Annotated in this window: 51 protein-coding genes and 2 pseudogenes (2 of these 53 only partly in view); 27 read left to right on the top strand and 26 right to left on the bottom strand. The window is 65.0% G+C overall.

The annotated features are described in order from the left end of the window. The 3 genes in view from mrdA to P8R42_20625 are tightly spaced (at most 51 nt apart) and all read left to right on the top strand, a layout consistent with a single transcriptional unit that may run on beyond the window. On the top strand, positions 1-910 hold the end of the coding sequence (gene mrdA, locus P8R42_20635; protein MDG2307006.1) for a penicillin-binding protein 2. The gene continues 1,058 nt to the left of window position 1, outside the view; the window shows 910 of its 1,968 coding nt (coding positions 1,059-1,968); its start codon lies beyond the left edge, outside the window; it ends in the stop codon at positions 908-910. 9 nt (positions 911-919) lie between these two features. Then, the gene (gene rodA, locus P8R42_20630) at positions 920-2,047 is read left to right on the top strand and encodes a rod shape-determining protein RodA (protein MDG2307005.1); all 1,128 of its coding nucleotides are present in this window, start codon (positions 920-922) and stop codon (positions 2,045-2,047) included. 51 nt (positions 2,048-2,098) lie between these two features. Continuing rightward, a complete protein-coding gene (locus tag P8R42_20625; GenBank protein MDG2307004.1) occupies positions 2,099-3,376 on the top strand; it encodes a carbohydrate porin in 1,278 nt (425 codons plus the stop codon). Positions 3,377-3,591: 215 nt separating this feature from the next. Here the strand turns inward: P8R42_20625 and trxA are convergent, their stop codons facing one another. From trxA to P8R42_20600, 5 genes are all read right to left on the bottom strand, one after another. Beyond that, complete coding sequence (trxA, locus tag P8R42_20620) at positions 3,592-3,918, bottom strand: thioredoxin (protein MDG2307003.1); 327 nt, start codon at positions 3,916-3,918, stop codon at positions 3,592-3,594. Positions 3,919-4,004: 86 nt separating this feature from the next. Continuing rightward, positions 4,005-4,418, bottom strand: a complete 414-nt coding sequence (locus P8R42_20615; GenBank protein MDG2307002.1) for a DUF6285 domain-containing protein — start codon at positions 4,416-4,418, stop codon at positions 4,005-4,007. A gap of 1 nt (position 4,419) precedes the next feature. Then, positions 4,420-5,448, bottom strand: coding sequence for a phosphotransferase family protein (locus P8R42_20610; GenBank protein ID MDG2307001.1), 1,029 nt, complete (start codon positions 5,446-5,448; stop codon positions 4,420-4,422). A 71-nt stretch (positions 5,449-5,519) separates the two neighbouring features. After that, complete coding sequence (locus tag P8R42_20605; GenBank protein MDG2307000.1) at positions 5,520-8,099, bottom strand: hypothetical protein; 2,580 nt, start codon at positions 8,097-8,099, stop codon at positions 5,520-5,522. Positions 8,100-8,314: 215 nt separating this feature from the next. After that, the gene (locus P8R42_20600) at positions 8,315-9,349 is read right to left on the bottom strand and encodes a hypothetical protein (protein ID MDG2306999.1); all 1,035 of its coding nucleotides are present in this window, start codon (positions 9,347-9,349) and stop codon (positions 8,315-8,317) included. A 289-nt stretch (positions 9,350-9,638) separates the two neighbouring features. On the opposite strand from P8R42_20600, the gene P8R42_20595 reads away from it, so the two are divergent. The 3 genes from P8R42_20595 (at position 9,639) to P8R42_20585 (ending at position 11,744) form a co-directional block, all read left to right on the top strand. Continuing rightward, entirely contained in the window at positions 9,639-10,433 is a 795-nt protein-coding gene (locus P8R42_20595; GenBank protein MDG2306998.1) for a thymidylate synthase, read from the top strand. After that, a complete protein-coding gene (locus tag P8R42_20590) occupies positions 10,430-10,924 on the top strand; it encodes a dihydrofolate reductase (GenBank protein ID MDG2306997.1) in 495 nt (164 codons plus the stop codon). The genes P8R42_20595 and P8R42_20590 overlap by 4 nt, the downstream gene beginning before the upstream one ends. A gap of 244 nt (positions 10,925-11,168) precedes the next feature. Continuing rightward, on the top strand, positions 11,169-11,744 hold the full coding sequence (locus tag P8R42_20585) for a TIGR04211 family SH3 domain-containing protein (GenBank protein ID MDG2306996.1): 576 nt from the start codon (positions 11,169-11,171) through the stop codon (positions 11,742-11,744). A gap of 58 nt (positions 11,745-11,802) precedes the next feature. On the opposite strand, the gene P8R42_20580 is transcribed toward P8R42_20585, so the two are convergent. Next, on the bottom strand, positions 11,803-12,114 hold the full coding sequence (locus tag P8R42_20580; GenBank protein ID MDG2306995.1) for a hypothetical protein: 312 nt from the start codon (positions 12,112-12,114) through the stop codon (positions 11,803-11,805). Positions 12,115-12,233: 119 nt separating this feature from the next. Between P8R42_20580 and P8R42_20575 the strand changes: the two genes are divergently transcribed. From P8R42_20575 to P8R42_20550, 6 genes and pseudogenes are all read left to right on the top strand, one after another. After that, on the top strand, positions 12,234-13,412 hold the full coding sequence (locus P8R42_20575; protein MDG2306994.1) for a cyclic nucleotide-binding domain-containing protein: 1,179 nt from the start codon (positions 12,234-12,236) through the stop codon (positions 13,410-13,412). Further along, on the top strand, positions 13,406-14,173 hold the full coding sequence (locus tag P8R42_20570; GenBank protein ID MDG2306993.1) for an outer membrane lipoprotein-sorting protein: 768 nt from the start codon (positions 13,406-13,408) through the stop codon (positions 14,171-14,173). The genes P8R42_20575 and P8R42_20570 overlap by 7 nt, the downstream gene beginning before the upstream one ends. A gap of 37 nt (positions 14,174-14,210) precedes the next feature. Next, positions 14,211-15,035: a hypothetical protein gene (locus P8R42_20565; GenBank protein ID MDG2306992.1), complete on the top strand. Its 825-nt coding sequence runs from the start codon at positions 14,211-14,213 to the stop codon at positions 15,033-15,035. Between the two features lie 5 nt (positions 15,036-15,040). Beyond that, positions 15,041-16,747, top strand: coding sequence for a cation:proton antiporter (locus tag P8R42_20560; GenBank protein ID MDG2306991.1), 1,707 nt, complete (start codon positions 15,041-15,043; stop codon positions 16,745-16,747). Between the two features lie 73 nt (positions 16,748-16,820). Then, positions 16,821-17,111 (top strand): annotated as a pseudogene (locus P8R42_20555) (hypothetical protein). Between the two features lie 50 nt (positions 17,112-17,161). Continuing rightward, a complete protein-coding gene (locus tag P8R42_20550) occupies positions 17,162-17,305 on the top strand; it encodes a hypothetical protein (protein ID MDG2306990.1) in 144 nt (47 codons plus the stop codon). 64 nt (positions 17,306-17,369) lie between these two features. Here the strand turns inward: P8R42_20550 and P8R42_20545 are convergent, their stop codons facing one another. The 4 genes from P8R42_20545 to P8R42_20530 are packed head-to-tail and all read right to left on the bottom strand — an operon-like array spanning position 17,370 to position 19,939. After that, positions 17,370-18,386 carry a BtrH N-terminal domain-containing protein gene (locus P8R42_20545; protein ID MDG2306989.1) on the bottom strand — a complete coding sequence of 339 codons (1,017 nt, stop codon included), beginning with the start codon at positions 18,384-18,386 and terminating at the stop codon, positions 17,370-17,372. Continuing rightward, positions 18,383-18,883, bottom strand: a complete 501-nt coding sequence (locus tag P8R42_20540) for a hypothetical protein (GenBank protein MDG2306988.1) — start codon at positions 18,881-18,883, stop codon at positions 18,383-18,385. The genes P8R42_20545 and P8R42_20540 overlap by 4 nt, the downstream gene beginning before the upstream one ends. A gap of 5 nt (positions 18,884-18,888) precedes the next feature. Continuing rightward, a complete protein-coding gene (locus P8R42_20535) occupies positions 18,889-19,764 on the bottom strand; it encodes a TIGR03620 family F420-dependent LLM class oxidoreductase (protein ID MDG2306987.1) in 876 nt (291 codons plus the stop codon). A 10-nt stretch (positions 19,765-19,774) separates the two neighbouring features. Further along, positions 19,775-19,939, bottom strand: coding sequence for a hypothetical protein (locus tag P8R42_20530; protein MDG2306986.1), 165 nt, complete (start codon positions 19,937-19,939; stop codon positions 19,775-19,777). Positions 19,940-20,060: 121 nt separating this feature from the next. On the opposite strand from P8R42_20530, the gene P8R42_20525 reads away from it, so the two are divergent. Next, positions 20,061-22,136, top strand: coding sequence for an ATP-dependent helicase (locus P8R42_20525; protein MDG2306985.1), 2,076 nt, complete (start codon positions 20,061-20,063; stop codon positions 22,134-22,136). A 17-nt stretch (positions 22,137-22,153) separates the two neighbouring features. Then, entirely contained in the window at positions 22,154-24,112 is a 1,959-nt protein-coding gene (locus tag P8R42_20520; protein MDG2306984.1) for a hypothetical protein, read from the top strand. A gap of 66 nt (positions 24,113-24,178) precedes the next feature. On the opposite strand, the gene P8R42_20515 is transcribed toward P8R42_20520, so the two are convergent. The 5 genes from P8R42_20515 to P8R42_20495 form a co-directional block, all read right to left on the bottom strand. Continuing rightward, a complete protein-coding gene (locus P8R42_20515; protein MDG2306983.1) occupies positions 24,179-25,414 on the bottom strand; it encodes a serine hydrolase in 1,236 nt (411 codons plus the stop codon). Positions 25,415-25,701: 287 nt separating this feature from the next. Then, the gene (locus P8R42_20510) at positions 25,702-26,145 is read right to left on the bottom strand and encodes a nuclear transport factor 2 family protein (protein MDG2306982.1); all 444 of its coding nucleotides are present in this window, start codon (positions 26,143-26,145) and stop codon (positions 25,702-25,704) included. A gap of 115 nt (positions 26,146-26,260) precedes the next feature. Continuing rightward, the gene (locus P8R42_20505) at positions 26,261-26,713 is read right to left on the bottom strand and encodes an ArsI/CadI family heavy metal resistance metalloenzyme (GenBank protein ID MDG2306981.1); all 453 of its coding nucleotides are present in this window, start codon (positions 26,711-26,713) and stop codon (positions 26,261-26,263) included. Positions 26,714-26,727: 14 nt separating this feature from the next. Further along, positions 26,728-27,057: a metalloregulator ArsR/SmtB family transcription factor gene (locus P8R42_20500; protein MDG2306980.1), complete on the bottom strand. Its 330-nt coding sequence runs from the start codon at positions 27,055-27,057 to the stop codon at positions 26,728-26,730. Between the two features lie 78 nt (positions 27,058-27,135). Then, entirely contained in the window at positions 27,136-28,533 is a 1,398-nt protein-coding gene (locus P8R42_20495; protein ID MDG2306979.1) for an amidohydrolase family protein, read from the bottom strand. Between the two features lie 88 nt (positions 28,534-28,621). Between P8R42_20495 and P8R42_20490 the strand changes: the two genes are divergently transcribed. Next, a complete protein-coding gene (locus tag P8R42_20490; protein ID MDG2306978.1) occupies positions 28,622-29,572 on the top strand; it encodes a serine/threonine-protein kinase in 951 nt (316 codons plus the stop codon). 78 nt (positions 29,573-29,650) lie between these two features. On the opposite strand, the gene P8R42_20485 is transcribed toward P8R42_20490, so the two are convergent. From P8R42_20485 to P8R42_20475, 3 genes are all read right to left on the bottom strand, one after another. Then, on the bottom strand, positions 29,651-30,667 hold the full coding sequence (locus P8R42_20485; protein ID MDG2306977.1) for a glutamine synthetase beta-grasp domain-containing protein: 1,017 nt from the start codon (positions 30,665-30,667) through the stop codon (positions 29,651-29,653). 360 nt (positions 30,668-31,027) lie between these two features. After that, a complete protein-coding gene (locus P8R42_20480; protein ID MDG2306976.1) occupies positions 31,028-32,041 on the bottom strand; it encodes a glutathione S-transferase family protein in 1,014 nt (337 codons plus the stop codon). Position 32,042: 1 nt separating this feature from the next. After that, positions 32,043-33,098, bottom strand: coding sequence for a CoA ester lyase (locus P8R42_20475; GenBank protein ID MDG2306975.1), 1,056 nt, complete (start codon positions 33,096-33,098; stop codon positions 32,043-32,045). A gap of 81 nt (positions 33,099-33,179) precedes the next feature. Here P8R42_20475 and P8R42_20470 point away from each other — a divergent pair, with 81 nt between their 5' ends. Further along, complete coding sequence (locus tag P8R42_20470; GenBank protein MDG2306974.1) at positions 33,180-34,034, top strand: CoA ester lyase; 855 nt, start codon at positions 33,180-33,182, stop codon at positions 34,032-34,034. A gap of 4 nt (positions 34,035-34,038) precedes the next feature. Here the strand turns inward: P8R42_20470 and P8R42_20465 are convergent. Continuing rightward, positions 34,039-34,452: pseudogene (locus P8R42_20465) on the bottom strand (ATP-binding cassette domain-containing protein). A gap of 403 nt (positions 34,453-34,855) precedes the next feature. On the opposite strand from P8R42_20465, the gene P8R42_20460 reads away from it, so the two are divergent. Then, positions 34,856-36,331, top strand: a complete 1,476-nt coding sequence (locus tag P8R42_20460) for a sulfatase (protein ID MDG2306973.1) — start codon at positions 34,856-34,858, stop codon at positions 36,329-36,331. A 25-nt stretch (positions 36,332-36,356) separates the two neighbouring features. Here P8R42_20460 and P8R42_20455 read toward each other — a convergent pair whose 3' ends face one another. Continuing rightward, positions 36,357-37,361: an amidohydrolase family protein gene (locus tag P8R42_20455; GenBank protein MDG2306972.1), complete on the bottom strand. Its 1,005-nt coding sequence runs from the start codon at positions 37,359-37,361 to the stop codon at positions 36,357-36,359. A gap of 164 nt (positions 37,362-37,525) precedes the next feature. On the opposite strand from P8R42_20455, the gene P8R42_20450 reads away from it, so the two are divergent. From P8R42_20450 to P8R42_20440, 3 genes are read left to right on the top strand one after another with little or no spacing between them, the layout of a single operon-like run. Continuing rightward, complete coding sequence (locus tag P8R42_20450) at positions 37,526-38,731, top strand: acetate--CoA ligase family protein (GenBank protein ID MDG2306971.1); 1,206 nt, start codon at positions 37,526-37,528, stop codon at positions 38,729-38,731. Beyond that, on the top strand, positions 38,731-39,642 hold the full coding sequence (locus P8R42_20445) for a succinate--CoA ligase subunit alpha (protein MDG2306970.1): 912 nt from the start codon (positions 38,731-38,733) through the stop codon (positions 39,640-39,642). Before P8R42_20450 ends, P8R42_20445 begins: the two co-directional genes overlap by 1 nt. A 1-nt stretch (position 39,643) precedes the next feature. Continuing rightward, positions 39,644-39,868, top strand: a complete 225-nt coding sequence (locus P8R42_20440) for a hypothetical protein (protein MDG2306969.1) — start codon at positions 39,644-39,646, stop codon at positions 39,866-39,868. Positions 39,869-40,439: 571 nt separating this feature from the next. Here P8R42_20440 and P8R42_20435 read toward each other — a convergent pair. Further along, on the bottom strand, positions 40,440-40,871 hold the full coding sequence (locus P8R42_20435; GenBank protein MDG2306968.1) for a nuclear transport factor 2 family protein: 432 nt from the start codon (positions 40,869-40,871) through the stop codon (positions 40,440-40,442). 81 nt (positions 40,872-40,952) lie between these two features. On the opposite strand from P8R42_20435, the gene scpA reads away from it, so the two are divergent. From scpA to P8R42_20420, 3 genes are read left to right on the top strand one after another with little or no spacing between them, the layout of a single operon-like run. Continuing rightward, positions 40,953-43,130 carry a methylmalonyl-CoA mutase gene (scpA, locus tag P8R42_20430; GenBank protein ID MDG2306967.1) on the top strand — a complete coding sequence of 726 codons (2,178 nt, stop codon included), beginning with the start codon at positions 40,953-40,955 and terminating at the stop codon, positions 43,128-43,130. Then, entirely contained in the window at positions 43,131-44,123 is a 993-nt protein-coding gene (gene meaB / locus P8R42_20425) for a methylmalonyl Co-A mutase-associated GTPase MeaB (GenBank protein MDG2306966.1), read from the top strand. Next, positions 44,120-44,968, top strand: a complete 849-nt coding sequence (locus P8R42_20420) for a fumarylacetoacetate hydrolase family protein (protein MDG2306965.1) — start codon at positions 44,120-44,122, stop codon at positions 44,966-44,968. The genes meaB and P8R42_20420 overlap by 4 nt, the downstream gene beginning before the upstream one ends. Before the next feature lie 48 nt (positions 44,969-45,016). Here P8R42_20420 and P8R42_20415 read toward each other — a convergent pair whose 3' ends face one another. Continuing rightward, positions 45,017-47,818, bottom strand: coding sequence for a hypothetical protein (locus tag P8R42_20415; GenBank protein ID MDG2306964.1), 2,802 nt, complete (start codon positions 47,816-47,818; stop codon positions 45,017-45,019). A 695-nt stretch (positions 47,819-48,513) separates the two neighbouring features. Here P8R42_20415 and P8R42_20410 point away from each other — a divergent pair. After that, positions 48,514-48,711: a hypothetical protein gene (locus tag P8R42_20410; protein ID MDG2306963.1), complete on the top strand. Its 198-nt coding sequence runs from the start codon at positions 48,514-48,516 to the stop codon at positions 48,709-48,711. Positions 48,712-48,824: 113 nt separating this feature from the next. Continuing rightward, positions 48,825-49,835 (top strand): TIGR03617 family F420-dependent LLM class oxidoreductase, encoded by a 1,011-nt coding sequence (locus P8R42_20405; GenBank protein ID MDG2306962.1) that lies wholly within the window; start codon positions 48,825-48,827, stop codon positions 49,833-49,835. Between the two features lie 4 nt (positions 49,836-49,839). Here P8R42_20405 and P8R42_20400 read toward each other — a convergent pair whose 3' ends face one another. The 4 genes from P8R42_20400 to P8R42_20385 all read right to left on the bottom strand — a co-directional run bounded on the left by P8R42_20400 (position 49,840) and on the right by P8R42_20385 (position 56,382). Next, on the bottom strand, positions 49,840-53,070 hold the full coding sequence (locus tag P8R42_20400) for a CusA/CzcA family heavy metal efflux RND transporter (protein MDG2306961.1): 3,231 nt from the start codon (positions 53,068-53,070) through the stop codon (positions 49,840-49,842). Beyond that, positions 53,064-54,488, bottom strand: coding sequence for an efflux RND transporter periplasmic adaptor subunit (locus tag P8R42_20395; protein ID MDG2306960.1), 1,425 nt, complete (start codon positions 54,486-54,488; stop codon positions 53,064-53,066). Before P8R42_20395 ends, P8R42_20400 begins: the two co-directional genes overlap by 7 nt. After that, complete coding sequence (locus tag P8R42_20390) at positions 54,485-55,864, bottom strand: TolC family protein (protein MDG2306959.1); 1,380 nt, start codon at positions 55,862-55,864, stop codon at positions 54,485-54,487. The genes P8R42_20395 and P8R42_20390 overlap by 4 nt, the downstream gene beginning before the upstream one ends. A gap of 119 nt (positions 55,865-55,983) precedes the next feature. After that, positions 55,984-56,382: a hypothetical protein gene (locus tag P8R42_20385; GenBank protein ID MDG2306958.1), complete on the bottom strand. Its 399-nt coding sequence runs from the start codon at positions 56,380-56,382 to the stop codon at positions 55,984-55,986. An 89-nt stretch (positions 56,383-56,471) separates the two neighbouring features. Here P8R42_20385 and P8R42_20380 point away from each other — a divergent pair, with 89 nt between their 5' ends. Together P8R42_20380 and P8R42_20375 are read left to right on the top strand one after the other, a co-directional pair. Then, positions 56,472-57,647 (top strand): cytochrome P450, encoded by a 1,176-nt coding sequence (locus P8R42_20380; protein ID MDG2306957.1) that lies wholly within the window; start codon positions 56,472-56,474, stop codon positions 57,645-57,647. An 8-nt stretch (positions 57,648-57,655) separates the two neighbouring features. Beyond that, positions 57,656-57,671, top strand: the beginning of a protein-coding gene (locus P8R42_20375) for a sulfatase (protein MDG2306956.1). The gene runs 1,691 nt beyond the window's last position; 16 of the gene's 1,707 nt are visible here — the first part of the coding sequence; the start codon lies at positions 57,656-57,658; the stop codon falls past the right edge of the window.

Genomic DNA, 57,671 nt, shown 5'->3' with positions numbered 1-57,671 from the left:
TTACCGCTGCTGGAAGCGCGGCGGGCACGGCTCGATGAACCTGCACGACGCCCTGATGCACTCGTGCGACGTCTACTTCTACCAAGTCGGGAAGCAGCTCGGCGTCGACACGATCGCCGAGTACTCGCGCCGCTTCGGCCTGGGCTCCTTGACGGGAATCGCCCTCACGAACGAGAAGCCGGGACTCATCCCGACCAGCGAATGGAAGAAGCGGCGGTTCAACGAGCCCTGGTACGGGGGCGAGACGCTTTCTGTCGCGATCGGCCAGGGATTCGTGCTCACGACGCCTCTTCAGATGGCGAACGTCATTGCCATGGTCGCCAACGGCGGACTCCTGATGCGGCCCCAGTACGTCAGCCGAGTCGAATCTCCGCACGGCGAGATCATCGAGCAACTCGAGCCCGATGTCATCGGCGACGCCGGCCTTCGCCGCTCCACGTTGCACCAGATCCGCGAGGCCCTTCGCGACGTCGTGAATCACAAGCGCGGCACCGGCAAAAGGTCGAAGCTTCCAACGATAGATGTCGGCGGGAAGACCGGTACGGCGCAGGTCTTCAAGATGGGCCGCAAGGCGGTGAAGACCGAACACATGGCGCGACATCTTCGCGATCACGCTTGGTTCGTCGCCTTCGCGCCCGTGGACGACCCAGAGATTGCGATCTCCATCGTCATCGAACATGCCGGCAGGGGCGGCGGCGCCGCCGCTGCGCCCCTCGCACGGGACCTTGCCGATTTCTACTTCGCTCTCACACGCGGGCGCGACTACCAGCTCACCGACGCCGACCCGTCGACCGGAGTTTCGCTCGCCGCGATGGCGGATCCCGCGATCGAATCCGAGCACGATCCGATGCCGGTCCTCGTGCCGGACGACATCCGTGCCCGAATGTTGAATCTCCGTGGACAAGGCTAAGGCAGTCGCATGCGGTTGATGGTCGACCGGCGCTTGATCGCGCACTTCGACGGGCTCACGCTCCTCACGATGCTCGCGATCCTCGGGCTCGGGGCCATGACGGTCTACAGCGCGACCTACGACGTCAGCACCGGCACACACACCTCGCACGCCTGGCGACAGGTAAGTTGGGGATCGATCGGGCTCGTCGGCCTGCTCGTCGCCGTCTTCTTCGACTACCGACAGATCGAGCGGTACGCATTCGTGTTCTACGCGATCGGCCTCTGCTTGCTCATCGCCGTACCGTTGTTCGGATCGATGGGCGGCGGCTCGAGGCGCTGGCTCGCGTTCGGCCCCGTCACGCTCCAGCCGTCGGAAACGATGAAGCTCGCCCTCATCATCGTGCTGGCGCGCCTCTTCCACCACAAGACGGATGCCCGCGGCCTGCGCCTTCGAGACCTCGCGGTCCCTACGGCCCTCACGATGGCCCCCGTGCTGCTGATCCTCGCACAGCCCGACCTGGGGACCGCCGGTGTGTTCCTCTTCGTGTTCGCGAGCATGCTGCTGCTCGCGGGTCCGACGCCCGGAACGCTCGGAATTCTCGTTCTCGCGTCGATCGGTGCCGTCCCCGTGCTGATGTCGCAGCTGAAGCCCTACCAGCTGAAGCGCATCACCACGTTCCTGAACCCGGAAAACGACCCGCTCGGCGCGGGCTACCACGTCATCCAGTCCAAAATCGCCATCGGGTCCGGCGGGCTCACCGGCCGCGGCTACCTGCACGGGACGCAAAATCAGCTCAACTTCCTTCCCGAACAGCACACCGACTTCATCTTCTCGGTCTTCTCCGAGGAATGGGGATTCTTCGGTGCCATCGGCCTAATCGGGCTGTACGTTCTGCTTCTGGTGCGCGGCCTCGTGGTCGTGAACCGTGCCAAGGAACGCTTCGGCGCTCTCCTCGCCTTCGGGGTTCTGGCAAACATCTTCTGGCAAGCGGCGATCAATCTCGGGATGACGACCGGACTCCTGCCCGTCGTGGGGATCACACTGCCGTTCTTCAGCTACGGCGGCTCCTCTCTAGTGACCCTCATGGTGGGACTCGGCCTGGTGATCAACGTGAACATGCGTCGCCATTCCCGAGACCGCGTCCCGCGGCTCTAATTCCGGAGGACCGCTGGCAAAGACTCTGCGGGTCTGAGATCTGTCGGGGGAATGGGACGGTCCACGATCGCGCTTCTCGTTTGCTGCGCGTTTGCCGCAGGCGCGGCCGGGTCCGCGGCCGCCGAGAGCACCGAGAGCACCGAGTCCGAGAGCACCGAGTCCGAGAGCACCAAGTCCGCACAGGCTGAGGGCGATCGGGCGGGCGTCGCTGCCTCGAAGCGGATGCATCCGCCGAAGAAGCGGGACCAATCACGAGCGGCCGAAGCGGTCGGCTCGACGACTCAAGTCCTCGACCGGTGGAAGAAGTGGCTGGGCGAGAAAGACTTCCTCATCGGATTCGACCTAGCCTTCTATGACCAGTACGCGAGCCGGGTCCGTAAGGGCCAGGCGAACGCCGCGACGTTCGCCTGGCAGCTGTTCGTCGACTACCAGATCTACGACTTCGAGAACGCCGGCGCCCTACACGTAGCCGGCACTTTCCTCGGTACGTTCGGCACCGACTACAACCCGGCCGAGGACCCGCTCTCCGACCGGGTCGGAGCGATCTCAACCGTGAACGGAAACGTCTACCCCAACGGCATCGCCGTTGACGAGTTCTACGCGCACTACCTCTCGGATGACACCGACTGGGTCTTCGCGCTCGGCAAGCTCGACATGTCGTACTTCTTCGACACCAACCGCGTCGCGAACGATGCCTACCGACAGTTCGTATCATTCGCGTTCGAGAACGATCTCTCGATCCCCTTTCCGATCTACGGTGGCGCCGGGGCCCTGGCTCGATGGAACGCGTCCGAGGACTTCTACGTCATGCTGGGAGCGGGCGACGCCTCGACGGACGAACGCATCCCGTGGGGCAACGTCGTGAACGGCTCTTGGTGGCAACTCCTCGAGGCGGGCCTCACAATCGAGCCCGAGGCGCTCGGTGTCGGCAATTACCGACTGACGGGTTGGCACAGCGATAGCGGGCCCGGGAACGGCTTCGGAATCGGCATCAACATCGCCCAGAATCTCGGGGTCAGTTGGTTGGTCGGTTTCTTCCGAGCGGGCACCGGCGACCCCTCGCAAACGAACGTGCGGACTGCGCTCTCCGGTGGGCTGTCCTTCCAGGGCCCCTTCGGTCGACCAAACGACGAGGCCGGGGTCGCCCTCTCCTGGGCCGACCCCGCAACCGGAGGCCGCGACGAGACGTTCGGCGAGACGTTCTACCGCATCGCCCTCACGCCCCGGCTCTCACTTTCCCCGGGCCTCCAGATCGTCATGAACCCGAGCGAGAACCTTCAGGACGACCTGAGCGTCGTCGGCGGTGTGCGCGTTCTTTGGATGCTCTGAGATCGGCTACTGCACGTAACCCAATGCGCGGAGCCGCTCGACCTGTTGTTCCCCGCCCTACTCCGCCTCCGCGGAAGCGCGCAACGGCTCTCCCTACGTGGGCAGGGTGCCGCCCTCGGGCTCGCCGCCACGTTCTAGAACTCCGCTTCGAAGACCCGAAACGAAAAACGGCGAGCCCTAGGGCTCGCCGTTTCTGCAACGTGCGTGTGTGCCTCTCAGGCGACGGCGCTATCGATCGCCGCTGCGAGCTTCGCCTTCGGAACGGCGCCCACGATCTGCTCGTGGACCGTGCCGCCCTTGAAGACGATCAAGTTCGGAATGCCGCGAACGCCATACTTGGCCGGCGTCTGCGGGTTGTCGTCGACGTTCATCTTCACGACCTTGAGCTTGCCGTCGTACTCACCGGCCAACTCTTCGACGATCGGAGAAATGGCGCGGCACGGGCCACACCACGGCGCCCAAAAGTCGATCAAAACCGGGGTCTGAGAAGACAAAACCTCGGAATCGAAGGTGGCATCACTGATCTCTGAAATTGCGGCCATTTACGCTCTCCTTGTCTGGTCGAGACGAGATAATCACGCTAGCAGCGCCCTGCAACCCATTCCACCGAGTTCCGGACGACGAACGTTCATTCGATTCCACGTTTGGCGTCGGTCGCGAGGAGTTTCGGGTTGCTCACCTCGAGCTTGTCGCGAACGCGATCCCGCACGAAGGCGAGCGTGCGGTCCCAGTGTTCCGAGTCCTCGTCGAGATCGCCGTCCTGAATGCGTTCGCAGAGCAGGTCCAAGCGTCCGGTCACCGCAAGGCTCCGCTCGACGCGGTCCGTCGGGGCGGACTCGACACCGAACAACTCGTTCAGTCCGCTCCATGCGCGCTCGAATTGCTTTCGTTCGACGCCGAGCTCGCGATCGACCATCCGCACGCAGTTCGCTGCGACGCGAGCGAGGAACTGCTTGCGACCCTTCGTCGCCGGGACGATCTCCTCGTCGAGAAACGTCTGCACGACGTCGAGAAGTTCGTGAACGTTGGGGCGATCGTGCATGTCAGTGCGCCTTTCCTTCGATCAGGTTCAGCAGCTCCCACTCGGTCTCCGCAGCGCGGCGACCGATGCCCGCCAGCTCGATGCTCGGATAGCTCTTGTCGAGGAACGGGCGCACCTGCATCAGCGTGATCACGCCCCAATTGAGATTGCCGAAGACTTCCCAGAAGCGAAGCGCCTCGGGGTCCACCGTACGGCCGCTCGCGCCCTCGTAGGCGGCCACCAGATCTTCGCGCCGACCGACACCTCCGCACGTGAGGTCGTCCTGACCGAATCGCCACGACCGTACGCACGCCCAACCGAGGTCCTGGATCGGGTCGCCGACGTGGGCGAGTTCCCAGTCGAGCACGGCGCGCAGGCCGACGGTCTCATCGACCATCAAGTTGCCGACGCGGAAATCACCGTGGACGAGCGCCGTGTCCGTCGTCTCGGGGACGCGACCGAGCAGCCACCGAAAGGCCAACTCGAACGCTGGGTGCGGATCCATCGAGACGCCGCGATAGATCGCCTCGAGGTTCCGGATCGCCGCCAAAGCCACCGGCTTGTCAGCCGGTGGACGGGGCAGGAAGCCGAGCGTGCCCCCTTCGACCGGAACCCGGTGGATGGCCGCGAGCGCTTCAGCCATCTGGGCAGGGAGACCGCCACGAACGGACGCAAAGCGATCGTCGCGGACGAGCCGACGGCCGATCGTCTCTCCCGCGACGTACTCCATGACGTAAAACGGCCGTCCCAGCTCCTCTTCACCGGCGCAGACGACGCGCGCCACCGGCACGCCTGCTGCCCCCGCGGCCTGGAGCAATACAGCCTCCTGCGCACCGGAGAATACACCCTGGCCGCCCGCGCGGAACAAGAGAGCCACGAAGGTGCGCTTCTCAGCCGCCGCCGAACCGCCGTCGAGGGACACGTCGAGGCGCCAGGCTTCGCGAGCCGCGCCGCCGGTCATCGTCCGGATGTCGTCGACGGTGACTTTGGAGACACCGCACGCGGTCGCGAGGAGTGGGGCCAGGCCGTCTGCGATTCGTTCGCCGGTCACGGTTCGGTCTCTAGCTCGTCGGCGGAGAGTCGCAAACGGTTGGGCTTACCGGGCGGCGAGAGGCCCGCGCTTCAGTCGCGCGCGGCCTGGGCGAAGCTCCGGGTCGGCTCGACGTCAGCGGGCACGCAGACCCACTCGCGGGTGCCGGCGGTGAGGGTCCACCGATAGCCACTGCTCGTCTCGACTTCGACGGGCGGGACGGGCTTCAGAGGCTCTTCCCCGCGCGAGCGCGTGGCTGCGTAACAGGCCACCGCGGTGCTAGCGACGGAGGGCTCCCCGTTGACGCTCACCGGCACGCAGATCTCCTTGAGACTCCGCAAATCAAAGAGCAGCGGTTCCTCGTCGAGCCAGACGGGCAACCGGCGGAACCCGACGGATCTCGTCGGAGCAACGACATAGCACTTCCGACGGTCGGGAGAGAGGGCCTGAGCCGCGACGCGATCGCCCGTCGTTACCGGGATCGAGAGCTTCCTCTTCTCGGAGACAGATACCGGCCGACGACCGAACCTATCGCGCAAGATCAATCGTTTCAGAGCCGGGGGGCCCGTGGGGGCCACGCGGAACGACATGCGGTACTTCGCCGGCGCGAGCAGGCCCGAAGGGTCCGGCGAGGATCCGACGTAATCTGGTTCTTCGTTCCACGCCTCTCCGGTGAGACTCGCGCGCGCGCAGAAATAGGTCTTCGGCGTCTTCCTGAGCTTCAGAACAAAGTGCCCGTCCTCGAGGCCATCTTCGAGGTATCGCTGCCTATCCTCGTTCGCCCCATTCGACTCGATTTTTTCCACGGTCCGGCTGCCGCACAACATCGCACCGCAGAGAAACGGCTCGAAGGTACCACTCCCGCACGCGCCCTCGAGACAGACTTCATCAACGGTGCACGGATTGCGGTCGTAGCAAGAGTTGCCGTTCGCCTCGAGAACGTCGACCGGACAATGATCGCTCGTCCCGCTGCAAGTCTCCGCGAGATCGCAGTCGCCCTTCGCCGGCCGACAAATGCCCGTGCTCTTCTGATCGGTCGGACACTGCCGCGTCTCACCGTCACAGCTCTCGGCGGCGTCGCACGGGCCGATGGCAGAGCGACAGACCGCGTCGCGATCGCGAACCCCGTCGTCCGGGCATTGCTTCGACGTCCCCGAGCACTCCTCGGCCAGGTCACACCAGCCCGCCGCCTCCCGGCATTCGCGCTCGGCCGGCGCGATCTCGTCCACGGGGCAGACCGCGGACGAACCGCTGCACGTCTCCGCGGGGTCGCAGAGGCCCTCCGAACTGCGGCAGATCTCCTCGGCGGCGCGATACCGACATTGTCCCGTGCAACACGAGCTCGGGGCGCCATTGTCGTCGCCCGCATCACACGTCTCCGCCCCTTCGACGAAGCCGTCACCGCATTCCGGATCGCCGTCGCGGTAACGAACGAGCGCCATCTCCATCGTCGCGCCTTCTCCGCGAATGCCGGCGGCGAGGAGTCGGCCATCGCTCTGCAACGCCAGCGCCAATGCCCCATCACCTCGGCTTTGCAGGTCCGTGCGAACCCGGCCGCCGTCGCCGAAGCTGCGATCGAGGGTGCCGTCGGCAAGATGCGCAGCCAGCGCGAGGTCAGAGCCTTCGTCGGTGAGGACATGCCCTGCCACGATGATCCGGCCATCCACGAGCAGCGCAACGGCGTGCCCCGATTCGATGCCGCCAAGGTCCGTTCGCCGCACCCCGGTTTGGGCAAACGTACGGTCTAGATTTCCTTCGGCGTCGAGCCTAGCAAGAACAAAGTCCGCTCCCGCCAGTCGCGCAGAGGTTCCCGCGAGTAGGATTCGGCCGTCGGGCTGGAGGGCAATCGCGCGCGCAATGTCGTGGCCCGACTCGACGTCGACCCTCACGACCCCACCGTCACCAAAATCGTCATCGAGCGTTCCGTCGGGGCCGAATCGCAGGGCGCCGAGATCCTTGCCCAACCGACCCGCTACGACGATTGCCCCACCATCCTGCACTGCGATTGCGAAGGCCCCGCCGGACTCTCCATCGAGGTCCGGTCGCACGACACCGCCATCGCCAAAGCTCGAGTCGAGCCGACCGGTCGGACTGAAGCGTGCGAGTAGGAACCGCTCGCGGGCGCCCCTTCCCGCGGAACCCGCGACGAGCACCGACGAATCGGGCAGAACCACCAGGCCCCGCGCCCGCGCGCCCGCGTCGTCCCCCGACAGGACGACCAGGCCGCGGTTTCCGAAGGCCACATCGAGAGCCCCGTCGCCCCCGAAGCGAGCCAAGAGGAGCCGGCGGCGGCCCGCGGGCCCGACCGTCGAACCCGCGACCACCAGAGTGCCGGCCGGCCCGTAGCCGAGGGCCGAAGCCTCATCGTGCCCCGAAAAGTCCGCCAGGACCTTGCCCCCGGCGCCAAAGGACGGATCGAGTCCGCCGGTCGGGAGGTGGCGAACGAGGGCGACATCCACCCCCGCCGGACCTGCAGCGTGGCCGGCGACGACAATCCGTCCATCGGGCTGGACCACGACCGCAGCCGCTGCATCCGGGCCCCCGCCCAGGTCAGTGCGAACGAGGCCTTGGCGGCCGAACTCCCGGTCCAGAAGGCCCGTCCGGGCGTTCGCCGGCGCCACTGCGAGAACCGCAGCCACCAGCGCCACGATCACCCCCCGCAGTCTCACCATCACCTACGGTTCCTACGACGAACGTTCGAGTGGACTCAAGAACTTTTCGTACCGTCAGAAAGGTTCCCGGAACCTTCTACGGAGAATCTTCGGCGGGATGGGCGGGGGCTCAAAAAAAAACGGCCGGGTAGGAGCTTCAAATATGCTCCTACCCGGCCGCCGATGCTGCGCGTTCGACGCCAAACACGGTGGCGAACGAAGTACTTCCTAGGAGATCAGTACTCCCAGTTCACGCTGGCTACGCCGATCCACTCGCCGAAGCGACCCTCTTCGGGGTTCGTCTTCGTGCCAACGTTGCCATTGGAAGGACCGTTGTTGAATCGCTGCAGGTTGCTCCCGAGCGCGAGCCACTGACCCGAGACGCCGGCGCTGAAAGAGCCGAAACGGGCCGGCACGAAGGCCAGCGGCACGCCGACGCCGACGCCGGCCGACGCGTAGCCGAACCAGTCGTCGCCCGGGTTGCTGCCGTTCAAGTTGTTGGTGGGCAGGTAGTAGTTGTCCACCGACATACCCATCGTGAGAGGAACACCGATCGTCACGGGGTAATCCGTGTCACCCATGACCGAAACGCTCGGCTCGATGCCGACCTCGGCATAGATGCCCTCTTCGGTGCCGAACCTGGTCTTGTCGAGCTCGAACGAGATCAGGCCGTACGGGTTCAAACCGAAGCCCAGGTTCTGCATCTCGCCGCTGTAGAGACCGGAGTCGTCGTACGAGAGGTCGAGATCGATCTCCTGAACGGTCCCGAACGCGTTGTTCGGGCTCATGTAAGCGATGTAAGACACGCCCACTCCGACGCCGTTGTTCATCCCCATGCCAATGGCGGCGTAGAGGTCGGACTCGTACCAGTTGCCCGGGCCGGTTCCGCCCGGACGTCTGGCAGAGGTCTGGCTGGTTTGCACGCTGTTCCAGGTGCCCAACGTCAGCGAAACATCCGAAATGAGCTCAGAGTCATCGGCCGCCTCGTAGAGACCGAAACTGACCTCGCCCCAGGGCTGCCAGATGACGCCGGTCTTCTCCTGCAGAATGCCGCGGAAGAAGTAGGCATTTGTGACGTCGTTTCCGACGGCGATGGTGACCGCACCGTTGTTCACGGCACACTCCGGGCACGGCTCCGCGGGCGGAGCAACGATCTCTTCGCCGACGATTATTTCTACGGCTTCGATCTCATCTGCGAAGGCCGGCGCCGACGCCAGGCCGAGAGCCACGAGCGCAGCGACGCTGCTACGGGCAAGCTTCTTACGATTCATCATTCTAATTCCTCCTCTTGACTCCACGCGATAAAACACGGAATGACTCACCGGACCCACCGGCTCGCCTCCGCATCCCCTCATCCTAAACCAACCCCTGTGCCTCCTCGGCCGGGGTGTCCACACCACAGTCTTCGCGTCTCGCGGGCTCTTGGCCTCGCGCAGGGTGTGCCACTACTGTGCGCACCTGCCTACAGTTCGGCCACAGGCCGAACAAGACCCCTTCCCCCCCGACCATCGAGCTGATGTTCGGTGGAAGGACGCCCTCTTTGGTGTGTATCTTACGCCCATGCGACAGTACCACAAGCTTCTAGACCGAATTCTGGCCGACGGCACGGTGAAAGAAGACCGCACAGGTACTGGAACTTTAAGCGTTTTTGGCCATCAGATGCGATTTGATCTAGCGGCGGGATTTCCATGCGTGACGACCAAGAAGCTGCACCTCAAATCGATCATCCACGAGCTCCTCTGGTTTCTTTCGGGCACCACTAACGTTTCCTATTTGCAGAGAAATGGCGTCCGGATCTGGGATGAATGGGCCGACGAGAGCGGGGATCTGGGTCCGGTCTACGGGCACCAGTGGCGCTCCTGGCCCGCACGCGGCGGCGGTGCCATCGATCAAATCCAGTGGCTGGTCGATGAGTTGCAGCGGAATCCGGACTCACGACGACTCATCGTGAGCGCGTGGAACGTGGCCGACGTCGAGCACATGGCACTGCCGCCTTGCCACTGCCTGTTCCAGTTCTACGTGGCCAACGGCCGGCTCTCTTGCCAGTTGTACCAGCGTAGCGCTGACGTGTTCCTCGGCGTCCCGTTCAACATCGCGTCCTACGCGCTGCTGACGCAGATGATCGCGACCGTGACGAACCTTCAGCCGGGAGACTTCGTTCACACACTGGGCGATGCACACCTCTACTCGAATCACCTCGATCAGGCGCGCTTGCAGCTGCAACGCGAGGTGCGCCCACTACCGACGATGCGCATCGTCAAGCGACGCGAATCCATCTTCGATTTCGAATACGAAGACTTCGCGCTCGAAGGCTACGAGCCGCATCCGCACATCGCCGCTGCGGTGGCCGTATGACCGTGTCGCTCATCGCAGCCGTCGCGCGCAACGGCGTGATCGGGCGCGACGGCGCGCTTCCCTGGAAGCTCTCGGCAGACCTGAAGCGCTTCCGTGAGCTCACCACGGGCCACCATGTCATCATGGGTCGCAAGACCCATGAGTCGATCGGAAAGCCACTCCCCAAGCGCACGAACGTCGTCCTCTCGCGCTCGAGCGAATACACCTCACCAGGCTGCACGGTTTCGAGCAGGCTCGACGAGGCGCTCTCCGAAGCCGAACGTGCGGGAGACGACGAGGCGTTCGTGATCGGCGGAGCGGGTGTTTACGAGCTCGCCCTGCCCACGGCGAATCGCCTATATCTCACGCGCGTCGGAGCCGACGTCCAAGGCGACGTGCACTTCCCGGACCTCGCGGAGACAGCGTGGCGGGAGGTTTCACGTGAGGAGCACGGAGCGGACGAGCGCAACGAGCACCCGTTCGCATTCCTCGTGCTCGAACGGCGAAGCTAGTCTTCGGTGTGCATGCGGCCCATGATCGCCATCACGCCGGCCAGAGCGACCCCGAAAACCACCATGCCGGTAATGAAGAGAATGTAGTCGTCGATTGGTCCTTGCATCAGAGCCGTCCTCCGTTGGTGGTCCCGGCCCTGACCGGGCCCAGACACAGTTCTGGCAGCTGGCACCGGTGGAATCCAGCCCCCTTGTCCTATCGGGAATTACCGCGATACTGACCCAGCGTGGCGGAGGAATGGAAATGAAGGTGCGGTTCGGACGAAGCTCGGCGGCGGCGCTCGCGGCGACGATGCTCGTTTTGGCGGCAGGAGGTCCGGCCCGCGCGGCGGAGGCCTCTTGGGTCAGCGGTGAAGTCAAGCTAAACTTGCGACGGGGCGCGAGCACCGAGTACAGAATCATCGGAACCGTCTCGAGCCATCAACCCGTCACCGTTCTCGGCAGCGAAAACGGGTGGACCCACGTCCGCCTCGAAGACGAACGCGAAGGCTGGATCCCCGGCGGATACCTCTCCGGCGATCCGCCCCCGGCGATCCGGCTCTCCCAACTCGAAACCGAGACCCGCACGCTCCGCACCCGACTCGAGAAGACCGAAGACGAAGCCGAGAGGCTCCTCTCGGAAAACCGCTCGTTCGAAACCTCCGACACCGAGCAACGTGAGCGGATCGCACAGCTCACCACCGAGAACCACGAACTCCGAGCGCTGGTCCGGTGGCGCGAGTGGGTGACCGGCGCGTCGATCCTGGTCTTCGGGATGATCGTCGGTGCGATCTTGAGTCGCAGCTCGCGCAACAAGCGCAGCAACCGACTTCGCGTCTGATCCCGAGCCTAGTGCACCGTAAGCGACATCACATCAATATCATGTCGCCTGCGATGCACTAGCGAGTCGAACGCATTCCACTCGCCGCGCGCGGTCGACGCTCGCTCGCGTGCGGCTCGCGCTCTGCCCGTGCATTCGCCCGCGTCGCCGCTGGCACGTCGGCCCCCTCGAGCCCATCGAGATAGAAGATCCGATTGACCTCCATCCCGAGCGCGCTGCCGATCTTCAGCGCTGTGACGAGACTCGGCTTCACGCGGCCGTTCTTGATTCGATTCAAGTGCCCCTGATCGAGACGACAGACCGAGGCGAGTTCGCCCTCGGCCAGCCCGCGCTCGAACAAGATCCGGTTTATATGATTTCGAAGCTCCATTCCGTTCCCCCCTGTTGTCTGGGAGTCGTTGGAGCACGATGCCCGCCCCCGGATAAGCCCGCGCGTGAATACTCTGGGCTATCGGTTCGCACGCTACGTCACAGACTGCATTGTTCCACTTGAACCCGAGCCTGCCGCCGTGGTTTGTCTTCCGACAGTTGGTCCGGCCCCTGCGGTTCCCAATCCGCCACCCTCACATCACCGTCGGCTCGATCGTTCTCCTGAACGCTCTTCCTCGGAGTGTTCGCCTTACAGATACGGGTCGACTCCGCGATCGCCTGTCGCAGACGCTCGCCGAGAGCGCAGCCGCGTTCCGCAAGCGCGTCTACGACGACCCGCTTGCGGTGGGCAACGTCGTCTCACCGAACGGCAAGAAGACCAGCGCCCTCGTGCTCTTCGACCCGCTCTCGGACGAGGAGTTCATACGGCTCGGAATCGAGGATCAGATCCGCGACGCCGCCGAGCAGATCTTCGCTCCGGAAGAACTCGCCATTACCGGCCTGCAGACGCTGCTCGTTCTTCTCGTGCTGCGGTCACTCCTGTTCCTCTCGATCCCGACGGGCGTCCTCGCGCTCGTTCCCAACGTGATCGCGATCGGCATCGCCGTCGACGACACGATCCACTACTTGAGTGCGCTCAACGACGAGCTGCGCCGAACCGGCAGTCAGGAGGAAGCCCTCCTGCGCGTCGGCCGAAGCGTAGGCCAGCCCATCGTGTACACGACGCTCGCGCTGGCGCTCGTGACCGACCTCCTCCTCGTACCGACGCTGGTCATGTCGACGCGCATCATCACCCTGTGGGACCTGCTGTTCGTGAAACTCGGCCCGGAGCCCCACAAGGAGATCCGGCTCTTCGCGAACCTGCGGCCCCTACATGCGCGTATCGTGGTCCTCATGGCCCGCCTCGAACAGGCCGAGCCGGGCACCTACATCACCCGGAAGGGCGATCTCGAAGAAGAACTGTACGTGCTTCTTTCCGGCCAGGCCGGCGTGTTCGTCGACGCCACGAAGACCTCGATCCGAGATATGGGTCGGGGGGACGTCATCGGGGAGATGGGATTGGTCCGGCACATGCCGCGGTCCGCCGACGTGGGCCCCTCGGAGCCGTCCGAGTATCTGATCCTCGACGGGGACTTTCTCGGTCGCATCCAAAGGCGCTATCCAAGGATTACAGCCAAAGTCTTCCTCAACCTCACCCGGATCCTCTCGGACCGTCTCGAAACTTCGACCGAAAAGAAGTCGTCATTTCCCAAGAATTCCGCTAGGTCGCAGCCACCCTCGGAACGAATGCCATGCTGAAGAACATGAAGCTCACGGCGGCGCTGTCCGTCCTTCCCGCGTTTCTCGCCGTCGCCACCCCCGCCCTGAGCGAGGACGACGCCGGCACCCTGGTCCAAAAGGCGGTCGACAACCTGCCGAAAGTCCCGGTCCAAGCCAAGCTCAAGCTGACGCCACCGCACGGAGACCCCCGAACCGTCGGTCTCAGCTCGAAGATGATCAAGGGCCAACGGGCCTCGTACCTCGAGGTCTCCGAGCCGGTGGCACTCAAGGGCATCCGCTTCTTGTTCCTCGAGAAACCCGGCGCGCAGTCTGAGCAGTACATGAAGATCGCGATGGCCCCGAACCCGATGAAGGTGAGCGGTCAAATCCGCAAGAACCCGTTCCTCGAGTCGACGTTCTTCGTTTCGGACATGGTCGAGCCGGTAGTCAGCGACTATACGTACGAGTACGTCGGCGACGGCGGCATAGGCGGGCGGGCGGTGAAGCAGGTCAAAGCCACGCCGAAGGACAAGGAGAAAGCGATCTACGGCTCGATGGTGATCTCGATCGATCCGAAGGATCTCATTGTCCTCAAGCGCGAGTTCTCCGACAAGGACGGCAAGCCGTACAAGGAGTGGACTGTCGACGTCGTGGAGGAAGTGGACGGTATTCTCACCATCCGCGACCAGCACATGAAGAACCTGCAGAACGACACCCAGTCCCGACTCGAGACCGTCGAGATCGAGTACAACGGTGACGTCCCCGACAACACGTTCTCTCCCGCCCACCTCAAGCGGTGAGCCCCACCGTCACACCCAGGCTCGAAGCGAGGCACATGTGGCGACAATTCTGACGTTCGGGCGCATTCTCCTCGGCCTTTGCTTCGCGCTCAACGGCGGCTGGTGGCTCTATACTTGGGATCTGCGCGCCGCGTACCTCGACCAGATCGGCGCACCCTCCTTGGTGATCGTACCGGTCGCGGCCGTCTATCTGGTTTGCGGGCTTGTGGTTGCGGCCGGACGGGCGGTTCGTCCGGCGACCTTGCCGCTGATGGCGGTAGCCGGCCTGATCGCGACACTACTGCACACGGATCTCGGCCCCGGCGGGATCGGTGAGTACCCGATCGACGCGCACACCCAGGTCAACGCAAAGGCGCTCCTGGTTCAGCTCGCCCTGGTCGGTTCGTTGATGCTCGCGTTCGCAGCGCCGCGGCGAGGCGCGCCCATCGACCTGCGAGCCGTCGTCCTAGGACGCGTCCTCATCGGCGGCTATTTCGTCGCGAACGCGCTGTGGCAGGCGCTGTTCTATGAAACACGCTTCGAGCACGTGCAGGCGTCCGGTGGGAACACGAATGCGATTCCGGTCGCGATCGCAGTTCAGATCATCTTCGGCATGCTGATCGTCGCCGGCCGCGCCGTTCGGGGCTCGACCATCCCGCTGGCGGTCGTGACGATTGCATCGACGATCCTGGTGCACGGGGATCTCTCCCCGGGTGCCGCCTACCCGCCGAATCTGCAGATTCATCAGTGGTTTGTGAAGGCAGCGATCGTTGCCGGCCTGATCCTGCTCTTCGCGCTTGGACCGGTCGCCGCTCCGGCCCCGACTCGCAGAGACCTCCCGGCGGGCGACCAAAACTCTAAGCCTCCAACTCCTGTAGACTGACACCCATGCATGAGGGTCAGCTCCTCCTGTTCCTCGTCCAGCTCCTCGTGGTGCTCGGACTGGCGCGACTACTGGGGGAGATCTCTCGGCGCTTCGGCCAGCCTCCCCTCGTTGGGGAAATCCTCGCCGGACTGCTTCTCGGCGCCTCCGTCCTCGGGAACCTCGCGCCGGGATGGTTCTCGATGCTGTTCCCGGACGACCCCGTGCAACTCGCCCTGTTCGATGCGACCGCACAGCTCGGCATCCTGTTCCTGCTTCTCGTGATCGGGCTAGAGGTCGACGTGGCGTCGGCCTGGAAGCTCCGCCGCCAGTCCCTGTCGATCGCGATTACCGGCGTCCTCGTGCCTCTTGCGCTCGGCACGACCGCCGCGTGGTTCATGTACGAGACCTGGGCGGAGGTACCGGCGACCCGCCCCGCATTTTCGCTGCTGGTAGGCGCTGCTGTGTCGATAACGGCGATCACGGTCGTGGCGCGCCTGCTCCTCGATCTCCGCATTGCCAAATCCGATCTCGGCCTGCTGCTGCTCTCCGCCATGGCGATCAACGACCTGCTCGGCTGGGCGGTCCTCGCAATGGTGCTGAGTCTGGCCGGAACCGGACCGGGCACCGGCTCCGCCATAGTCAGCATCGCAGCCGTAGTCGTCTTCACCGGGGTCGCGGCGACGTTCGGACGCTCTGTCGTGACACGCTGGCTCCAGGCACTCGACGCTCGCGGCTACCCGAGCCCCGCCGCCCCACTCTCCACGGTGGTCTGCCTCGGACTCGCCTGCGGTGTTTTGACCGCCTCGCTGGGCATCCATCCGGTCTTCGGGTTCCTCGTCGCAGGTCTCATGGCGGGCGATCACCATGCACTCTCCGAACACACGCGTTCGGTCATCACGCAGATGGTCGAGAGCGTCTTCGTGCCGCTGTACTTTGCGGGCATCTGCCTCCACGTGGATTTCGTCGAGGAATTCTCCCCGGGCCTCGTCCTCGCCATCACCCTGCTCTCCGTCTTCGGCAAATATGGCGGCGCCTGGCTCGGGACTCTCGCCAGTCGGATCCCCGCCGCCGACCGGGTGCCCATCGCGATTGCGCACATCCCCGGCGGATCGATGGGCGTCCTGCTGGCCGCCGTCGCGCGAGATCAGGCAGTGATCGGACCGCAGATGTTCGTCGCGATTGTCTTCGCGTCGATTGCCTCCTCGGTCGTCGTCGGCCCGGCGCTCGCCTGGGCACTTCATCGGCGCGAAACCGGCACCGTCGCCGACTTCCTCAGTGCGGATGGGATCGTGTCGACGCTCGAGGTAACGGACCGGTTCGAGGCGATCGATCAGTTGTCCGTTCGAGCGGCGCGCCTCGCCGGGCTCCGCGAGGACATGGTGCGCAACGCGGTCCGCGCCCGAGAAGACACGATGGATACGGGCGTCGGCGGCGAGATCGCCGTGCCGCATGCACGATTCGAAGGACTCTCCCGACCGGTCCTGGTGTTCGCGCGACACAACGAGGGCCTCGACTGGAACGCGATCGACGATAAGCCCGTCCACTTCGTGTTCCTCATCCTCACGCCCGCCGCCGACACCGGCGTCCAACTCGAGATCCTCTCCGCGATCTCCCGAGGTCTCGACCCCGAAGAAAACCGCGCTGCGATCTTGCGTGCATCCAACGAACAAGAGATTTTCCCGCGAGTTCGGGAAGCGCTCACGAAAGGAGCCACCACAGACGCCCGTTGAACGATTCAGACGTCGGAGGACTGGAGCAATGCACGGAAAGAAGACCGCTTCGATTCTCTGCTGCGTGTTACTCATGGCATGCTCGGCTCGCGAGACCGATGTAGGCAGTGAGCCACGTCGGATCGTACCCGAGGGCGCGACCGCACCTCTCTTCAACGACCTGAGCGATCACTCCTACCCCGTCTCGACCTCCTCCCCCCTCGCCCAGAAATATTTCGGCCAGGGATTGATGCTGACCTACGGCTTCAACCACGCCGACGCCGCACGCTCCTTTCGCGAAGCGCAGCGCCTCGATCCGAGTAGCGCGATTTGCTTTTGGGGCGAGGCCTACGTCCTGGGCGCCAACATCAACAAGCCGATGGAAGCGAGCGACGCGCCACGGCGGAACGAACCTACCGGACGCAGCTCAAGCACATGCCTCGCAGCGGGTGGACGCTCTACGGCCTCACGGAGAGCCTTCGCGCTCAGGACCAGAGCACCGGGGCCGAAGTCGTGCAGGAGCAGCAGGAGGAGTCGTGGTCACGCGCCGACGTGCCCCTCTCCAGCTCGGTGTTCTGAGTAGGCGTCTGACCCAAGCTTGGCTCACGACGACCTCACTCCGATCCATCTTGAGTGGGGCCCCCTAAAGCAGCGAACGGAACACGCGCTCTTCGAGGTCCGCCACCTCGGAAGCCTGGACGCCCGCGCGGGGCCAAAGATCGGGTGTTGCGCCTTCCTTCGACGCCGCGCCGAGCGTCTCCGAAAGAGCCGTCCAGCCATCCGCCGCCCGCAGCATCTGCGCCGGCGCGGCGGCCGGGACCAGGCTCGCATCGAGAGCGTGCGCCCAGGTGAGAAAGCCCGCGTACAAGCGGCGGAAGTTTCCGCCTCCGTTCCCGAACTTCTCGATGCAGCGCGCATTATACGATGCGATCCAGGCGGCGTCGGCGCGGCCGCCCCACTCGGGGATCGCGGCGGCGAGCTGACGGATCGCGGCGACACCGGTCTTCATCGAGAACTCCCCGGAGAGTGCCGCGCCCTGCTCGGTCGTCGTCTCGAGCATGCTCTTCGCGCACCGGTCGATCGCCACGCGCGACGCGTCGACGAGGCTGCGACCGACCTCAGTTCCGTGGAACTTCCCCCAGAGGTTGTTGGTCGACATCGCATCTTTCGGGTTGCGACTCTTCCGAAGCGCGCCGTACGAACACAGTTCCGGCGCGACGTTGATCCGGTCTGCGATCTGCGCCTTCTCGGTCGCGTCGTCGAAGCCGAGCAGAACGAAACGATGCCCCGGGAAGTGCACCTTGTACTCGCGGTAGTCGAGATAGAGGATATCGCCCGACAACATCGTCGGCCGTCCGGCAACCACCTCGGCGCGCGCCTTCTCCCAGGCCACGTCGTCGTCGGCTTCCGTCTCTTCGCGATAGTCGACCTGCAGGTTCTCTGCGAGATCGGCCTCCATCGAGATCGTCCGACCGAAGACCAGGTGTGCGGGGTCCAGGTCGGGCCCGGTCAGGTAGACGCAGGCTAGGCCGGAGCCCAGGCCGAATACGGCCGGCTCGGGGAGGTCCAGATCGCAGTAGTGCTGCAGAAGACCCCGCATGGCGACACTGCCGCAGTGCTCTCCCGGGCGGTTTTGATAGTCGCCGATCGAGACGTTCACCGTGTGTCGATCGCGATCGCCCGCACCAACTCGAGAAGACGTCCATCCGCGGCCATCGCGTGCAGGGAGTGATCGTCGTCGACTTCGATCATCCGTACCAGGTGAGGAGATCCCGTCTTCGCGAGGCGCCGGCTGTCCTCGACGTTCACTACTTCATCATTGGTGCCGTGCACGATCCACACGACGACCCCATCGGGCACCGTCGTCTGCTGGCCGATGCGAAGCGCCGCCTGTGCCAACAACAGAGTCGGCCCGTCCCAGGCACCCCGGTGGAGGAGCTCGAGCGCGACCGCGCCGCCGAACGAGGAGCCGATCAGCACGTTCGGCTGGAAGTTTTGGATCTCGGCTACGTGCACGTCGACGCAGGACGGAAAGTCCTTCGTGTTGATCACCGGCGTCGACGTCACGAACTCGTCGGCGAACAGACGCGCCTTGGCACCGTTAGGGCTGCCCTCCAATCCGTGAATGAACTGCACGCGAAGTGGATTGTTCGGCATGGGACTCAGGCTCCACCGGGCGCGAAAACCCGGAGCGCGTTCTCATCGATCGCAGCGATTCCGGCCTCGGGATGCAGCGGCTGCAGGCAAACATGATCGGCGCCGGCCGCGACGTGTGCGTCGATCGTCGCCTGAATCTTCTCCTCCGTACCCCACGCGACGATCGCGTCCAGGTAGCGAGGCGACGGCTCATCGATCTCGGAGTCGGTGAAGCCGAGCGCGTTCCACGCACGCCGGTAGCCCGGCGCCTTTTGATAGAAGCGCATCACTCCGGCCGCCGTCTCGCGGCACTTGCCTGCGTCGGTGCTCAGGATGATCTTCTGCTCGACCGCGAGAATGCGGTCGGGCCCGAGCGCCTCACGTGCGACCGCGGTGTGCTCCGGCGTCACGTTGTACGTGAGCGCGCCGGCGGAGCGCTCCTTCGCGATCTTGAGCATCTTCGGGCTGAGGGCCGCGAGGACGATGGGGACCTCGGCCGGCGGCGGAATCGAGAAGTATCGAGACGCCGCGTAGTCCTCGAGATACTGCTTCAGGTAGGTCACCGGCTTGGAGTAGTCGAGCTTCCGAATCTTCTGGACGATCGCCGGACTGGAGATCCCCAGGCCGAGGATGAAGCGGCCCCCGGTCTGCTCGGCGACCGTGTTCGCCGCCTGCTTCATCGCACCGGGGTGCCGGTGGAAGACGTTCGCGATGCCGGTGGCGACCTTAATCCGGCTGGTGTGCGCGCCGAGGGAGGCCGCCAGCGCGAACGGATCCCTTCCGAACGTCTCCGCGAGCCAGAAGGTCTCGTAGCCGAGCTCCTCCATCAGCTGAGTGGTCTTCACGAGATCCGGAGTAGCGATCGCCTCCGGGGCAAACCATACGCCGCGCGTTGCCGTCATGTACGGATCTCTACCAGAGCCAGGTCGTCGCGTCCGGCATCGGCTCCTGGCGGGCAGCGAACTGCATCCCGCGAACGCAGCGCACGATGTACCAGACGACGACGAAGGCGAGGAGGAAGAAGCCGATGGCCACCATGGCGAGAAGACTGCCGAGTACGATCCCGAGCGTTCGCATCAATAGTCCTACTATAAAATCTATATAATCCGATTAATGATGCGCCTTCCGGCACTTCTCGGGATCCTGTCTTGCGCTTCGCCTTTTTTTCGCCCAGGGTCAACGGTCCCAGGACGGCGAAATGATGGCGAAGACAGAGCAGGAAACCGAGGATAGAGACGGCCTGAACGCCGCGCAGAGATCCGCCGTCGAGCACGGGATCGGCACGGACGGCGCCTCGGCCCCCGCCCTTCTCGTCATCGCGGGCGCCGGGTCGGGGAAGACGAATACCCTCGCCCACCGTGTCGCTCGCCTGATCGAGAGCGGTGCGGACCCCCGTCGGATCCTCCTCCTGACCTTCACGAGGCGGGCCGCGCAGGAGATGGGCCGCCGGGTCGAACGCATCGTGGCGAGCCGAAAACTGGCCGCCACCGCCCCCGGGCGCGTTGGATGGGCGGGAACGTTTCACGGCATCGCAAACCGACTGCTGCGACTCCACGCGAAATCGATCGGCCTCGACCCCTCGTTCACCGTTCTCGACTCTTCAGACGCAGCCGACGTGATCGATCTCGAACGCGACCACCTTGGCCTCTCCGAGCGAAAGCGCCGGTTCCCGAGGAAGTCGACGTGCCTCGCGATCTACTCGCACACGGTGAACTCCCAGAAGCCGCTCGCCGAGACTCTGAAGAACTCATTCCCCTGGTGCGATCGCTGGGAGAAGGAACTGCGGGCCCTGTTCGGCGCCTACGTCGAAGCCAAGCAACGCACGAACGTTCTCGACTACGACGACCTGCTGCTCTACTGGGCGCACCTCATGGGCGAGCCCGCGATCGCCCCACGGGTCGCAAAGCGGTTCGATCACGTTCTGGTCGACGAGTACCAGGACACCAACGCATTGCAGGCATCGATTCTCCTCGGCATGCGCCCTTCGGGGAAAGGGCTCACGGTCGTCGGCGATGAAGCCCAGTCGATCTATGCGTTTCGCGCCGCCACGGTGCGCAACATCCTCGACTTCCCCGCGCAGTTCGAAACGCGGGCGCGGGTCGTCACCCTCGAACAGAATTATCGGTCGACACAGCCCATCCTCGATGCGAGCAATGCGGTCATCGGGCTGTCTGCGGAACGCTTCGAGAAGAACCTTTTCTCCCGGCGCCCGTCGGAGGAAAAACCGCACCTCGTCCTCGTCGAAGACGAGTCCGCCCAGGCCGACTACGTCGTCGAGCAGGTCCTCGCGAGCCGCGAGGCCGGCCTCGGACTGAAACAGCAAGCCGTCCTCTTCCGAACCTCGCACCACAGCGCTCAACTCGAGTTGGAACTCTCTCGACGAGAGATCCCGTTTGTGAAGTTCGGCGGACTCCGCTTCCTCGAAGCGGCGCATGTGAAGGATCTGGTCTGCGTTCTCCGCTGGGCCGAGAATCCGCGCGATGCGGTCGCAGGGTTCCGCACCCTCCAGCTTTTACCCGGCGTCGGCCCAACGAGCGCCCGTCGCGCCCTGGCACAACTCGAGCGCAACCGCTTCGACACGAGCGCGCTCCGTGAACTTCCCATCCCGGCGGCGGCGCGCGAGCACTGGCCGAAGGTGTGCGAGCTCTACGAGCGACTGCGAAACAGCGAGACTCCGTGGCAGGGGCAGGTCGAAATGGCGCGCCGCTGGTACGAACCCCACCTCGGCCGTCTCCACGACGACGCCCACATCCGAATGGGCGATCTCATTCACCTCGAAGAGATCGCGGCAACGCAGCCGAGCCGCGAGCGATTCTTGAGCGAGCTGACCCTCGACCCACCGGCAGCGACCGGCGCCGAAGCGGGACCACCCCACCTCGACGAGGACTACCTCGTCCTGTCGACGATCCACTCGGCCAAAGGACAGGAGTGGGACACCGTGCACGTCCTGAACGTGGTCGACGGCTGCATCCCGTCCGACATGGCGTGCAGCCGCCCCGAGGAGATCGAGGAAGAACGTCGCCTCCTCTACGTCGCCATGACCCGCGCGCGCGACCATCTCCACCTCGTCCATCCCATGCGCTTTTACGTGCACAATCAGCCGCGGGACGGAGACCGGCACCTATACGCGCCACGATCGCGCTTCCTGCCCGACGGTATCCTCAATCGCTTCGAACGCCGTGTCGCAGGAGCCGCGACCGACGAAGACTCCGTCGTGCAGGACGGGCCGACGCGCGTCGACGTCGGCGCCCGGTTGCGCGGCATGTGGGATTGACGTTCCCTCGTCTCTGAGTGGGACGAACACCTCGAACGAGGCAACGAGAGACCATCCTCGTCGCCGCAACGTGCGCGCTCCTGTTCAGCGGGGCGCTCACAGCCTCCGCTGGGCCCGAGCCCACGGAACTCGTGGCTTTCGAAGAGTCGGTTCGCGCACGCACCGACTGGAAGGATCGGTCCCGTGAAGACCTGGGGCCCGATCCCTACCGGCTGATCGCAGCACCGACTCCCGGTCGCTGGATCGGCCTGCTCCGAGGCGCGAACGCCGTGGTGGTCGTTGACGAGACAGGTCGAGAGCTCGCGCGCGCCGAGACACCGGCGTCTCCAACTGGGCTCACCTTCGCACCCGACGGCAACCTGCTCGTAGTGAGCGACCAATCCGCCCGTGTGGCGCAATTCCGGGTCGCGGACGACGAGCTCACGTCCCTCGGCTCCGTTCCGGTCCCCGGGGCCTACGGGATCCGCGACGTCGCGATTCTCGGTGACCAGATCGTGGCGGTGGACGCCTACCTGCATCAGGTCGTCGCAATCCGCCTGCACGGCGAGACCGCGGATCTCCGGGAGCTCGCTGCGTGCGAGGGGCCTGTCGAGTTGGCCGCCTTCGACCATCTCGCGGTGGTGAACTGCCTCCTCGAAGGAGCCCTTCTCGTTCTCGACGACACCGGCCGCGAAATCACGCGAGTCGTTCACGACGGTCCGTTCTGGTCGTTCGCGGGGCACACGACGGAAGACGGTCTCCTCATCGCGGCTGGAGGCGTGGAAGACAGGCCTCTCGACCGGAGCGACGGCGCGTTCGGCTACATCGATTCATTCCTCTTCCTGCACCGGGTCGACCCGACGTCGGGAGAGACCGCGCGGCTCGCCACCGTGAATCTCTCCTCGCACGGGATCGTGACGCCGAAGGCGATCGATCTCACTCGCGACGCCAACTTGGCCGTTCGCGTAGCCGGCTTCGCGACGGCCGACCTGCTGACGCTCACCTGGCCCGATCGGAACCTCACGGACCCACCGACGGTGACGCGAGAACCACTTCCCCCGGGAACGACCGACCTCCAAGGCCCACTCGCCGCGAACCCCCTGCTCGACGCCTGGGTCGTTACCACGCGACCGCAGACGCCGGTCGCCGTGCGACCCGCGGCGGCGCGCACTCCCGAATCCCGAATCGGCGAGGCGCTCTTCTTCACGACGCTCATGGCCCCGTGGAACGAGAATGAGGGGCCGCGAAGCCGGTTCACTTGCGAGACCTGCCACCACGAAGGCTACGTCGACGGGCGCACGCACTCGACCGGTCGCGGAGACGTCCGCGCCACGACGAAGCCACTCGTCGGCCTGCACGGCAACCGCCCGTACTTCTCGCGCGCTCTCGATCCGACAATGGCCCGGATGGTCCACAACGAGTTCCGGGTCGCCAACAAGAAGAACCGGAGAGACCCCTGGTTCTCGCTGGACCGTGCCGACTTCCCGTGGCTCGACACGACGGGTGTACCGGAAACGATGTCTCCCCTCTTCCTCCGTAGGGCGCTCCTGACGTTCCTGATGGGCTTCGAGCACACGCCGAATCCCGCCGCCGCCGGCCGCAACGCATTCACTCCGTCCGAACGACGCGGCGCCGAAGTCTTCGCCGAGCGGTGCCAGAGCTGCCACGCCGCCCGACTCGTCTCCGACGATCCAACTTCCGCTGTGCCGCAGGCCGAATGGGAAGCGAACCTGTTCTCGACCGGGACGATCGTCTGGGGACGCAATGGCTACGAGAAGACGGGCATCACGCCGTACGTGCATCCCGAAGGGGCTCGCCCCCCCTCGCTCCGCCGGCTCTACAAGAAACGTCCCTACTTCACGAACGGCTCCGCAGCGGATCTCGAGGCGGTCCTCGCCGCAATCACGTCGACCGGCCTGCCGCACTCAGGAGAGCCCGCGGGCAGCCTCTCCTCGAAAGAGCGCGCCGACCTCCGTGCCTTCCTCGGCCTCCTCTAGCGACGCCGTCCTTCTCGAGACGATCCCAGATGCGCTTGCGAATACGCGCCTTGCCCGCCTTCGTACTCACGACACGCAAGCTTCGAAAGCCATCGACTGCAGCCGGTATCGCCAGTCGATGAAATCGTCGGAGATCTCACCGTTCGTGAGGAAGGTCCATGCGAGTCGCCGATCGGGATCCGCGAACGTCTCCTGGCCCCCCGCACCTCCGTGCCCGAACGTCCGCAGCGTGCTGCCCGCGCCGTGGAAGCCCAGCGAGAACCCGGTGCTCCAGCGCAGAGGCCACCCGACCGTGCCGTCGAGGTCGCTGGAGCGATTCGTCGGTGCGGTCACGGCCGCCAGCCCCTCCCGGCTGACGAGCTCGACGTTGCCCCTCTTCCCTCCCAGGGCCAGCACCGACAACACCTCGGTCAGATCGCGCGCGGTCGCGATGCCGCCCGCCGCCGGCAACACGGCCTGATGCGTGGCCGGCCGATTGAAGGGATGGGAAAGCTCCGGAACCTCGCGCGGTTCGCCCTCTGGCTCGGCTCGAGCCACTCTCGCCAGTGCGCTCGCCTCCTCACCCTCGCTCGATTCCTGCCCGGGGGCGACGACGCCGGTCGCGCGCGCGGCGGAGAGGTTCATCTCGTTGTAGCACCAGGCCACGCGGCCCTCGAGCCGCGAGTCGTCCGGCAGACCGACGTGGATGTCGTTCAACCCGAGAGGCTCGAAGACCTCTTCGCGCAAGAACACGCCGCAGTCACGGCCATCGATCCGCTCAATCAGCTCGTTCACCATGTGCCCGAAATTGATCGCGTGGTACGCGTTCTTCTGGCCGGCGGGGAACGAGAGTTCCACCTCCTCCATCGCGCGCCGGATCGCGGCGCGATCGCCCCAGTGCCGCGCCGTGAGCCACTCCGGGCCTCCCGGGAAACCGGCTCGATGACTCAGGACGTGCCGAATCGTGATGCCGGCCTTCTCGGGCATCACCCGGGCAAACTCGGGCCAATACGCGACGACGTGCTCATCGTAGTGGAACTTGCCGCGCTCATAGAGCATCAGCATCGCGAGAGAGGCCAACGCCTTGGTGCAGCTGAACATCACAAAGAGCGTATCCTCGGCGACCGGCACCTCGGTACGAATGCGCGCCGCCCCGCCGCCCACATCGAGCACGCGGCGCCCGTCACGGTAGAGCGCCATCTGAGCGCCGTGAAACCGCTCGCCGGTCTCGCAGGTGCCGGCGAACTCCTCGACCATCCTGTCCAGGATTTCACCGTTCATCCCGACGTCGCCGGGCTCGACTTCAGGGTCGCGTCGCCACACCCCGCACTGACACCACGCACCGCCCCACCGCGCAATAGGACCGGCGACCGCGAAAGATGGCTAGTACGTCACGCTCGGGAAGGAGGCTGCGCCCAGCTCGGTCAGGCTGTCGTCTCCCTGGTGCAACTCGGCCGCCCGGAGGAGTGTCTTGGTCGAGGCGCGGAGATTGACCGTGGTCCAAGCCTTCCGCTTCGACCCTCGGACGAACTACCCGGTTGCGCCGTCCCGAGGCAGAACGACGACCTCCACCCCGGCCGAGTCGACCGGTGCCGCCTCGGCGCTAGACGCTAGGCCTCGGCGAGCTTGCCGCCGGCGGCGAGCCAACGCTTCATCATATCGGTGGCTTCGGTCGGGTTGTACACGTCTTCCTGAAACGACCAGAGCCCCTCGCCGGCGTACTCCAAGACGGTGATGTTCCCGAAGCGGTAGATCTCATCGCCTCCCTTCGGGTCCGGCATCTGCTGCCAGATGTAGGAAGCGACCCGGTTCCCCTCGATCATGAACCACTCCACCGGGAAGAACATCATGGGGACCGGCTTCATGACCTCGACAATCACGCTGCGGATCGCTTCGCGCCCCCGCTGGGTCCCGAAGTGGTGCTCGAACCACACACCATCTTCGCTGTGAATGTCAGCCCACGGATTCCAATCTCGCGATTCCGCGCACCGGTCACCCATCGCAACGAACTCGTGGAACGCGGCTTCGACCTCGGACCTCTCGAACTCTGCCATGGCCGAGCCCTTATCACGATCCGAGCCCGGTTCCCCCAACGCTTTCTCGACGCGGCGCCCGGGTTCGGGAACCGGAGAGCCGCGCGAGAGCCGCGCGAGCATGGCGTGGGGGCCGTCACGAGCAGCAGGGCCCGCCCTTCTCGGCGTCAGCCACCTGCGGGACGCCCGCGGCATCCGTATCGAGCTTCGGCGTCTCACCGAAGCTCTCGGAGTCCTCGAGAACTTTGTACCATTCCCACTGCAACCCGTCAGGCTCCTTGGCCCATACCTTGGTCGACTTCGCGAAGCAGCAGTTCGTCTCTTCCTCGATCAGGTGCTCGAGTTCCGCCGCCTGGATCCGCTCGGTGGCGGCGGGGACGGCTTCGTCGTCGAACACTTCGACGCCGAGGTGATTCAGGCGCTCAGGCTCATCGGGCAGTTCGAACAACACGAGCTTCAGGGGCGGATTCTCCACCGCAAAGTTCGCGTAACCTGGCTTGCGCTTGTTCACCTCGACACCGAACATCTTCGAGTAGAATTCCACGGCCTTGTCGAGATCCTTCACATTCAAAGCAAGCTGTACACGCATGACTCTCTCCTTCTTCAGGCGCTGCGCCGTGCGCGGCGCGCCTTGGGCTCGCAAACTGCAACTCCCTCGCAGCAATTCACTGTGAGAAACTGGAGAAGGTCGTTCATCACACCGAAGCTCGGGCTGTAGATCAAAGATCGCCCTTCCCGACGGCACTGAATCACGCGCGCCATCTTGAGCTCCTTCAGATGAAACGAGAGCGTCGCCGAGGCCACACCCAGCTCATCGCCGATGGCGCCCGCCGGCAGACCGTCGTTTCCGGCCCGCACGAGCAGACGGAAAATGTCCAGACGGGTCTCCTGAGCCAGTGCGGCGAGGGCGGCCAGTACGTCGTTCTTCTCCATAGTTCGATTATTATAGAATTATCGAATCCTGTCAAGATCGTTCTGCAGAGGAACCGCGGCGCCCCCTGAGATCCGGCGTCAGCCTCGTGTACGGGGGATCCGCTCCAAGGGAATGCCGCCCTTCAAGACGGCCCGGATGCGGGAGAGATTTCGGATGTCCGCCGTCGGATCCCCCTCGACGAGCAGAAGGTCGGCGACCCGCCCCTCCTTCACGACACCGAACGGCGGCCCCTTCGAGCGCGAGAGGAAGCGCGCCGGATCGAGCGTCGCCGCACGGATCGCCTCGCTGGGTGTCAAACCGGATTCGACGAGAAGACCGATCTCGCGGTGGAGGCTCGCTCCCGCGAAAAGACCGGACTGCATGTCGCTGCCGGCGAGGATCATCACCCCCGCGTCATGGAGACGACGCACATTCTCACGCGACGAAGCCAGCGTGCCGGCGAGCCCATTCATAACACTGAGGTCGAAATCCTCGGGGACGTCGTTCATCGCAGCGAGCCCGTCCGGGTCCGCGCTCTCCCGCTCGAGGTCCGTTGCCTCGTACGGCTTCCCGAACCCGGCAAAGCTCTCGAACACGACGAGCGTCGGGGCCATCGGAATTCCGTACCCGGCGAGCTTCGCAACCTGCTCGTCGGACAACGACTCCTTGTAGACCCCGTGCACCCACGCCGCGACACCGGCGTCGGCCGCATCCATCGCATCCTGAGCGTCCCCGATGTGCGCCACTGAACGCAGGTCATGCCGGCGCGCCTCTCCCACTGCCGCGGCCAACGCCTCGTTCGTGATCCGCGGTACGCCGCTCGGAATCCGGTCGACGACCACCTTCATCACGTCGGCTCCCATGCCGGCAACGTCGGCAGCAGCCATCTTCCCCTCCTGCGGCGTGTCGACCTCTCTGGTCATGCGCGGCAGGACGTACCAGCTGAGCAGCGATGGGAGGTTCTTCGAGAAGATCGCGACCGGATGTCCGCCCCGCGCGGTCACGATCGGCCCCGCCTCATACGTCGTAGGTCCGAGTTGCTCCCCGCGCGCGATGCGGTCGCGGCGCTCGTAGGCGTCGGGGGCCATCGAGCCCGTATCGAGAACCGTCGTCACGCCCGCGTACAGAAAACCCTGCAAGTTCGCGTCTTCGTTCGGAAGACCCGCGACCCAGGGCGGGCCGGTCGGCGAGGAAACGTGGGCGTGCATGTCGATCAGACCGGGCAGAAGAGTGGCCCCGCGGCCATCAACTCGCTCCCCGCCTTCCGGGAGGGTGATCTGGCCCGTGGGTACGATCCGGGCGATGCGGCCCTGCTCGACGAGAACGTCCTGATGGGGTGCCTTCGACCCATCCTCGACGTCCAGAACCGTCACGTCCTCGATCAAGACCGCGACCGGCGGGTCGGCGGGCATCCGGACGATGTCGGGAGCCCGCGTACATGCCGACACGGCGAGGAGTCCGAGGACGATCGAGGTCACGGCGCGGAGATGTCTCATGAAGACCCTCTCTCTGGTTGCCGGTTGCCCGTCAAGCTCGTGCATGAACCCGGGAGTTGTGGGAAAATGCCGACCGGAGCGACCATCCATGCAATTTCCGCAGAGCACCAAAGACGAAGCTTCGGTATTCCTCGAGGACACCGACCGAGAGTTGCCGAGCAAGATCGACGTCCGAACCCGCTACGCCCTCTTCAAGACGATCGCGCGGGGCGGGAAGTCGCTCATCCAGGCGTGCAAGGACCTGCACCTGTCGCGCACGATTTGCTACAAGTCGCTTCGCCCCGAGCTCGCCAACAATCCGGTCGAACAAAAGCGCTTCCTCCGCGAGGCTCGCGTCACCGCGATGCTCCAGCACCCGAGCACCGTTCCCATCTACGAGCTCGGCCGAAACAACAAGGGGCATCTCTACTTCACGATGAAACTCGTGCACGGCTACACCCTGCGTGAGGTCATCGACCCAAAATATCGCGATCGGTACGATCTGATGCAGCTAATTGAGGTGGTCGTCGGCATTGGCCACGCCCTCGACTACGCGCACACCGCGGGCGTCGTCCACCGCGACATCAAACCGGAGAACATCTTGGTCGGGCCGTTCGGCGAGGTTCTCATCCTCGACTGGGGACTCGCCAAGGTTTGGGACCGAGAAGGAGTCTCCGAAGAACCGCCGCCCTCCGAGGACCCGATCAAGAGCGACGACCCCACGATCACCCACCAGGGGAAGCTGGAAGGCACTCCGGCCTACATGTCGCCTGAGCAGATCGAACGCGACCCGAAGATCGACGGCCGGACCGACATCTTCAGCCTCGGCACCATCCTCTACGAGATCTTGGCAGGCGACCGACCCACGAAAGGCGACACCGTCCATGAGGTGATCAACTCCGCGCTGAACGACACACCCGTGAAGCCCTCCGAGATCGCCAAGTACAAAGTGCCTCCGCGCCTGGAACAGATCTGCATGCAATGCATCGAGAAGGATCCCGCGAAACGCATCCAGACAGCGAGCCAGCTCGTCCGAGAGCTGCAGGAGAAGTGGATCTAGGCCTCCGCGGCACGGCGCCAGAACGAAAAACGGGGCCGCAATGCGGCCCCGTTTTCGTCAAGCTATGGCAGCGCGGGCTCAGCCCACGGCTTCCTTCGTCGTCTTCACAATCGCAGCCGCAACCTTGTACGGATCTGCGTTCGACGCCGGGCGGCGATCCTCGAGGCGACCCTTCCAGCCGTCCTCGAGCGTGCCGATCGGAATGCGGATCGAAGCACCGCGATCCGAGACGCCGAAGCTGAACTGATCGATCGCCTGCGTCTCGTGCGCACCGGTCAGGCGCTGGCGGTTATCGGCGCCGTAGACCGAGATGTGACGCTCGATGTTCTTGGCGAACTCTTCGCAGACCCGCGTGAACGTGTCTTCCTTACCGGAAGTACGCATCAGGCCGTTCGAGAAGTTGGCATGCATGCCCGAGCCGTTCCAGTCGGTGTCGCCGAGCGGCTTCGGGTGCCAGTTGATCGAGTAGCCATACTTCTCGGCGATGCGCTCGAGAAGGTAGCGGGCAACCCAGGTCTCGTCGCCGGCGCGCGCAGCGCCCTTCGCGAACACCTGGAACTCCCACTGGCCCGCGGCAACTTCGCCGTTGATGCCTTCGACGTTGATGCCAGCAGCGAGGCAGTCGTCGAGATGCTCTTCGATGACTTCACGACCGTAGGCGTTCGAGCCGCCGACCGAGCAGTAGTACGGACCCTGCGGACGGGGGTAGCCCTGCGCCGGGAAGCCCGGAGGACGATCGGTTTCGGTGTCCCACAGGAAGTACTCCTGCTCGAACCCGAACCAGAAATCTTCGTCGTCACCGTCGAGGATCGTCGCACGGCCATTCGACTCGTGCGGCGTACGGTCGGCGTTGAGAACCTCTGTCATGACGAGAAAGGAATTCCTACGGCCGGGATCCGGGAAGACGGCAACGGGCTTCAGCAGGCAGTCTGAAGCACTGCCGTCGGCCTGCTCGGTCGAGCTTCCGTCGAAGGACCACATCGGGCAGTCCTCGAGCTTGCCCCCGAAATCCGACTCGACGCGAGTCTTGCTGCGAAGGCTCTGGGTCGGCTTGTATCCATCCAACCAGATGTATTCCAACTTCGTTTTGTTCATCTCGCGATTCGCTCCTCAATAGACTGCAAAGCTCTCTCGACAGGAGAGTTCAGGTTGAAAAAGCCGCGTTCGTGCAGCCCTCACCAAGCCCCCAGCACGTCGCGCGCAGAAAGCCCCCACTAATTGTCTGGAATCGCCCTCAGATCCGCAACATCCGGGCCAGGGAGGGCGCCCGGAATCATAGGTGTTTGGGGAGAGAATTCAATTCCCATGCTCACAGATTGGTCACACTCCCGACGGAAATTTGGGCACCTGCCCGCCCAGCGGGCCACCCGCGTGATGACTTCGCCCGGTTTTCGCCGTTGATCGGGCGCTCGAGAGGCCGCAGGTCCGGGGAAAAGGCAGCGACAACCGGGCGGATCAGAACTCTTCGAGTGCCGCGCGCAGAGCAGGATCCGCGGCCTTGGCCGCAATGAGCCGCTCGGTACCGGACACCACACGGGGCTCCCCGTGCGCCTTGATCGCATCGTGATAGCTCGGCCTCGCCCGGATCCGCTCCCACCAGGCAGTGACCGCGGGACGACGCCCCTCTCCGAGGAAAACGTGCAGACTGTCCGCCTCTCGGAGGCGCTCCACGACGACGACCCAACTCACGTCGGCCAACGTGAATGCCTCTCCCAAGATCCACGGCCCGCCGGACTTCTCGAGATGCGCTTCCAGATCGTCGAGATGCGTGTTCATCGCGCGCCCACAGGCCTGGATGGCCTTCACGGCCGGAGGCAACTTCGGTAGCCCCCGAAGGCCACGCGACTTGAGCGCGAGAAACAGCACCGGGCGTATCTTCAACCGATGAAAGAGGAGTCCCTCGAAAATCCAGTGCACCGGAATCTCTTCCATCATCGATGAGAAAAGCGGCACCGTGAGGCCCGGCACGGCGTTGCCCGCGCTCCGCTTCGCGCCCGCGATCGGATCGTCCCCGACGAGCGAGGAACGGTCGACCCATTCCTGCATCTCGTCTTCGGCCGCCGGATCGGACGGCACCAGTGAGGGCGCGCCTTCCGGGGCATGGTCGGCCGCGTACCGGATCTGCTCGTGGGACTCGTAGATCGGGTGGCCGTCATGCACGAGCACGGGCACGACACCCGCCGGATTCACCGCGAGGAACGCACGGCCGATGTTCTCATAGCCCCCCGTCTCGATCAGGTGGACATGGTGCCCGACGTAGTCGATGCCGAGTTCGGCAAGACAGAAGCGCGTCTTCTTCGAACAGAGCGACAGAGCGTTGTGGTACAGCTCGAACTCCGCCGCGTGGGGCAGATTGATGTCGACCTGCAGCCCCGGCGAAACGGCGTGTGTCTTCCGGTGACTGCGCTCCCAGAGCCACCACACGACGAACGCCGCGAGCGGAACGAGGAAAACCAGCGCTAAGCCCACGTCAGTCGACCGGCGTGTAGGCCTTCGCCAACTCCGGGTCGTTCGCGGAGAGACGATCCGCCAGGTCGACCATGACGCGACACTGCTTGAACGTCGCGTCGTCCTGCATCTTACCGTCGATCATAACGGCGCCGCTTCCATCACCCATCTCCTTGATGACGCGCTTCGCCCAGAGCACTTCGTCGGCGGGCGGGCTGAAGACGTTGCGCGCGATGCCGATCTGGACCGGGTGCAGCGACCAGGCGCCGACGCAGCCCATCAGGAAGGCATTCCGGAACTGATCCTCACACGCGACGGTGTCTTTGATGTCACCGAAGGGCCCGTAGTACGGCAGGATTCCGTGGGCAGCACAGGCGTCGACCATACGGGCGAGGGTGTAGTGCCAGAGGTCCTGCTGGGTCGACGGACGGGGCGCGTTCTCGTCGTTCGGATCGGGGTCGGCGCGGACGACGTAGCCGGGATGTCCACCGCCGACGCGCGTGGTCTTCATGCGACGCGACGCGGCGAGGTCCGCAGGGCCAAGCGACAAGCCCTGCATGCGCGGGCTCGCACCACAAATCTCCTCGACGTTCGCGACGCCCGTCGCGGTCTCCAAGATCGCGTGGATCAGAAGCGGCTTCTTCAGGCCAGCGCGCGCTTCGAGCTGAGCAAGTAAGCGGTCCATGTAATGGATGTCCCAGGCGCCCTCGACCTTCGGAACCATGATGACGTCGAGTTTGTCGCCGATCTCGGTGACGAGTTCGGTGACGTCGTCGAGCATCCAGGGCGAATCGAGGCTGTTGATTCGCGTCCAGAGCTGGCAATCGCCGAAGTCGGTTTCCTTCGCGATGTTCACTAGCCCCCGGCGAGCGGCGAGCTTGTTGTCGACCTGAATCGCGTCCTCGAGGTTACCGAGCAGTACGTCGCACTTCTTCGCGATGTCCCCGACCTTGGACGCCATCTTCGGATTGCTCGGATCGAAGAAATGGATCATCCGTGACGGGGTGAAAGGAATCTCGCGCACCGGCTCCGGAGCACCGATGGCCATGGGCTGGAAGAATTCTTTCGCGCTACGCATGACTCGGAACCATAGCAAAACCCGGGTCCCAGGCGAGCCTCGCGTTGGGGTTCCCGCCGACCCGAGATAAAAGGAAGGGTTATGGAAAGCGTAAGCGATGCGACGCGTCTGAGACGCTCGGTGTTGTTCGTCCCGGGTATCGACCCTCGCAAGATCGATAGAGCCCGCGAATCCGAGGCCGACACGGTCGTTCTCGATCTCGAGGATGCCGTTGCCCCAGAGAAAAAAAGCGACGCGAGAGAGTGCACCGCCCAGGCGTTCCGCGCCGGATCCTTCGGCGGCTCCGAAGCCGCCGTCCGGATCAACCCACCGGGCACACCCTTCTTCGAAGACGACCTCGCCGCGGTCGTCGCTGCCGGGGTGTCGACGATCATGCTCCCCAAAGCCGAGCAACCCGACGACCTCGCGGCCGTTGCCGCGAGGCTCGCCAAGGACACCGCGCTCCTCCTCCTGATCGAGAGCCCACTCGGCGTCGCCAACGTCCTATCGCTAGCGAACGCGGCCCCCCGCACCGAGGCCCTCTGCTTCGGCCATGCGGACTTCTCGCTTCAAATGGGCCTCGCGGACACCGACTCAGCGAACCCTGTCGTTCACCACGCCCGATGCAGCGTAGCGATCGCGGCGAAAGCCCACGGACTCACGCCGATCGACTGTGTCCACGTCGCCGTGAAAGACGACGAAGCGTTCACCGCCGACACCGCCTTCGGGTTGTCACTCGGTTACGAGGGGAAGCTCTGCATCCACCCACGTCAGGCCGAACGGGTGAACGAGATCTACACGCCATCGGCTGCGCAAGTCGCGTACGCCGAACGCGTCGTCGCCGGCTGGGAGGAGGCGCTACACGAGGGACACGGCGTGCTGACAATCGACGGCAAGATGGTCGACGCTCCGCTGGTCGCGCAACAAGAACGCGTTCTCGCCCGGGCGCGCCGCTGAGCTCTCAGCGGTACGAGGCGGCCTGAATCCCGTACAACTCGGCGTAGCGGCCACCAGGTGCCATCAACTCTTCGTGGCTGCCCTGCTCGGCGACCTGGCCGCCGTCCATCACGAGGATCAGGTCCGCCATCCGAACGGTGGAGAAGCGGTGCGACACGAGAATCGTGATGCGGCCACCGTGAGCACCACCGCGGGCCGCCTCGACGTAGCGTTCGAAGAGTGCGTGCTCGGTCTCCGCGGCGAGTGCTGCCGTCGGCTCGTCCAGGGCGAGCATCAGGGGTGCGTCCCGCATGAACCCGCGGGCGAGAGCGAGCCTCTGCCATTGGCCGAAAGACAGCTCGACGCCGTCGCGCCACGTCGGACCGAGCTGGGTTTCGAGACCCGCGACCAACGCACCGACCACGTCCCCCGCGGCGGCGGGATCCGCGACTTGCACGATCAAACAAGCGTAGTGCTCGTCGTGCAGATCGATGACGATGACCTTGGACCGATCGTGGAAGTCCCAGAACACTGTCTTGCCATCCTGCCGGAAGCTGCCGGCAATCATGCGCCCCCCGAGGCGAGCGCCGGTGAGCTTCAATCCCGTGTGCCCCTTCTCCCGAGTGATCCCGGGATCGGCCCGAATGCCGGACATGTTCTCGAGCGGCACCTCCAGCGCCAGTACCAACTTCCCGTTCTCCACTGCGAGATCCTCCATTTGCACGCCTCCTTTCGTCAGCCCCTGCAGCGGATCCACAGAGCGAGTATCTACGAGATCGACCTCCGGTCTCAGCCCGGAGGTCGATCGCTCCGAGCCCGGCCCGATGCTACCGTCGAGGGCTGTGAATGAACCGGCCGGCATCTCGCTCGCCCTCCGGCGCGTTCTCGTACTGACGATCGTCGTAGTGGCGGCCGCGTTGGCGGTCGTGACGGAACGACGCCTTCACCGGGCGCACGAAACTGCGGCCCCGGGCGGGCGCCCGAACGTCCTGCTGATCTCGATCGACACCCTTCGCGCCGACCATCTCGGCGCCTACGGGTACGAGCGCGACACGAGCCCGAACATTGATGAACTCGCCGCAGAGGGCGTGACGTTCCGGCAAGCCATCTCGCCGTCCGGCTGGACGCTGCCGACGCACGTTACCCTCCTCACGAGCATCCCGCCGGAAAAACACGGAGTCGCGGCACCCGACCGCAGACTGAACGACGACGTCTCGACACTCGCCTCCGTGATGCGCGACGCCGGCTACGACACCGCCGGCTTCGTCTCAGGTCCGTACCTCGGTGGCGAGTACGGCTACTCCGACGGGTTCGACACCTACAACGAGGAGGAGGTCCGGCCCCGGGGACGCCCCTCGATGCTCGCGGTAACGTCTCCCGGTCTCACGAAATTCACGACGGAGTGGCTCTCGGCGTGGAAGGCGAAAGACGGAGAAAAACCGTTCTTCGTCTTCCTGCACATGTGGGACGTCCACGACGCCTACGCGCCTCCGCCGGAATACGTGGAGATGTTCGACCCCGACTTCGTGGGCGACATGCCGACGTCCGAGAAGTACCCGTGGGACAAGAAACCGAGACAGGCCCCTCGCGAGTTCCAGCACCTTCTCGCTCTCTATGACGGAGAGATTCGGTACACCGACGAGCACCTCGGCAGAGTCTTCGACAAGCTCCGGTCTTTGGGCGTCTACGACGACACGCTCATCATTCTCACGTCGGACCACGGAGAGGAGTTCTTCGAGCACGGGATCGGCGGGCACTCGAGAACGCTCGTCGACCAGCTAGTGAACGTGCCGCTCATCATGCGGTACCCTCCTCGAATCCGCGCGGGAATGTCGATCGAGAACCAAGTCCGCCTGATGGACGTCGGGCCGACCCTCCTCGGGCTCGCCGGCGTCGATCGCCCGGAGGGCTTCGGCCTGCCCGGTCCGGAAGAGGAGTCTCGTGCATCCGACCTGAGCCGGTGGATCGCCGGAGCAGCGCCTATCGACTCGCTTCCCGAGCTGCCCGTCTTCCTGGAGACGACCGGCTTCGGGAATCGCCGGATCGGAATCCGAACCGACGAGTTCAAGCTGATCCACGTGTTCAGTCAGACCGAAAAGGACAAGGTCGTCGTCAAAGCCCTCTACCGTCTGCCGGACGATCCCGGAGAGAAGAAGAATCTACTCGACGCAGGCCCCGCCCCGGACGACGCGGCGGACCTGGAAGCGAAGCTGGTCGATTGGGACGCCCACTGGGGCGCGCGCGCGAAGACCAGTCACACGATGAAGGTCAATCCCGATCTCACCGAACAGCTCCGCGCCCTCGGCTACGTGGAGTGAGGACGCCCCCCCCCCCGCCCGAGCTTCAGAGGCGGTAAGTCCGAGTCGCCGTCCTCGAGAACATCGCGGTTCGTTCGTCTGCCGAGTAACGTGCGGCGATCTTCTTGAACGCGTTCCAGACCACCGGGTACGAGAGCGACAGCTTGTCGACGGGGAAGTTGCTCTCGAACATGCACCGTTCCGGCCCGAAGCACTCGATCGTGTGCTGGTAGTAGCGCCCCTGCGCCGCAACGAACTCATCCGAGGTCGGCGGGCGTTCGGCGGCGTTCCATCCAAATCCGTTGTCCGGCATCGCGAGCCCACCGAGCTTCGCCACCACGTTCTCGCATCGCGCAATATCCGCAATGTCGTCCTTCCATGCAGCGAAGATCTCTTCCCGTCGTCCGGTGAACTTGCCGACGCCGAGGGGCGTGCCGAAGTGGTCCAGGACCAAGATCGTGTCCGGCACCGCGCGCGCAAGCTCCGCGAACTCCCGGTTCTGGTAGTGGAAGTGCCAAGTGTCGTAGGTGAGGCCGCGCCGTCCGAGCTCCCGCACGCCGTCGCGGAACGACTCGTCGAGATAGAGCCCCGCCGGCGCGGAGCCCGGAATCGAGTGCGCTTCGGGGTCGATCGCGTGCGAACCCGCATGACGGATCCCCCGGAAGAGCCCCGCACCCGCGTCCCCGTGAGCCGCCAGAGTCTCGGCCAGCAGAGGGCCGGTGCGGAGATCCGCGTACCCCACGATACCGGCGATCGGCGCGGCGTCCGGAGCGACTTTCCTTAGCCTTGCCGCCTCGGCGGCCACGAATTCGGTCTCGCCGACCGGCTGGAGATGATCCGGGCCGCCGGGGCGCCGCACGGCCCGGCACTCGACGAACACCGTCCCCACCACGTTGTGGCCACTGCCCGTGTCGGCACGGAGATCGTCGATCCCGTACTCCATCGCCCCACCGACGGGCCAGAGGTGGTGGTGCGGGTCCACGATCGGGGCCTCGGGGTCGACGATCGGTTCGGTGACCTGGTTCAGCCAGCTCAATCGAAACGGGTCCATGGATCCACCTCCTGGTCTCACCCTGCGCGGTTGCGTGGGCCGGAGCCCCTCCTATACCAATTCCTTCGGCCTCCTCGCGGAGGGGACCCGCAGGAACCCGACGAATACCGCGCCCATCCGGGCAGCGCGACCCCGTCAACAAAGCAGGGAGGGAATCCGAGAACGTGCGCTTCTACGAGTACGAGTCCAAAGCCCTGTTCGCAAAGCACAGTCTGCCCATGGGTGAACTTGCCGTCGTGAACTCTAAGCAAGAGGCCCGCGCCGCCGCCGAGAAGATCGGCGGATCTGTTGTTGTGAAGAGCCAGGTGCTCTCCGGCGGGCGGATGAAGGCGGGGGCGGTCCAGTTCGCCGATACGCCCGACGAGGCGGCCGAGAAGTACGAGCACGTGCTCCCGATCGTGGTCGGCGGCGAGACAGCCCGCTCCGTCCTGGTCGAGTCGAAGAGCAAGGTCGTTCAAGAATACTTCGTCTCTGTGACGTGGGACGGGCGCCGCAAGCTGCCCGTCCTCCTGTTCAGCGACATGGGCGGGATCGACATCGAGGAAGTCGCCGAGTCGCATCCGGAGCACCTATCGCGCACGCACTTCTCCACCTTCCTGCCGCTCACGCCGCGGCTCGCGAAGGAAGCGATCGGCAAGACGGGCGTCACCGGCAGTGATCTCAACCGCCTGACCCCGATCGTCTTTGAACTCATGAAACTCTTCCTCGAGTACGATCTGACACTCGCCGAGATCAACCCGGTCGGGAAACTCGAGAACGGTCGCTTCATCGTGCTCGACGGCCACGTCGACATGGAGGCCGAGGCGCGCGGCAAGCACGCCGCTCTCTTAAAGGAGCTCGGCATCGGCGACGACGAAACCCGCCAGGCGCGGCCGCCGACGCCGTTCGAGCTCGAAGGTGCCCGCCTCAATGCAGTCGACCACCGCGGTGTCGCCGGCAACGTCGTCGAGTTCGACGGCGACCTCGGCCTGATCATCGGCGCCGGTGGTGGTTCGCTGACTCTGTTCGATGCGGTCCGCAACCACGGCGGCAAGCCCGCGAACTACTGCGAGATTGGCGGCAACCCAAGCGTCGGCAAGGTCTGCAACCTGACGAAGCTGATTCTCTCCAAGCCCGGTGTGAAGAAGATCGCCGTCATGATGAACGTCGTCTCGAACACCCGCGTCGACATCGTCGCGCGCGGCGTCATCAAGGGCTGCATCCAGGCGGGCAAGGATCCGGGCGAGGTCATCACGATCTTCCGCATCCCCGGCTCATGGGAGGACGAAGGCTTCAAGATTCTCGCGAAGCACGGGGTCGAGTACTGCGATCGCTCCGTTTCGATGTACGAGGCGGCCGGCCGCGCCGTCGCCAAGCTCAAGGCAAGCTGATGTCCATCCTAATTCGAAAAGACACTCCCTTCATCGTCCAAGGCATCACCGGCCGCGAGGCCGTGAACCTGACGCGTGAGAACCTCGACTACGGCGCCAAGATTATCGGCGGCGTCACTCCCGGTCGCGCCGGTCGCGACATCTACGGGGTGCCGGTCTTCGATTGCGTCCGCGACGTCGTCGAGAAGGTCGGTCAGCCCCAAGGCAGCATCATCTCGGTGCCGCCGAAGTTCACGGTCGACGCCATGATCGAGGCGCTCGAGAACGACATCAAGCTCATCGTCGTCGTGACGGAGAACATCCCACGGGGCGAAGTCGCTCAGGCCGTCGAGTTGGCGGCCCTACGCGGCGCTCGCATCATCGGGCCGAACTGCCTCGGCATCATCTCTCCGGGAGAGGCCAAGATGGGCGGCGTGGGCGGCCCGGCGGCCAATACCCGCCAGGCGTACACGAAGGGCCCGATCGGCATCATGTCCCGCTCCGGCGGCATGACGACCGAGATCGCCTCCACCCTGACGGCGGCGGGCATGGGCCAGTCGACCTGTGTTTCGATCGGCGGCGACGCCATCGTCGGCACGTCGTACGCGGAGCTCATGCCTCTGTTCGAGGCCGATCCAGAGACCAAGGCGATCGCGATCTACTCGGAGCCGGGCGGCCGTATGGAAGCCGAACTCGCCGAGTGGGTGAAGGAGCACAACTCCCGCCTCCCGATCGTCGCCTTCATGGCCGGACGGTTCATGGACGAGATGCAGGGCATGCGCTTCGGCCACGCCGGAACCATCGTGGAAGGCAAGGAAGACACCACCGCCGAGAAGATCGAGCGGATGGAAGCCGCGGGCATCTCGGTGGCCGAGCGGATCGAAGAGATCCCAGACCTCCTCAAGAAGCGACTCGAAGAGAAGGGGAATTAAGATGGCCGGAATGTTCATCGACGTATCCGTGGATGACGCGGTCGCCCAGGACCGCGAGCTCGCCAAGAAACTCACAGACGTGTGCGCCGTCGACATCTTCGCTCAAGCGGAGGACGGCAAGCTAACCATCGTCGACGCCAACCTCGACGAGTGCGTCCTCTGCGACCTCTGCATCCAGGCCGCCCCCGAGGGCAAGGTCCGCGTCCTCAAGCTGTACGAAGCGTAGACCGGGACCGCGCGATGGCGCGGGCCAGGCAGACATCCCGAGGCGCTCGGTCTTCGAGTCGTATCGACCGTATACCGAGCGCCGATCGAGATGGTACGGGCGCACCCGCTGCGGAACGAGCGTCGCCGGCACGCACAGATCTCGCTCGTTCTTGGTGCCGAGGCGGAGATCGCCGAACTGGTAGGCAGTACGGATCTGATCGACCAACCTGGTGTGCGTCGGCTGCCCGGTGGCTCAACGCAAGCGGTAGCAGGTCAGGAATTGGGTCGGGTCGACGATTTCCTCGCCGTTCCTGTCGACGGAATAGCAGAGTCGGCGCGGCACGAAGACGTCTTAGAACCGGCCCTCGAACTCGACGACGGCGGTCGCCGTAGTCTGCTTGAACTTCGGCGTCCCCTTGGTCTGGCTCACCTTGTAGCGCTTGAAGTGATCCGCATCGCCGACGAGCGGGGGCGCGGGTGGCGATGAAGAAGATGATGGCCCGCTTGGCCATGGTCTCCTTCCTTGTCCCGAGCCAGGCTGCGAAGATGGACGCCCGGCGGTCAACAGCTGGTGGGAAGTCAAGGTCCGTCTAGTTGAAGTCCGTCTCGCTCGCCTTGGCCATGACTTCGAGGAACGACGCCGGGAACTGGTTCACGAAGGTCGTGACGTCCCAGTAATCGCTCCATTTCGAGATCTTTCCGTCCTGGAGTTCGTGCATGGTGGCGAACGTGTTCGTGGCCTTCTCGCCCGTCTTGAACGTCCAGACCTCGGTGTGATCGAGGAAGGCGACGTCGCTCTCGCAGACGAGGTGATGGATGGTGTGCTGGTGGTCCGCCAGGTGATCGAACGCGATGCGGAGCCGCTTCACGACGTTCTCGCGACCGTGGGCGCCCTCATCTTCGGTCGGGACGTCCTCGTAGAACACGTCCTCGGCCAGGCAGGCCGTCATGGCTTCCCAATCCATGGCGCTGAGCGCCGCCCACATCGTCTCCACGGTCTTTCGGTTCTGCTCGATCGACATCGTTTGTCCCCTTTTGGGGGCGACTTCGCGTTCCTGGGTCAAATTTGCAAGCGGAGAGCCCGATCACCATCCTAATCGATCATGGCGAATACGACCGACGAGAACCTGAAGCGCTGGCGCGAGCTCGCGACGAAAGAGCGCAAAGGGGCCGACCCCGAGGAGCTGGTCTGGAAAACACCAGAAGGAATCGACGTAAAGCCGCTCTATAGCAAGGCCGACGTCGAGGGGTTGGACTTCACCGACGGGATCCCCGGGGACTACCCGTTCATCCGCGGCCCCCGGGCCACGATGTACACCGAGCGCCCCTGGACCATTCGCCAGTACGCCGGTTTCTCCACGGCCGAGGAATCCAACGCCTTCTACCGGGCCAATCTAGCGGCCGGTCAGATGGGTCTCTCCGTCGCTTTCGATCTCGCCACGCACCGGGGCTACGACAGCGACCATCCCCGCGTCGTCGGTGACGTCGGCAAGGCCGGCGTCGCGATCGATTCCGTCGAGGACATGAAAGTCCTCTTCGACGGCGTCCCCCTCGACAAGATGTCGGTCTCGATGACCATGAACGGCGCCGTCCTCCCCGTGCTCGCGAGCTTCATCGTCGCCGGCGAGGAACAGGGCGTGCCCCGCGAAAAGCTGACCGGAACCATTCAGAACGACATCCTCAAGGAGTTCATGGTCCGCAACACCTACATCTACCCGCCGACGCCTTCGATGCGAATCGTCGCCGACATCATCGAGTACACCTCGAAAGAGATGCCGAAGTTCAACTCGATTTCGATCTCCGGCTACCACATGCAGGAAGCCGGAGCGACGTGCGATCTCGAACTCGCGTTCACGATCGCCGACGGACTCGACTACGTACGCGCCGCCCTGTCGAAGGGACTAGACATCGACGCGTTCGCCGGTCGCCTCTCGTTCTTCTTCGCAATCGGAATGAACTTCTACATGGAAGTGGCGAAGCTGCGCGCCGCGCGCCTGCTGTGGGCCACTCTCGTGAAGAAGCACTTCAACCCGAAGAACCCGCGCTCGATGATGCTGCGCACGCACTGCCAGACGTCCGGTGCGAGCCTCACTGAACAGGACCCGTACAACAACATCATGCGCACCACGATCGAGGCGATGGCTTCGGTCATGGGCGGCACCCAGAGTCTTCACACGAACTCCTTCGACGAAGCGCTCGCGCTTCCGACCGACGAGTCTGCGCGCATCGCACGCAACACGCAGCTCATGCTGCAGCTCGAGACGGGAATCCCCAACGTCGTCGACCCGTGGGGCGGCTCGTACTTCATGGAGTCGCTGACGCACACCCTCGCCGCGAAGGCCCTCGGAATCATCGAGGAAGTCGAAGAGATGGGCGGCATGACCAAGGCGATCGAGGCCGGCATGCCGAAGCTCCGCATCGAGGAGACGTCGGCCCAGCGCCAGGCACGCATCGATCGCGGCGAAGACATCGTGATTGGCGTGAACAAGTACCAGCGCGACGACGAGCCGGAGCTCGACCTCCGCGAGATCGACAACACCGCCGTGCGCGAGTCCCAGGTCGCGGCCCTCGAGAAAATCCGCGCCTCGCGCGACCAGGCCAAGTGCGACGCCGCACTAGACGCACTGACTAAGTGCGCTCAGACCGGCGAAGGCAACCTGCTCGAGCTCGGCGTCGCAGCCGCGCGAGCGCGCGCATCGGTAGGTGAAATCTCCTACGCACTCGAAAAGGAGTGGGGACGCTACCAGGCCGAGATCAGGTCGATCTCCGGCGTGTATGGCTCCGCCTTCTCCGACGATGCCGACTGGAAGACCATGCAGACGGAGATCGAACGCTTCGTCGGTGACCAGGGCCGCCGGCCCCGCATGCTCGTCGCGAAGGTCGGGCAGGACGGACACGATAGGGGCGCAAAGGTGATCGCGACGGCATTCGCCGACCTCGGGTTCGACGTCGACGTCGGCACGCTCTTCCAGACGCCGGAGGAGATCGCGCGCCAGGCCATCGAGAATGACGTCCACGTGATCGGCGTCTCGAGCCAATCGGGCGGGCACAAAACCCTCGTGCCGGAACTCATCGAGCAGCTAGGCAAGCTCAATGCGGGCGACATCGTCGTTACCGTCGGAGGCATCATCCCGCCGAAGGACTACCCGTTTCTCGAGAAAGCCGGCGTGAAGGCGATCTTCGGCCCAGGCACGAAGATCCCCCTTGCCGCGCGCAAGGTGCTGGATCTCATCGGCAGCCGGGCGACCGCCGACAATCCCGCCAATCCCGCCGCCGGCTGAGTGAGCACCTCGGCCGAAAAACTCGCTGCCGAAGTTCGCAGCGGCAACCGTCGCGCGATGGCGAAAGCGATCACGCTGGTGGAAAGCACTCGTACGGACCACCAGCGTGAAGCGCAGTCTCTCCTCGAACAATTGCTCCCCGCCACGGGAACGGCAGCTCGGGTCGGCATCACCGGCGTGCCCGGGGTCGGCAAGAGTACGTTCATCGAAGCGTTCGGGCTCTACCTTATCGAACAAGGGAAGCGCGTGGCCGTTCTCGCGGTCGACCCTTCGAGTACGCGGTCGGGCGGAAGCATCCTGGGCGACAAGACTCGGATGTCGCGCCTCTCAGCCACACCTGAGGCCTTCATCCGCCCAAGCCCATCGGCGGGATCGCTGGGCGGCGTCGCTCAGCGGACGCGCGAAGGAATGCTCGTCTGCGAGGCGGCCGGGTACGACGTGATTCTCGTCGAGACGGTCGGAGTCGGCCAGTCGGAGGTGACCGTCGCGTCGATGGTGGACTTCTTCCTGGTGCTGATGCTCCCGGGCGCCGGCGACGAGCTGCAGGGGATCAAGAAGGGCATCCTGGAGATCGCGGATGCGCTCGCGGTGAACAAGGCCGACGGCGACAACATTCCGCTCGCGACACGGGCCACCGCCGAGTACCGCAGTGCTCTTCGGTTGTTCCGCCACGGCAGCGCGAACTGGAGCCCGCCGGTCATTCAGACCAGCGCCCTCGAGTCGAAGGGCATGGACGAGGTCTGGAACATCATCCTCGACCACCGCGACAAGCTCGGCGCCACCGGCGAACTGATGGACAAGCGGCGTCACCAACAGCAGGCTTGGATGTGGAGCATGCTCGAGGAGGGCTTGAAGCAGCACTTCGTCGGGCGCCGCGACGTGCAACGGCTTCTTCCCGAGATGGAGACCGCCGTGGGCCAAGCCACCTTGACGCCGACCGAAGCGGCGCGGCGCCTACTCGCGCTGCTCGACGCTACACAGGAGAGCAGATGAGCACCTCACTGGTGAATGCGGGCGGACGCGCCGGCCTGCGGCTGGACGATCGAATCGTCGACGTCGCAAACGCGTCCGACGGTCGCTTCTCGACCGATCCGATGGAGATTCTCGGACGCTGGAGCGAGTTCCGCTCCTGGGCCGCTGGCCTCACCGCGGACGCGCCCTCCGAACCGGTCGATGAAGCCAAGCTCGGCCCGCCGGTCACGACGCCCCAGAAGATCTTCGGCGTCGGCCTCAACTACACCGACCACGCGGAAGAGGCCGGGCTCGATCTTCCCAAGGAACCGCTCATCTTCACGAAGTTTCCGAACTGCCTCGTCGGCCCCCGTGCCGACGTGGTGTTCACCTCGAACCGGGTCGACTACGAGGTCGAGCTCGTCGTCGTGATCGGATCCGGCGGCCGGAACATCGACGAGGGGAGCGCGTTAGATCACGTCGCCGGCTACTGCGTCGGGCAGGACATCTCCGACCGACGGATGCAGTTTGCGGGCAAGCCGCCGCAGTTCTCGATGGGGAAGTCGGTCGATACCTTCGGCCCGATCGGTCCCGGTATCGTGTCGCTCGACGAGCTCGCCGATCCGAACGATCTCGCAATCTCCTGCGACGTCTCCGGCGAGCGGCTGCAGGACGCCCGGACGAACCTCATGGTGTTCTCGGTGCCGGAACTCATCGCCTTCCTCTCGAAGTACTGCACGCTCGTCCCCGGCGACCTGATCTTCACTGGGACGCCCGCCGGCGTCGGATCGGTCCGCGATCCGCGCCGCTACCTCGCGGCCGGCGACACGATCACCAGCACGATCGAGGGACTCGGCACGATCGTGAACACCTGCGTCGAAGGCTGACGGCGCGGGAATGCGAGCCGACCGGCCCGCATCCCCATCGAACGCCTGCTAACGCAACCGCGCCATGAACAGACCGGAAAGGTCGACGGTCCCGGATATACCCGCTCCGTAGAGAACGGTCTTCCCTTTGATGGAGATCCGGGACTCATAGATGACGAGGTTCGCGGTTCCTCCACCCGGTACGGGGTCCCCGTCGGTCGCCAACTTGTAGAACGTACCCTTCCGCCAGGCGAGAACGTTGTGGAGGTTGCTCAGGTTCTCGGACCCAAACGCGAGCCCGGGCCCCTGCGACGCGGGCTGCGACAAGATGTCCCCGTCGTCCCAGCCGTTGAGCGTGCCCCCGCCGGGCAGCACTTCGCCGGTACAGACAACCGGCTCGTACGTCGTCCCGGAGTACGAGAACAGGCACTCCGATTCAGTTCCTCCGACGACGGTCGCAACGAACGCCACACGCTTTCCTGCAACCGTCGGGGTTCCGCGGATGGCGTCGATGTTGCCGCCGATCGACGCCGGGGCCAGATCCCCCTCGCACGCGACGGCGACGAGCGGCAACGCGGGCTTCACCGACATGTAGACGCAGTCACCGATATCGGTCTCGGCCGCAAAGACGACCCGGTTGCCGCTGATGGACGGCGAAGAGAAGTCTTCGAGTGTGGCCCCGTTCGGCGCCACCATCCCGTCGAACGCGAGAGTCGCGAGCGTCGCGCCCTTCGCCTGGAACATCCCGCGCTCGTAGGCCAGAGAGTTGACGGTCGCGGCGAAGGCGACCTTGCGCCCCTGCCCCGCAGCGCGCCAGACCTGGTCGGTGAACGGGTCGATCGAGCTGAATCCTCCGAAGGTTCCCACAGCGACCGGGAGCGGGTCTAGGCTCTCGACGACCTTGGTGATCGGGGCGCCCGGGCGAACGCGAAGGATCGCGTCGGTCCGATTTAACCCGGAGAGGACCGCCGTGAAGACCGCCTCCTTGGATCCATTCACGGAGTCGCGATCGATCGCTTCGATAGTGCCCCCAGTCGAACCGGGAATAACCAGAGGGCTCTTCGCCATGAGCAGCGGCGGCGCGCAGCCCCCACCGCCGCAGATACTCCCGTAGAGGCTCGTACGACGACTGCGCACGATGAGATCTCCGGCCCCGTCGATCTGACCGTCGCTGAACAACCAACCAGAGCCGACCGCAGTCAGATCGTTGTTGTTCCCAACCGAAGCAAAACCACCGCCGGCCGTGCCGCGAATGACGCCGCGACCGCCCGTGCAACCGACTTCCGCGACGACTTCACCACTCGGGCTGACATCGACTTCCTCTCCGAAGCTGCCGATCGCACCGCCGAACGGACAGGCCGCGCCGTTCAAGAGAACGATCGCCGGAGCGCCACCCAGACCCACGGTGCCCGCGATCGCGGCGAAGGGAGCTGCAGCCAGACGGGTGTAGAATGCCGCCTGGCGCGCGTCATTGATCGACGGGCGAATGTCCTCATCGAACCCCTTGATCGTCGTACCCGCGAGGGCATCCCCCTCGACCGCGATCGGAACGACACCGGTCGTCGGACCCGCATAGATCGCGTCGATGAAGCCGGCGTTGTCGACCTCTGCCATGAAGATTACGTCCGTGCCGAGGTTGATGTCGACGTGCTCACCGAAGTCGCGATAGACACCGCCGAGAGTCGGCGCCGCAGCGCCTTCGCACGCCGACGCCGTGACGACGGCGCCCTGCCACAGAAACACGCCCTCGTCGTTGCCGTCGTTGGAACCCTTGAACACGACCTCTCCGAGCGCGTTCATCGCGAGGCCGCCACGGTTGTTCGCGAAATCCCGGAAGAGACCGCCGCACGGCGTGGGGTCATCTTCTCGCGCGATGAGTACGACCGCACCGGCGATCCTCGCGAAGAGTGCATTCTCCGGCGCCGTAGAAAGCTGCGCCGTGAACGCTATGTCGCCCGCGAGGCTCATCGCGATGAATTTCTCGAACCCGCGGTACGTTCCACCAACCGGCGCCACGTCCCCTTCCACCACGATCGGTGCGACGGCCACGCCATTCCACGAGAAGAGTCCCTCGCGAGCCCCAACCACGCCGTCGATCGACGCCCAGAACGCGATGCTCGCCGCGCCCTGAATCGCAGGCGGGCCGAAGGTCCGGAAGACGCCTCCCACCGGCGTCGCCATGCCGCTCAGCGCGATCACAGAGAGGCCACCGGCGGCCCGGCGGAAAATACCCTCGCTCGTCCCGGTGTAGGCGGCGGCCCGGCCGGAGAGGATCGCCGACTGCCCAATCGCACCGATGCTACCGCCCGTCGGGCTCGGTGAACCCGTGCCCACGACCTGCTGGGTGGAACGCAGCGAGCCGATCTTGAACGCCGGATCGTCGTTCACGCCGAGGCTCAGGAGCCCGCCACCAACACCGGCGTCACTGATTTGGATGTAGATCGTCGAGCCGACCGAAGCCGCGAACGGAGCCCGGGTCTCCTCGCCCGTGTCGTCGAAGAAACAGGCGAGTTCCGTGGCGGCGGCGCCGCACCCGTCGTAGACCGAGACGACGGTATCGTACGACGTCCCCAGCGTATCGAGGTCCAACGTCTGGCTGGCCGGGACGACGTACTCATACCAAACCGTGTTCGAATCCAATGCGAGGCCGCTGCAGGTGTGCGGCTGATCATCGACGCCGGTCGTAGCCATCGACGTGTCCACCGACGCCGCAAACGGGAGCGCGCCGATCACCGTCGCCCCCGCGCAGTCATCGTTCGCCGGCATGGCCCAGGCGAGGTGCGCGGCCGCCATCGCCGCGAGGCAGACCGAGGCGATGAAGATAGTCCGAATCGCCGATCGTCGAGGTGACCTTGGGTGGTGTTGTCGCATGGCACCGCTCCTCTTCTTGGGCCGCCGGGGACTTCAGCAACACGCATGTGGAGCAAGTGCTACATCAAGTTTCGTGCCAGGTGCGTATGCTCGGATTCTCTAGGGAAATTTCGGTTTGACGTAACCGACACCAAGACATCCGGTATCCGCCCGCATCTCTTTGTTGCCACAGCACAGACCACCTGGACCGCGGAATCTACCGATCCGTCCACCTGACCAAACCCTCGAAAACGCTGCCAATCGAGTAAGCAGGAAGAACGCTACAAGCACTCCGCCCTCGCAACTCGGCAGGCCGACTCCGAGACGCGGGCTGATGTATACGATCGGGGCGCGGGAGTCGCTGTCGACCACGGTCCGGTCTCTTTGAGATCGACGGTCGCCATGTCTGCTGGCTCGACGACACCTCGCGTCCCCGGTGCCCGATGGTGTCGGACACCGGCCAGGTCACCCAGGTCGCGGCCCCCGACATCGCCGCGACCCGGATCGCGACCGGCGCGCCGTATCGTGCGATCTCGATCTCTCCGGCCTCATCTGGTGCGACGGACCGGCCGACCCCTGGGGCATCACCCAGAAGACGGTCGGCGGCAGCTCGGTCTGCGTACTGGACAGAATTGGGCACGCGTTCTGCGCGGGCCACATGGCGTCTCCAGAACCGAAGGCGCCCGCGGGCGCCTTCGAGCTTCTCGACGCGAGCGGTGATCTCAACTGCGGGATCCCGAGGTCGGACGGCGAAATCGATTGCTGGGCCACCGTCTTTCGATCTGTCGAACGCCGGCCCCTACACCGAGATCGAGGGCGGTGCCGATCTGATCTGCGGCGTCATTGGCACGGCCGCCATCGAGTGCTGGATGACCGGCGGCACGACGACATTCCTGCGGGTCGCGGTCGAGTGAACTGGCACAACACGAAGTGACGCGCCACTCTCCCCGATCTTGATTCGACCCCGGTCGGCCGCGTACCACGCTGGGAGGCCGAGGCCCTTCGGCCCGACAAGGAGAGCCCAACCATGAAGATCGATTCCGCACTTCTCGACGCCCCCTTCGACGACATCGCCGCCACCTCTGGCAAGCTCGAGAAAATGGGCTACGACGGCATCCTCAGTTTCGAAGGCCAACACGACCCGTTCCTGCCCCTGGCCCTCGCGGCGACCGGGACCGAGCGGGCTCAGCTGATCACGGGCATCGCCATCGCCTTCGCCCGCAACCCGATGGTCGTGGCCTGCATGGCCAACGACCTGCAGCTGATCTCCAAAGGGCGCTTCACTCTCGGCCTCGGCTCACAGATCAAGCCGCACATCGAGAAGCGCTTCAGCGAGACCTGGTCGAAACCGAACGCGCGGATGCGGGAGTTCATCGAGGCCGTGCGCGCGATCTGGCGTACGTGGAACGAGGGCGAGCGCCTCGAGTTCCGCGGCGAGTTCTACACGCACACGCTCATGGCACCGTTCTTCAATCCGGGCCCCAACCCGCACGGGATGCCCGAGATCGCCCTCGCTGGTTTCGGTCCGGGAATGATCCGCGTCGCCGGGGAAGTCGCCGACCAGTGGCTCGTGCATCCGCTCCATACGCCGGACTACGCGAAGAAGGTCGCTCTTCCCGCCCTGGACGAGGGCGCCGAGAAGACCGGGCGCACGCGCTCCGACATCGAGGTCTCCGTTCAGGTCATCACGATGGTCGGCAGCAACGACGAAGAGATCGAGCGCGCTCGGCAAGGGGCGCGGATGCAGATGTCGTTCTACGGGTCGACCCCCGCCTACAAGGTGATGCTCGATCATCACGGCTGGGGGGATCTACAGCCCAAGCTGAATCGGATGACCAAAGAGGGGAAGTGGGGCGATATGCCCGCGTTGATCACCGATGAGATGGTCGATGCGATCGGGGTTTCCGGAAAGCCGTCTGAGGTGGGACATAAGCTGCGGGAGCGGAATGACTTTGCGCAGCGGACTACCATGATCTTGTACAACGAAACGGATCCGGAGGCGGTTGCCGACATCGTGCGGGATTTGCACGGGGGGTGAATGTTCACGGTTCTCCGCCTTCGGGGCTTTGGATCTGGGGGGACGGGGAGACGTTCTCTGATTGAAGAGCCGGCGCCGATGGACTGAGTCCGCGTCGCTTCCATAGCGCGAAGACCGCCGGGTAGACCATCAATTCCAGAAGGAACGACGTCCCGAGTCCGCCCACCATGGGCGCTGCGATGCGGCGCATCACGTCCGCGCCCGTGCCCGCGCTCCACATGATGGGCAGCAGGGCCAGCATGGTCGTGAGAACGGTCATGAACTTCGGCCGGATCCGGCGAGCGGCCCCCTCGACGATCGCCTCGTCGAGATCCGCCTCCGTTTGAAGCCGCCCGGCCTTCTTACGGCCGTCGTGCGCGAGCGTCAGATAGAGGAGCATCACCACTCCCGTCTCCGCGTCCAGCCCCGCGAGCGCGATGAAGCCGACCCACACAGCCACGCTCATGTCGTAGTCCAGCGCCCACAGAAGCCACACGGCTCCGACCAACGAGAACGGAACCGCGAGCAGGACGATCGCGGTCTCCACGAGAGAGCGCGTGTTCGCATAGAGCAGCAACACGACCAGGAGCAGCGTCAGCGGGACGATGAGCAGCAAGTGCTCCTTCGCCCTCTCGAAGTACTCGTACTGCCCCGCCCACGCGATGCGGTAGCCACTCGGCAGATCGACGCGATCCGCCACGACCGCCTTGGCCGCCTCGACGTAATCCACGATTCCCACGCCCGCCACGTCGACGAAGACGAATCCGACGAGTTCCCCATCTTCGTTCCGGATGACCGGCGGTCCGGTCTTTCGATCCAGTGTCGCCACCTGCTGAAGAGGCACCTGCGCGCCCATCGGCGTCGGCACGAGGACCCGCGAGAGGGAGTCGAGGTCCTGGCGGAAATCGCGCGCGTAGCGGACGTTGATCGGATAGCGCTCGCGCCCCTCGATGGTCTCCGCGATGTTCATGCCGCCGATCGCCGAGGCGACCACGTCTTCCACGTCGGCCACCGTGAGGCCATGCCGCGCCGCCTCGACGCGGTTCACCTCGAAGTCGATGAAGTAGCCCCCCGTGATCCGCTCGGCGAACGCGCTGCGCGTGTGCGGCTGCGTGCGCGCATCGTCAAGGAGAGCCTTCTCGATCTGCACGGCGACGTTCTCGATCTCTGCGAGATCGGGCCCGAACACCTTCACCCCGAGAGCACTGCGAATCCCCGTTGCCATCATCTCGGTTCGGGTCTGGACGGGCATCCACCAGATGTTCGGCATGCCCGGGTAGTGCAGCGCTTCGTCCATCTCCGCGATCAGATCGTCCCAATCGACCCCCGGCCGCCATTCCGATTCGGGCTTGAGCGTGATCACGGTCTCGACCATCGACAGGGGTGCCGGGTCGGTCGCGGACCGCGCGCGCCCGATCTTGCCGAAGACCGTTTCGACTTCCGGGAACTTCTTCAACTCCCGCCCCATGGAGCGCAGCGTGGAACTCGCATCGGTGATCGACATTCCGGGCGGCGCGGTCGGCATGTACAGGATCGAGCCCTCGTTCAGCGGCGGCATGAACTCAGTCCCGAGCGCCAGGAACGCGGGGACCGTCGCCCCCATCACGAGAACGGCCGCGCTCACGCTCACCCACGGCCGGCGCACGATCCAGCGAACGACCGGCGTGTACGCCGCAACGAGCCAGCGGTTGAGGGGGTTCGCGTCCTCACGCCGCACGCGGCCGCGAATTAGAAGGACGACCAGCGCCGGCAGTAACGTGACGGCCAGGAGCGCGCCGAAGCCCATCGAATAGGTCTTCGTGAACGCCAGCGGACGAAACAGCCGGCCCTCGGTTGCCTGCAGAGTGAACACCGGAAGGAAGGAAACCGTGATCACGAGCAACGAGAAGAAGATGCTCGGTCCGACTTCCTGCATCGCGTGGATGAGAACCGCCTGACGATCGCCGGGACGGCCCTCCTCCTCCCAGACCTGCAACTTCTTGTGCACGTTCTCGATGATGATGATGGCCGCATCCACCATCGCTCCGATCGCGACGGCAATCCCGGCGAGCGACATGATGTTCGCGGTGAGCCCCTGCGCCGCCATCGGAATGAAGGACAGCAAGACGGCCAAGGGCAGTGTGACGATCGCCACCACCGCCGATCGCATGTGCATCAAGAAGAGCGCGATCACGATACTGACGACGATCATCTCTTCAGTGAGCGTGCTGCGGAGCGTGTCCACGGCGCGCAGGATGAGGTCCGACCGGTCGTACGTGATCTGGACTTCGACGCCGTCGGGCAGCGAACCCTCCACGTCGGTGAGCCGCTGCTTTACGTCCTCGATCACGCGGAGCGCATTCTCGCCGTACCGCATGACGACAATCCCACCGACGACCTCTCCCTCGCCATTCAGCTCCGCGAGTCCGCGTCGTTGGTCGGGGCCGATCTCGATGGTCGCGACGTCCCGGAGAAGAACCGGCGTCCCGCCCTCGGCGACCCGAAGCGGGATCGTCTTCAGGTCCTCGATCGACTTGATGTAGCCGCGACCGCGGATGAAGTGCTCATGCCCGGCAACCTCGAGTACGCGCCCGCCAACGTCGTCGTTCGAGCGCCGGATCGTCCGGATCACGTCGGAGAGCGGGATGTCGTACGCACGCAGTCGGTTGGGATCGACGTTCACCTGGTACTGCTTCACGAAGCCGCCGACCGACGCTACCTCCGCGACCCCCTTCACTCCCTCGAGCCAGTACCGCAGATACCAATCCTGGAAGGAGCGCAGATCGGCGAGACTCTGCTGCCCGCTTCGATCGACGAGCGCGTACTCCAGGACCCAACCCACACCGGTCGCATCGGGTCCCAGCGTCGGCGTGATCCCCTCGGGGAGCTTCGCCTGCGCCGTGTTCAGGTACTCGAGGACGCGGGACCGCGCCCAGTACATGTCGGTCCCGTCCTCGAAGATCACGTAGACGAAAGAGAGCCCGAGGAACGACTGACCGCGTACGAACTTCACCTGCGGCGCCGAGAGCAACGTCGTCGAGATTGGATACGTCACCTGGTCTTCGACGAGATCCGGACTCTGGCCGGGCCACTCGGTGAAGACGATGACCTGCGTGTCCGAAAGATCCGGAATCGCATCCAGCGGTATGCCCCGGAGGGAGACGAACCCCCACACGGCGAATACCGCGACGGCGGCAAGAGTCACCAGGGGATTCCCCGCGCAGGTCGCGATGAGCCGCGCGACGAGGCCCGGCTTCTCTTGTGTGGGCTCTACCATTGGTCGAGACCCGCCTTGAGCTTGCTCTCCGCCGCGATCAGGAAGTTGCCCGACGTGACGACCGTCTCGCCGGCCACGAGGCCTTCCAGGACGACGTAGCCTTCCGTCGTGTGGCGGCCGAGCTTCACACGCCGCGGCCCGAGCCTGCCATCGCCGAGATCGACAAATACGAGATCCTTCTTGCCCGAGCGCAACACCGCTCCTTCGGGGACGACGAGCCGGTCGCCGAGCGACACCGAGAGCCCGACATCCGCGTACATGTCCGGCTTGAACTCCCCGTCGTCGTTCGGAACGACCACCCGGACCCGCCCGGTCCGCGTCGGAGAATCGAGATACGGGTAAACGTAGTCGACGACGCCTTCGAACGTCTCGCCGGGCAAGTACGAAAGCGTGATCTTCGCCGGCGCACCGACCTTCACGAGGGGAAGGTCCGACTCGTAGACGTCCGCCTCGATCCATACCTTCGACAGGTCCGCGATACGGTAGAGCAGCTGCCCCGGCGCCACCGCGCTCCCGTCGACGACGTTCTTCTCGATGACCACGCCGCCCGCCGGCGAGTGGATCGGCACGTAGACGAGCGGCTTGCCGCGCTCCGCGAGAGCATCGATCTGTTTGGCCGAGAGGTTCCACAGGAGCAGCCGACGACGCGCGCTCGCCAGGAGAGCCGACCCGCGACGCGCGCTCTCGAGGAACTCCTCCTGCGCGGACAACAGCTCGGGCGCGTACACCGTGAAGAGCTCCTCGTCCTTCGAAACCGGTGCCCCGGTCGTGTTCACGAGCGCCTTGCCGATCCAACCTTGGAACTTGAGTGTGACGTCGGTCAGACCAGTCTCGTCGAACGCGACGCGACCGAGGGCACGAATCGACAGCTCCGCGGGCCCCTGCTCAACGACGGCCGTTTTCACCCCGATGAGCTGACGCTGGCGCGCACTGATCTCGATCACGCCGGCGTCTTCAGAAGACGCCATGGCTCGACTGGCACCCGCCACCCGCACCGGCACGCCCGTCTTGTAGTTGAAGCTGGCCTTGCCGCCCTCACCCGCAGCGTCGGAGACCGACACGGTGAGAGGCCAGGATCCGCTCATCGAGAGATCCACGTCGAGTTGGAAGCGTCCCTCGCCGAGCGGACGGGCGTCTCCCCCGGCTCGCATCTGCGGCATCGCGCCCATCGCGGGCATCACCGCCAAGCCCCGCACAGACACGTCCGGCATCGGGGAGCCCCCCGCATCCGTCACGCGAAGCTGCACGACGTTGGATCCCTTCTGCGGCGGATTCGGATCGAACTGGGCTTCGACCCGGTATGGTCCGGCCCTGGCGACGAGCCCAGCACCATCGTCCCGGTCGGGACCGGAGCAGGAGAGCGTCGCGAATGACGACACGAGAGCGAGCACAAAGCCAAATGCGTCGAGCTTCTTCACGGCTGCACCCCCACGGCATCAAGAGAGACAAGAGGCCTCCCGATCGCGAACTCCAACCGCGCCCTCCCCTGGTGATACGCGGCGAGTGCCTCTTGATAGGTCAGCTCCGCCAGATAGAGCGACTTCTCGCTCTGAACGAGCGTGAGGAAGTCGTTCGATCCCGCCTCGTACCCGACGCGCGCCGTGTCCAGGCTCTCGCGCGCGACTGGCAGAATCGACGACGAGTAGAGATGCACAACGTGTTCGGTCTCGACGAGTTGATCATACGCCTCACTCACCTCGAGGAGTGTGTCGGCGCGAGCTTCATCGAGCTTTGCCTGCGCTCTCCGCCGAATGGCCTCGGCTTCGTTGACCGCGGCCTCGCGGCGTCCCAACTGAAGCGGCACGTCGATCGCGATCCCGACAATCGTGCGCTTGTCGACGACTTCCCAGAGGCTGTTGTAACCGGCGTGGACCGCGAAATCGGGGAAGTACTCCCGATGAGCGAACTCCACGTCGGCCGCGCGCGCCGTCACCGTGTGTTCGAGGGACTGAAGCTCCGGCCGACTCTCCAGGGCGGCGACCTCCAGTTCCCTGGGCGGGGCAACGGCCTTCGGTCGTGCGACACGAACCGGGGGAGACGGCAGGGCGTACTTCGGCGGGAGGTTCAGGAGCGTGTTCAGGCGCGCTTGCGCGACCTTCCGATCGCGCTCGAGCGCGATTCCCCGATGGACGAGGTGCTGGTGCTCGACCTCGGCCTGCAATGCGTCGCTCTTGGACGCCAGGCCCGCGCCGTAGCGCCTTTCGGCGATCCGCTGGAACTCGGCTAGGAGGCCCTGATTAGTGCGATTGATCTCGATCGCCCGGTGCGTGAGCCAGTAGGCGTAAAACGCCTCGGTGGTCGCATGCCGCAGATGCTGGCGAGCGTCCTCGAAGCCCTCGCCGGCCGCGTCCGCGTCGCCGAGAACAGAGTCACCGCGCAAGCCGAGCTTGCCCGGCCACGGGAAGCGCTGGGCCACCTCGATCTTCTGACCGTAGATGCTCTCGTCGGAGTCGATCGAACCTGGCGCGAACGCATACCCGAATGTCGGATCGGCGAACGCGGTCACCTGTGGATACCGTTCGACGGCGGCCTGCCACGACGCACGCGCTGCCGCCAACGTCGGGTTTCGCACCTCGGCAAGCCGCAAGACCGCTTCGAGCGAAAGCTCGGTCGCCTCGCCGAAGACGGCGCGCCCCCGCGGTGAGACCGCCCGTCGATCGCCGTCCCCGGTCGACTCTTCGAATCCCGCGAAGGCCTCCGTTCGCACGGAAGCGTATCGGTCCGCGGACGCGCTGCACCCGAGCGTCGTCGACACCACGAGCACTAAACCCACTTTCGTTCTGAATCTGATCATACACCAACCCCTGGACGCGGTTCGACCGCGTGAGGGCCGCGCGAAGACGAAAGCTCACGCACGGCCGCGTGACGACTCGACCGTGCCGAAGCATCGGGCCGAGCCACCGACGGGGTGGCTCAGATCAGGTAGGACGCAAAGCGAGTGTAGAGTGGTGGACCGCGCCACGGGGGCGCGTCGACACTTCCGGAGAAGCCGACCGGCGCACGGGCGACGTCGTTGGCACGCGCGAGGTAGACCACCGGTCCGACCGGCGACGGCACCTCGCTCCCCGGCGCCATCTCGAGGGAGGCCGTGACGACCCGTACGTCGCAGCAGCGCTCGGGAATCCGCGCGGCTTGCTCACAACCGTGCCGCTCTCCTTGCCCCGCTTCATGCGACCGCATCAGCTCCGCGTGCTCTTCGCAGTCCGACATGCGCGTGAGACCGTCCATCGTGCACGTGTAGAGCACCGCCAACGACGTGGCGGGCAAGCACAGGAGCAACAGAAGAACGGCGCTGAGAAGGCGGCGAAGCATCACGGGATCGCCAAAGTATATACCCACCCGCGAGGTGAGCCAACCGGCTTCGATTGCCCCGCCCGGCGGCCAGCGGATATGGAGTCTGCATGTTCGAGGCCATCGACCTACTCGACGGCGAACTCTACGGGGGCGACCCCGAGCCCGTTTACCGCCACCTGCGCCGGGACGCCCCCGTCTACCGCGACGAGGCCAATGGTCTCTGGGGAATTTCGCGCTACGACGACGTCGTCCACATCGAGCGCCACCCCGAGCTCTTCTGCTCGTCGGAGGGATATCGCCCGAACATCCCCACGGACCCCTCGATGATCGGCCAGGACGATCCGCGCCACCTGCTGCAGCGTCGCGTGTTCAACTCCAGGCTCACACCTCGCCGTGTCGTCGACCTCGAGCCGCGAATCCGGCAGACGGTCGTCGGGCTGATCGACGCGATCGCGGGGACGGGGCGGGCGGATGTCATCCGCGACATCGCGGTCCCCCTGCCCGTTCGGACGGTGATCGAACTGATCGGCTTCGACCCGGGCGAATGGCCGATCTTCGCCCGAATCTCGGAGACGACCAACGCGGCGGGCGGCGGCCCGAAATACATGAACGACGACGTCATGGCGTGCGTTACGGACTGGTTCGACCGCGCGCGCGACCTCCTCGAAACGCGTCGGGGCACTCCGGCCGGGGACGCGATGTCCCTGATGCTCTCGGCCCACGTCGAAGGGCTCCTCGAACGTTCGGACGACGAGATGATCCTGGAGGCCCTCCTCCTCTTGAACGGCGGAAGCGACACCACGCGGCACGTCATCGGCGGTGCCACCCTCGCGCTCCTGGATCACCCCGAACAGCTCGAGCTGCTGCGCGACGAGCCCGAGAGGCTTCCAGTCGCCGTGGAAGAGTTCATCCGCTGGGTGACACCGATTCTCAACATGCGTCGTACCGCGACCCAGGATACGGAGATCGCCGGCGTCCCGATCGCCAAGGGCGATCAGCTTCTGCTGATGTTTTCTTCTGCGAACCGCGACGAGACCAAGTTCGATCATCCCGAACGGTTCGACGTCACTCGGGACCCGAACCCCCACCTCGCCTTTGGTCTGGGCACGCACTTCTGCCTCGGCGCGTCTCTCGCGCGGCTCGAACTCCGGATCACGTTCGAAGAGATGCTCGGTCGGCTCTCCAAGCTACGGCGCGCGACCACCGAAGCGCCGCCGATGGTGAAGAACGCCTTCGTCCGCGGGCTGGAGAGCCTGCCCATCGAATTCGAAAGGGTGGTATAGAGCCCGCCATGCGCGTCCTCGTTT

Source organism: Candidatus Binatia bacterium, from assembly GCA_029243485.1.
In the GTDB taxonomy this organism is placed as follows: domain Bacteria; phylum Desulfobacterota; class Binatia; order UBA12015; family UBA12015; genus VGTG01.
This window is presented reverse-complemented; position numbering and strand designations above follow the sequence as displayed.

What these genes read in the sequence shown, in the direction of transcription:
- rodA (MDG2307005.1), top strand. Translation starts at nt 920, where the DNA reads ATGCGGTTGATGGTCGACCGGCGCTTGATCGCGCACTTCGACGGGCTC.
- P8R42_20625 (MDG2307004.1), top strand. Translation starts at nt 2,099, where the DNA reads ATGGGACGGTCCACGATCGCGCTTCTCGTTTGCTGCGCGTTTGCCGCA.
- trxA (MDG2307003.1), bottom strand. Translation starts at nt 3,918, where the DNA reads ATGGCCGCAATTTCAGAGATCAGTGATGCCACCTTCGATTCCGAGGTT.
- P8R42_20615 (MDG2307002.1), bottom strand. Translation starts at nt 4,418, where the DNA reads ATGCACGATCGCCCCAACGTTCACGAACTTCTCGACGTCGTGCAGACG.
- P8R42_20605 (MDG2307000.1), bottom strand. Translation starts at nt 8,099, where the DNA reads ATGGTGAGACTGCGGGGGGTGATCGTGGCGCTGGTGGCTGCGGTTCTC.
- P8R42_20600 (MDG2306999.1), bottom strand. Translation starts at nt 9,349, where the DNA reads ATGAATCGTAAGAAGCTTGCCCGTAGCAGCGTCGCTGCGCTCGTGGCT.
- P8R42_20595 (MDG2306998.1), top strand. Translation starts at nt 9,639, where the DNA reads ATGCGACAGTACCACAAGCTTCTAGACCGAATTCTGGCCGACGGCACG.
- P8R42_20590 (MDG2306997.1), top strand. Translation starts at nt 10,430, where the DNA reads ATGACCGTGTCGCTCATCGCAGCCGTCGCGCGCAACGGCGTGATCGGG.
- P8R42_20585 (MDG2306996.1), top strand. Translation starts at nt 11,169, where the DNA reads ATGAAGGTGCGGTTCGGACGAAGCTCGGCGGCGGCGCTCGCGGCGACG.
- P8R42_20580 (MDG2306995.1), bottom strand. Translation starts at nt 12,114, where the DNA reads ATGGAGCTTCGAAATCATATAAACCGGATCTTGTTCGAGCGCGGGCTG.
- P8R42_20570 (MDG2306993.1), top strand. Translation starts at nt 13,406, where the DNA reads ATGCTGAAGAACATGAAGCTCACGGCGGCGCTGTCCGTCCTTCCCGCG.
- P8R42_20560 (MDG2306991.1), top strand. Translation starts at nt 15,041, where the DNA reads ATGCATGAGGGTCAGCTCCTCCTGTTCCTCGTCCAGCTCCTCGTGGTG.
- P8R42_20550 (MDG2306990.1), top strand. Translation starts at nt 17,162, where the DNA reads ATGCCTCGCAGCGGGTGGACGCTCTACGGCCTCACGGAGAGCCTTCGC.
- P8R42_20540 (MDG2306988.1), bottom strand. Translation starts at nt 18,883, where the DNA reads ATGCCGAACAATCCACTTCGCGTGCAGTTCATTCACGGATTGGAGGGC.
- P8R42_20535 (MDG2306987.1), bottom strand. Translation starts at nt 19,764, where the DNA reads ATGACGGCAACGCGCGGCGTATGGTTTGCCCCGGAGGCGATCGCTACT.
- P8R42_20530 (MDG2306986.1), bottom strand. Translation starts at nt 19,939, where the DNA reads ATGCGAACGCTCGGGATCGTACTCGGCAGTCTTCTCGCCATGGTGGCC.
- P8R42_20525 (MDG2306985.1), top strand. Translation starts at nt 20,061, where the DNA reads ATGATGGCGAAGACAGAGCAGGAAACCGAGGATAGAGACGGCCTGAAC.
- P8R42_20510 (MDG2306982.1), bottom strand. Translation starts at nt 26,145, where the DNA reads ATGGCAGAGTTCGAGAGGTCCGAGGTCGAAGCCGCGTTCCACGAGTTC.
- P8R42_20505 (MDG2306981.1), bottom strand. Translation starts at nt 26,713, where the DNA reads ATGCGTGTACAGCTTGCTTTGAATGTGAAGGATCTCGACAAGGCCGTG.
- P8R42_20500 (MDG2306980.1), bottom strand. Translation starts at nt 27,057, where the DNA reads ATGGAGAAGAACGACGTACTGGCCGCCCTCGCCGCACTGGCTCAGGAG.
- P8R42_20495 (MDG2306979.1), bottom strand. Translation starts at nt 28,533, where the DNA reads ATGAGACATCTCCGCGCCGTGACCTCGATCGTCCTCGGACTCCTCGCC.
- P8R42_20490 (MDG2306978.1), top strand. Translation starts at nt 28,622, where the DNA reads ATGCAATTTCCGCAGAGCACCAAAGACGAAGCTTCGGTATTCCTCGAG.
- P8R42_20485 (MDG2306977.1), bottom strand. Translation starts at nt 30,667, where the DNA reads ATGAACAAAACGAAGTTGGAATACATCTGGTTGGATGGATACAAGCCG.
- P8R42_20475 (MDG2306975.1), bottom strand. Translation starts at nt 33,098, where the DNA reads ATGCGTAGCGCGAAAGAATTCTTCCAGCCCATGGCCATCGGTGCTCCG.
- P8R42_20470 (MDG2306974.1), top strand. Translation starts at nt 33,180, where the DNA reads ATGGAAAGCGTAAGCGATGCGACGCGTCTGAGACGCTCGGTGTTGTTC.
- P8R42_20455 (MDG2306972.1), bottom strand. Translation starts at nt 37,361, where the DNA reads ATGGACCCGTTTCGATTGAGCTGGCTGAACCAGGTCACCGAACCGATC.
- P8R42_20445 (MDG2306970.1), top strand. Translation starts at nt 38,731, where the DNA reads ATGTCCATCCTAATTCGAAAAGACACTCCCTTCATCGTCCAAGGCATC.
- P8R42_20440 (MDG2306969.1), top strand. Translation starts at nt 39,644, where the DNA reads ATGGCCGGAATGTTCATCGACGTATCCGTGGATGACGCGGTCGCCCAG.
- P8R42_20435 (MDG2306968.1), bottom strand. Translation starts at nt 40,871, where the DNA reads ATGTCGATCGAGCAGAACCGAAAGACCGTGGAGACGATGTGGGCGGCG.
- scpA (MDG2306967.1), top strand. Translation starts at nt 40,953, where the DNA reads ATGGCGAATACGACCGACGAGAACCTGAAGCGCTGGCGCGAGCTCGCG.
- P8R42_20420 (MDG2306965.1), top strand. Translation starts at nt 44,120, where the DNA reads ATGAGCACCTCACTGGTGAATGCGGGCGGACGCGCCGGCCTGCGGCTG.
- P8R42_20415 (MDG2306964.1), bottom strand. Translation starts at nt 47,818, where the DNA reads ATGCGACAACACCACCCAAGGTCACCTCGACGATCGGCGATTCGGACT.
- P8R42_20405 (MDG2306962.1), top strand. Translation starts at nt 48,825, where the DNA reads ATGAAGATCGATTCCGCACTTCTCGACGCCCCCTTCGACGACATCGCC.
- P8R42_20400 (MDG2306961.1), bottom strand. Translation starts at nt 53,070, where the DNA reads ATGGTAGAGCCCACACAAGAGAAGCCGGGCCTCGTCGCGCGGCTCATC.
- P8R42_20390 (MDG2306959.1), bottom strand. Translation starts at nt 55,864, where the DNA reads ATGATCAGATTCAGAACGAAAGTGGGTTTAGTGCTCGTGGTGTCGACG.
- P8R42_20385 (MDG2306958.1), bottom strand. Translation starts at nt 56,382, where the DNA reads ATGCTTCGCCGCCTTCTCAGCGCCGTTCTTCTGTTGCTCCTGTGCTTG.
- P8R42_20380 (MDG2306957.1), top strand. Translation starts at nt 56,472, where the DNA reads ATGTTCGAGGCCATCGACCTACTCGACGGCGAACTCTACGGGGGCGAC.